Source organism: Pseudomonas juntendi (assembly GCF_009932375.1).
Lineage (GTDB): Bacteria > Pseudomonadota > Gammaproteobacteria > Pseudomonadales > Pseudomonadaceae > Aquipseudomonas > Aquipseudomonas juntendi.
In genome coordinates this window covers 1-43,193 of record NZ_BLJG01000085.1, presented here as the reverse complement: position 1 = coordinate 43,193, position 43,193 = coordinate 1, and the positions used below count along the sequence as shown (strand labels likewise).

Sequence of the window (43,193 nt, the reverse complement as noted above, 5' to 3'; positions counted from 1 at the left end):
TGCGCCGCGCGGGCGGCGCTCGCTCTCACTGGCGCTGCATATCTTCTGACAAACACCTGTCAGCCCTGATGCGATCCCTGTGGGAGCTGGCTTGCCGGCGACAGGGCCGGTGCTGCCCAGCACAGATTCAGACTTTTTCGCTGGTCACCTGCACATGCAAAGCCCGCCCGGCCCCCAACCCGAAGACGATGGCGCCGACCCCAAGCACAGCGAAGATCCAGCCCACGGCCGCCCAGCCGCCCGTCAGGTCATGCACCAACCCCACCGCGAACGGCCCCATCGACGCCAGGGTATAACCCACGCCTTGGGCCATGCTCGACAGGTTGGCCGCCACGTGGGCATCCTTCGAGCGCAACACGATCAAGGTCAGCGCCAGGGCAAATGTACCACCCTGCCCCAGGCCCAGCACCACGGCCCAGCCCCACAGCCCGGAAAGCGGGGCATACAGGCAACCGAACAGGCCCGCCAGAGTGGTCAGCATGACCACCACGATTGCCAGCCGCTGGTCCTTGCCGCGAGTGGCCAGCCACGGCGCGCTCAGCGAACTCAGCAACTGCACGATGACCGACCCGGAAAGGACCAGGCCGGCCTGGGTCGGGCTCAGGCCACGACCGATCAGGATCGACGGCAGCCAGCCAAACACGATGTAGGCCAGCGACGACTGCAGGCCCATGTACAGGGTCACCTGCCAGGCCAACGGGTCACGCCAGAGGCCACGTACGCGGTATGCCACCTTGTGCAGGCCGTGCCCCTGGCGGGCTTGTGGCAGCCAGACCAGCATGGCCAGCAGCGCCGGGAGCACCCAGAAGCCCAGGCCCAACGCCCAGCTGCCACCGAAATGGCTGGCCAAGGGCACGGTGGCACCCGCCGCCATGGCCGCGCCCAGGCACAAGGCCATGGTGTACACCCCGGTCAGCGTGCCTGCGTGCTGGGGGAAGTCGCGCTTGACGATACCGGGCAACAACACCCCGATGATGCCGATGCTGGCGCCAGCCATCAGGCTGCCCAGAAACACCCCCGCCACGCCCAAACTGCTGCGCACGACAATGCCCAAAGCCAGGGTGAGCAGAATGCCGACGATCACCCGCTCACTGCCAAAGCGCCTTGCCAGCATCGGTGCCAGCGGCGCAAACAGCCCCAGGCACAACACCGGCAAGGTAGTCAGCAAACCGGCTTGCGAAGCGTTCAGCCCCAGTCCTTCGGACACCTGGCCCAACACGGGCGCCATGCTCGACAGCGCCGGGCGCAGGTTCAGCGCCACCAGCACCAGGCCGAGCAACAGCAGCCACGGACGACGTAATTGCACCGGCTGCTGCTGGATTTGCTCGTCGTCGGCCTCGGCGTCGATCAGCAGTTCATCGAGGTCACGCGCGTGCGGTGGGGTGTTGCGGGGTAGGGACTCAGCCATGGTGTTCTCGGGGTCAGGATTCGATAAGGGTGCGGCTCAGGTGCTTGGCCCGGTCCGCATCACGCTGTTCGATGGCGTCGAGGATCTGCCCATGCAGATCGAACGTGGCCTGGCAGCGCGGCACGGTCGCCATGCTGTGCTGCAGCGCCGCCGCGACCACGCCGGAGAAATAGCGGTAAAGCTCGCTGAGGGCGGGGTTGTGGGCGGCATCGACCAGCCGCTGGTGAAACACCAGGTCGCACCTTATGTAGTGATCGACATCACCATGAAAATGCCCGGCGCTGCCGGCCAGCGCTTCGCGCAGCCCTTGCAGGTCTGCATCGGTGCGCCGCAGCGCGGCCAGGCCAATCGCCTCCGCCTCGAGAATGTGGCGGGTTTCACGGGCCTGCTCGGCGGTACAGCGGGCCATGGCCTGCATCGCCAGCAACGGGTCCTGCGCGGTACGCAGGTAGCTGCCGTCGCCTTGGCGTACTTCGACCAGGCCGCTGAAGGCCAGCACGCGCATGGCTTCGCGCACGGTGTTACGGCTGATGCCCAGTTGCAGGGCCAGTTCCGGCTCGGTCGGCAGGCGCTGGCCGATCTGCCAGTCACCCTGGGCGATGCGCTCACGCAGTTGCTCAACGGCCTGCTCGACGAGGGAGCGTTTGATCAATAACGACATCGATACATCCAGTCATCGGACGAATAAGGGCTAACCATAAGCGCTGAATCAACAGGCTGCAACGCTTCACAGAATTGTTTTTGAGTAGGCACCAAGCGCCGCGCGGGCGGCGCTCGGTGTGACAGGCGCTAGAAAGGGCCCGGTCAGTTCAAGGCATCCAGCAGCGCCTGGTTCATCTCCGGGGTTCCAATGGTGATCCGCAGGAACTGGGCGATACGTGCCTGCTTGAAGTGGCGCACGATGACACCCTGCTCGCGCAAGCGCGCTGCCAACTCGGCGGCATCCTGTTGCGGGTGGCGCGCGAAAATGAAGTTGGCCGCCGACGGCAGCACTTCGAAGCCCTTGGCCTGTAGCTGGCCAACCAACGCCTCGCGGCTGTCGATCACCTTGCGGCAGGTTTGCTCGAAGTACTCTCGGTCCTCGAAAGCCGCGGCAGCGCCAACAATGGCCGCACGGTCCAGCGGGTAGGAGTTGAAGCTGTTCTTGATGCGCTCCAATGCTTCGATCAGGTCCGGGTGCCCCACGGCCAAGCCGACACGCAGCCCTGCCAACGAGCGCGATTTGGACAAGGTCTGGGTCACCAGCAGGTTGTCGTAGCGGTCGACCAGGCTGATGGCGGTTTCGCCGCCGAAGTCGATGTACGCTTCATCCACCACCACCACCGAGTCACGGTTGGCCTGCAGCAGTTGCTCTACCGCCTGCAGTGGCATCAGGCAACCCGTAGGCGCGTTGGGGTTGGGGAAGATGATCCCGGCATTGGGCTTGTTGTAGTCCTCGATACGGATCTGGAACTGCTCGTCCAGGGCTACCTGCTCGAACGCGATGCCGTAAAGACCACAATACACCGGGTAGAAGCTGTAGCTGATATCGGGGAACAACAACGGTGCATCGTGCTGGAACAGGCCGTGGAAGATGTGCGCCAGCACCTCGTCCGAACCATTGCCGACAAACACTTGCGCCGGGGTAACGCCGTAATACTCGGCCACCGCCTGCTTCAGGCGGTCACCGTTAGGATCGGGGTACAGGCGCAGGTTGTCGTTCAGCTCCGCGCGCATGGCCTCCAGCGCCTTGGGCGACGGGCCGTAGGGGTTCTCGTTGGTGTTCAGCTTGACCAGCCGCGCCAGTTTGGGCTGCTCGCCCGGCACGTAAGGCACCAGGTCCTTGACGAAGGGGCTCCAGAATCGGCTCATGTTCAGTTCCCCTTCTGTTGGGTCAGGATGCGGTATTCAGCGCTTCGGGCGTGCGCGGTCAGCGATTCGCCACGGGCCAGCACGGAGGCAGTCTGGCCCAGTTCGGACGCGCCTTGCTCGGAGCAGAAGATGATCGACGAGCGCTTCTGGAAGTCGTACACACCCAACGGCGACGAGAAGCGTGCAGTGCCGGAGGTTGGCAACACGTGGTTGGGGCCGGCGCAGTAATCACCCAGTGCTTCGCTGGTGTGGCGGCCCATGAAGATCGCCCCGGCGTGGCGAATGTGCGGCAGCCAGGCCTGCGGGTCGGCCACCGACAGCTCCAGGTGCTCGGGGGCAATGCGGTTGGCCACGTCCATGGCCTGCTGCATGTCTTTTACCTGGATCAATGCACCACGGCCGTTGACCGACTTCTGGATGATTTGCGCACGCTCCATGGTCGGCAGCAGCTTGTCGATACTGGCAGCGACACGGTCCAGGAAGGCGGCATCCGGGCTGACCAGAATGGCCTGTGCGTCTTCGTCGTGTTCAGCCTGGGAGAACAGGTCCATGGCGATCCAGTCCGGGTCGGTCTGACCGTCGCACACCACCAGGATTTCCGAAGGCCCGGCGATCATGTCGATGCCCACCTGGCCAAATACATGGCGCTTGGCAGTGGCGACGTAGATGTTGCCCGGGCCGACGATCTTGTCGACCTGTGGCACGCTTTCGGTGCCATAGGCCAGTGCCGCGACCGCCTGGGCGCCACCGACAGTGAACACGCGGTCGACACCGGCGATGCAGGCAGCGGCCAGCACCAGCTCGTTGACCTCACCGCGCGGGGTCGGCACCACCATCACCACTTCGGCCACGCCGGCCACCTTGGCCGGGATGGCGTTCATCAGCACCGACGAGGGGTACGAGGCCTTGCCGCCGGGCACATACAGGCCGGCCCGATCCAGCGGGGTAACCTTCTGCCCCAGTACGGTGCCGTCGGCTTCGGTGTACTGCCAGGAATCCTGCTTCTGCCGCTCATGGTAGATGCGCACACGGTCGGCGGCCTTTTCCAGGGCCTGGCGCTGTACGGGGGTGATGCGGGTCAGCGCCAGCTCCAGGCGCTCGCGATCGAGGATCAGGTCATCGATCGATGTGGCCTGAACGCCATCGAAACGCTGGGTGAACTCCACCAGCGCTGCGTCGCCACGCTCGCGCACGGCCTTGATGATGTCCAGCACGCGCTGGTTGACCGCGTCATCGGACACACTTTCCCAGCTCAGCAGATGATCCAGATGTCGGGCGAAATCCGGATCAGCAGCGTTGAGACGGGCAATTGCAGTGGACACGGTCATGGCGAGGGCCTCGATGATTAGCGAATGCTCAGGCGCCCTAGGCTACCAGTCCATCCGCGCGGGCACCCGAGAAAAGTGGCTATGACGCGGATAGATGGGCGCGGCAGCAACGGCCGCGCGCAATCGGTAGGGAATTAACCGCGGTGTCGCGATTCGACCGCCGCGCGCAGCGTGTCGATAAGGCTCTGGATGCGGGCGTGCTGCATCTTCATGGACGCCTTGTTGACCACCAGGCGCGAGCTGATCGTGGCGATCATTTCCTGGGGCTCCAAGCCATTGGCCCGCAGGGTGTTGCCGGTATCCACCACGTCGATGATCTTGTCGGCGAGGTTGATCAGCGGTGCCAGCTCCATCGAGCCGTACAGCTTGATGATGTCGACCTGGCGGCCCTGTTCGGCGTAGTAACGCTTGGCGACGTTGACGAACTTGGTGGCCACGCGCAGGCGGCCCTTGGGCTCAGGGGCGCCGACCACGCCTGCGGTCATCAGCTTGCAGCGGGCAATCTGCAGGTCCAGTGGCTCGTACAGGCCCTGGCCGCCGTACTCCATCAGCACGTCCTTGCCGGCCACACCCAGGTCGGCAGCACCATGCTCGACATAGGTCGGCACGTCGGTAGCACGCACGATCAGCAGGCGTACGTCGTCCTGCGTGGTAGGGATGATCAGTTTGCGGCTCTTGTCCGGGTTCTCGGTCGGCACGATGCCGGCCTCGGCCAGCAACGGCAAGGTATCGTCGAGAATACGGCCTTTGGAAAGCGCGATGGTCAACATTGGAACGTCAGTCCTTAAGCGGCTACTGCTGGCCAGGTCTTGGACCTGGCCGCTTTCAATTCGAACGGTGCGTCCTTGCACCAGAGGGCGATCAGCCCGGTACGCGGCGGATTTTCGCGCCGAGCATCTGCAGTTTTTCTTCGATGCACTCGTAGCCACGGTCAATGTGGTAGATGCGGTCGATCAGCGTGTCACCTTCGGCCACCAGCGCCGAGAGCACCAGGCTGGCCGACGCGCGCAGGTCGGTGGCCATGACCGGGGCGCCTTTGAGGGCCGGTACACCGGTAACGATCGCGGTGTTGCCTTCGACCTGGATCTGCGCCCCCATGCGGTGCATTTCGTACACGTGCATGAAGCGGTTTTCGAAGATGGTTTCGATGACGGCACCGGTGCCTTCGGCAATGGCGTTCAGCGAGATGAACTGCGCCTGCATGTCGGTCGGGAACGCCGGGTACGGCGCAGTACGCAGGTTCACGGCTTTCGGCCGCTTGCCCTGCATGTCGAGCTCGATCCAGTCTTCACCGGTGGTGATCTCGGCGCCGGCTTCCTTGAGCTTTTCCAGCACGGCCTCAAGGATGGTCGGGTCGGTATCCTTGACCTTGACGCGGCCACCGGTCACGGCAGCGGCAACCAGGTAGGTACCGGTCTCGATACGGTCCGGCATCACGCGGTAGCTGGCCGACGCCAGGCGCTCGACGCCATCGATGGTGATGGTGTCGGTACCGGCACCTTGCACCTTGCCGCCCATGGCGTTGATGAAGTTGGCCAGGTCGACCACCTCCGGCTCACGCGCAGCGTTCTGCAACACGCTGCGGCCTTTGGCCAGCGCTGCGGCCATCATGATGTTTTCGGTACCGGTCACGCTGACGGTGTCGAAGAAGAAATGCGCACCGCGCAGGCCGCCCTCAGGCGCCTTGGCCTTGATGTAGCCAGCTTCGACCTCGATCTTCGCACCCATGGCCTCCAAGCCACGGATGTGCAGGTCGACCGGGCGCGAACCGATCGCGCAACCGCCGGGCAGCGCCACCTCGGCCTCGCCGAAGCGGGCGACCATCGGGCCCAGCACCAGGATCGAGGCGCGCATGGTCTTGACCAGTTCGTACGGCGCGACCAGGGTCTTGATGGTGCGGGGGTCGATTTCCACCGCCAGCTTTTCGTCGATCACAGGCTCGATGCCCATGCGGCCGAACAGCTCGATCATGGTGGTGATGTCGTGCAGGTGCGGCAGGTTGCCGACGGTGACCGGGCCATCGGCCAGCAGGGTCGCCGCCAGAATCGGCAGGGCTGCGTTCTTCGCACCCGAAATACGGATCTCGCCGTCAAGACGAGCGCCGCCAGTAATAATCAGTTTGTCCATTGGAATCTCGCCGCCAAGTTGGCTCAGGTGCGCTCAGCCCAGGCTGCGCTGCTGAAAAATTTCATGGTTACCGCGTGGATGCTGCCATTGGCGATCCACGGATTCAGATGAGCATAGATAGCCTGCTGGCGTTTGACCGGGCTCAGGCCAGCCAACTCGTCGCTGATCACGTTCAACTGGAAGTTGCAGCCTTCGCCTTCAACTTCTACCCGGGAACCCGGCAATTTCTCTTCAAGGAAGCTTTTAACTTCTACGGCCTGCATGCTCAACCTCAATCGGCGCCCGATGCGCACGGGTCGGCCATCATACAAAAAAGCCCCTCGCCTGCGAAGCCCAACGAGGGCTTCGCTGACCGAGGGGCCGTCATCCGTGCCGGGCCATCAGGTCGCCAGCACTTGATCGAGGTCGTAGACCTCGGCAATTTCCCGCATGTCGTCGGGCATGCCCCGCACCCGGCAGGCCTTGCCTGTGGCCTGGGCATCGCGCATGAACGACAGCAGCAACGACAGGCCGACACTGGTGGAGCGCAGCACGCCCGTGCAATCGAGCACCAATTGCGCCTCCCGGCTGGCAGTGATCAGCGCCTTGCCTTGCTTGCGCAGCTGCGGCCCGCTGCGGTAGTCCAGCACGCCGGACAGGCTCAGCACGCCCGGCTCAGCCATGCTTACCGCGGCCTCACTCATTTCACCGCCTTTTCTGGCGAGTTGTCGGCGGCCTGCTTGGCCTTGGCCACTTCGCCGGCCCAGCCGTCGATGGTCTTGTCCAGGTTGTTGCCATTGCGCTGCATGGCGTCGGCGAACTGGTCACGGAACAGCTTGCCGATGTTGATGCCGTTGACGATGACGTTACGCACCTTCCACTCGCCACCCAGGTTTTCCAGGGTGTACTGCACCGGGTACACGGCGCCATTGTTGCCGGTAACCTTCATGCCCACCGAAGCGCGCTTGCCATCATCGGCCTTGGCCGGGTCGACGACGATGCCCTGGTTGTTGTACTCCAGCAACGCATTGCCGTAGAACTGGAACAGGCTGCGCTTGAAGTTTTCCTGGAAGCGCTGCATCTGCTCGGGCGTGGCCTTGCGCGAGTACTTGACGGTCATGATGCTGCGGGAAACACCGTCGGCATCGACCACCGGCGCGAGAATCCGGTCAAGGGTGTCGTAGAACGCTTGTGGGTTGGCCTTGTACTGCTCTTTGTTGGCCTTGAGTTCACCCAGCAGCTCGGTGGTGGTGCCCTGAACCACGTCATGCGGCGACTGCGCGGCCAAGGTCATCAGGGGGAAAGCCGCCAGCAACACCAGCAGGCCACGTCGCAAGATCGAAATCATGGAAACTCCTCAATTAGCCGGTTGCGCTTCTTTCGGTTCCTTGCCAACGGAGTTGAGCAGGAACTTGCCTATCAGGTCTTCCAGCACCAGGGCAGACTGGGTGTCGTGAATGGTCGAGCCATCCTTGAGCACGTCTTCCTCACCGCCCACGCTGATACCGATGTACTTCTCGCCGAGCAGACCGGCGGTCAGGATCGAGGCAGTGGAGTCGGTCGGCAGGTTGTCCACCGACTTGTCCAGCTGCAGGGTCACCCGACCGGTATAGGAATCACGGTCCAGATCGATGGCGGTGACCTTGCCGATGGTCACGCCCGCCATGGTCACCTTGGCTCTGACCGTCAAACCGGCGATATTGTCGAAATAAGCATAAACTTTATAGGTATCGCTGCTCGGGCTGGCCGACAGCCCGCTGACACGCAGGGCCAGCAGCAGCAGCGCCAGGATCCCGGCCAGCAGGAACAGGCCGACACCGATTTCCAGGGTGCGGTTTTGCATCAGAAATCTCCAAACATCAAGGCGGTCAGAATAAAGTCCAGACCCAGCACTGCCAACGAGGCATAGACCACGGTCTTGGTGGTTGCACGGCTGATCCCTTCTGAAGTGGGCTCACAGTCGTACCCCTGGAATACGGCGATCCAGGTCGCGACGAATGCGAACACCAGGCTCTTGATCAACCCGTTGAGCACGTCGTCGGTGAACGAAACACTGTTCTGCATGTTGGCCCAGAACGAGCCCTCGTATACGCCCAGCCAGTCCACGGCGACCCACGAGCCCCCCCAGATACCGACCACACTGAAGATCAGCGCCAGCAGCGGCAACGAGATGAAACCGGCCCACAAGCGTGGCGCCACGATGTACTTGAGCGGGTCGACGCCGATCATCTCCAGGCTGGACAACTGCTCGGTGGACTTCATGTTGCCGATTTCGGCAGTCAGTGCAGAACCGGCACGGCCTGCGAACAGCAACGCCGTGACCACCGGCCCAAGCTCGCGCAACAGGGTCAGGGCCACCATCTGGCCCACGGCCTGCTCGGAGCCGTACTTGGTGAGGATGCTGTAGCCCTGCAGCGCCAGCACCATGCCGATGAACACCCCGGACACGACGACGATCGCCAGCGACAGCACGCCCACCGAGTACAGCTGCCTGGTCAGCAGCTGGAAGCCACCGCCAATGCCGCCCCGCCCGACCAGGGCATGGTACAGGAACAGGCAGGAACGCCCGAGTACCGCCACCACGTCGATGGCCGAGCGGCCCAGCAGCCGGACACGTTCGAGTAAGGATTTTCTGCGCATCAACGCGCCCCCAGCAGGTCGGCGCTGTAGTCAGGCGCAGGGAAATGGAACGGCACCGGGCCATCCGGGTCGCCTTTCATGAACTGGCGGATCCGCGGGTTGTCCGAGCCCATCAGCTCATCGGGGGTACCCTGCCCCAGCACCTGACCGTCGCCCACCACATAGATGTAGTCGGCGATGCTGGCGGTTTCTGCGAGGTCATGGGACACCACGATGCTGGTAATGCCCAAGGCATCGTTGAGCAGGCGGATCAAGCGCACCAGTACCCCCATGGCAATAGGGTCCTGCCCGACGAACGGCTCGTCGTACATGAGGATCTGCGGGTCCAGGGCGATTGCCCGGGCCAGCGCCACGCGGCGCTTCATGCCACCGGACAGCTCATCGGGCATCAGGTCGATGGCCCCACGAAGCCCCACGGCCTGCAGTTTCATCAACACGATGTCACGGATCATGTCGTCTGCAAGCTGGGTATGCACGCGCAGCGGAAATGCGACGTTCTCGAACACATCGAGGTCGGTGAACAGCGCGCCGCTCTGAAACAGCACGCCCATCTGCTTGCGGGCGTCGAACAGGTCGCTGCGCGACAGCGTCGGCAGATTCTGCCCGGCGACCCATACCTCACCACTGGCGGGGCGCAGCTGCGCGCCCATCAGGCGAAGCAACGTGGTCTTGCCGCAACCCGATGGCCCCATGATGCCGGTGACCTTGCCGCGCGGGATGCGAATATCGACGTTGCTGAAAATGCTACGCGAACCGCGCTTGAAGGTAACACCCTTCAATTCCACCGCGTAGGCGCTATCCACACTCATCTAGACTCCTTGCTGATGCAGCCTCGTCCTTATGGACGCCAGCCTCCCTGCAGAAGGCACACGCGCCCTTGGCAGGCCGAATAGCGGCGAACTATAGCACCGCTGCTCGCGCGCCCCCAAGGTCATGCATGCCCCGTTCAGCTACGAGACAGGCTGGGGCGCCCCGACCAGGCAGATGGAAAAGGTGAGGGTTTCGTCGATTGCGGCTATAATCGCCGACTTTTCATCAGGCAGTGCTTTATCGACATGAGCCAATCCAGCGAGCTGATTCAATCCGCACAGCGCACCGTGCGCCTGGAACTCGAGGCCGTAGAGGGCCTGCTGGCGCGCATCGACGAGCATTTCGTCAAAGCCTGCGAACTGATCCTGGCCAGCCAGGGCCGCGTCGTGGTGCTTGGCATGGGCAAGTCCGGGCATATCGGCAACAAAATTGCCGCGACCCTCGCCAGCACCGGCACCCCCGCGTTTTTCGTGCACCCGGCCGAAGCCAGCCATGGCGACATGGGCATGATCACCGGCAACGATATCATCCTGGCGCTGTCCAACTCAGGCAGCACGGCCGAGATCGTCACGTTGCTGCCGCTGGTCAAGCGCCTGGGCATCACCCTCATCAGCCTTACCGGCAACCCGGATTCCACCCTGGCCCAGGCAGCAGAGGTGAACCTGGATGCCCGGGTCGCACAGGAGGCCTGCCCGCTGAACCTTGCCCCTACCTCCTCGACCACTGCGGCACTGGTGCTGGGTGACGCGCTGGCCATTGCCCTGCTCGAAGCGCGCGGGTTCACTGCCGAGGACTTCGCCTTTTCGCACCCTGGCGGCGCCTTGGGGCGGCGGCTGCTGCTGAAGGTCGAGCATGTGATGCACAGCGGTGACCAGTTGCCCAAGGTGCTGCGTGGCACGTTGCTCAAGGATGCCCTGCTGGAAATGTCGCGCAAAGGGCTGGGCATGACCGCTGTGCTCGAGGCAGACGGCAAGCTGGCCGGTATCTTCACCGATGGCGACTTGCGCCGCAGCCTGGACCGCAATATCGACGTGCATACCACGTTGATCGACCACGTCATGACCGTGCATGGCAAAACTGCACGGGCCGAAATGCTCGCCGCCGAGGCCCTTAAAATCATGGAAGACAACAAAATCAACGCACTGGTGGTCGTCGACCAGGACGACCGGCCGACAGGTGCCCTGAACATGCACGACCTGTTGCGTGCAGGAGTTATGTGATGAGCCAGAATCTCATGCAACGTGGCCAGGCCATCAAGCTGGCCGTGTTCGATGTCGACGGCGTACTGACCGATGGGCGACTGTACTTTCTCGAAGACGGCAGCGAATTCAAGACCTTCAATACCCTCGACGGCCAGGGCATCAAGATGCTCATGGCGTCGGGCGTGACCACGGCCATCATCAGCGGGCGCAAGACCCCGGTGGTCGAGCGGCGGGCTGCGAACCTGGGTATCGCGCACCTGTTTCAGGGCCGCGAAGACAAATTGGTGGTTCTTGACGGGCTGCTTGCCGAACTCGGCCTAAGCTATGAACAGGTCGCCTACCTGGGCGACGACCTGCCCGACCTGCCGGTGATTCGCCGCGTCGGTCTGGGTATGGCAGTGGCCAACGCCGCGCCCTTCGTTCGCCAGCATGCCCACGGCGTGACCCAGGCGCGCGGCGGCGAAGGCGCTGCCCGCGAGTTCTGCGAACTGATCATGCAGGCCCAGGGCACCCTGGACGCTGCCAACGCCAACTACTTGTAAGGCCGCCCATGTTCAGCAAGAAGGTTCGCAATATTGCGCTGCTGGCGGTGATTGCTGCCGTGCTCGCTGCCATTGGCTACTGGAATGTCAGCCCTGAAAGCTTCCTCGACCAGCCTGTGGCCCAGGTCGACGAGAGCGCCATCGACTACTATGCGATCAACGCCCATAGTGTGCAGTTCTTGCCGGACGGCAAATTGCAGTACGAAATGACCGCCGACAAGGTCGAGCACGTCAAGGCGACCGAAGTTACCCTGGTGACCACGCCCGACCTGCGCCTTTACCGCGGCACCGAATACCCGTGGCATGTTCAGAGCGAGCGCGCCGAGGTCAGCCCGGACGGCAACGAGGTCGAACTGATCAACAAGGTCCGCGTTGCCCGCACCGACGAAAAGCAACGCGACACCATCATCACCAGCTCACGCATGACCGTATTCCCGCAGAAGCAATATGCGCAGACCGAGCAAGCCGTTAGAATCGACGGCGCCGGTGGCACAACCACGGGCAAGGGCATGAAAGCGTATTTGAAAGAAGGCAAGATGGACTTGCTCTCTAACGTAAGAGGACAGTATGAGGCTCGTTAAAACCCTCCCCCTTTTGCTCAGCCTGAGCGCAGCACTGGGAAGCGCGAGCGCCTTCGCCCTGCCGAATGACCGTGACCAGCCAATCCGCATCCAGGCCGACAACGCGCATCTGGACGACAAGCAGGGTGTCGCGACGTACACCGGTGACGTGATCATCACTCAAGGCTCGATGATGATCAAAGGCAATACCGTGACCATGACCCGCGCCGCCAACGGCGACATCGACGTGGTCACTTCGGTTGGCAACCTGGCCTACTTCGAGCAGCAGCAGAGCGCCGCCAAGCCCGACAAGATGAAGGGCTGGGCAGTGACCATCCAGTACCAGGCGCAAAAAGACACCGTGATCCTCACCGACCGCGCCAAGGTCGAGAACGAGGGCAACACCACCGAGGGCGAGAAGATCGTCTACAACACCAAGTCGCAGGTGGCTACCGCCGGCCGTGGCGGTAACGTGACCCAGCCACGTCAGCGCATCGACATGGTGATCCAGCCCAAGAAGAAGGCCGAGTAAATGGCAACCCTAAAAGCCCAGCACCTGGCCAAAAGCTACAAGGGGCGCCAGGTCGTACGTGATGTCAGCCTGTCGATCGACAGCGGCCAGATCGTCGGATTGCTCGGCCCGAACGGTGCCGGCAAGACCACCTGCTTCTACATGATCGTCGGCCTGGTCCAGGCCGAGCAGGGTCGTGTACTGATCGACAACCTCGATGTCAGTCACCAGCCCATGCACGGCCGCGCGCGCGCCGGCATCGGCTACCTGCCGCAGGAAGCCTCGATCTTCCGCAAGCTTTCGGTGGCCGACAACATCATGGCCATCCTCGAGACCCGCAAGGACCTCGACCGCGATGGCCGGCGCAAGGAACTGGAAAGCCTGCTGCAGGAGTTCCACATCAGCCACATCCGCGACAACCTCGGCATGAGCCTGTCCGGTGGCGAACGCCGCCGTGTCGAGATCGCCCGCGCCCTGGCGACCGCGCCCAAGTTCATCCTGCTGGACGAACCCTTCGCCGGCGTGGACCCGATCTCGGTCGGCGACATCAAGCAGATCATCCACCACCTCAAGGCCAAGGGTATCGGTGTGCTGATCACGGACCACAACGTGCGCGAAACCCTGGATATCTGCGAGACCGCCTACATCGTCAACGATGGCCGGCTGATCGCCGAAGGCGACGCCGAAACCATCCTGGCCAACGAACTGGTCAAAGAGGTTTACCTGGGCCACGAGTTCCGGCTCTGACCCACTCCTGCCTGGAGTACTGCAACCTGCCCTGTACTCAGGGTTAAAATTGTTACGTACTCTAGGCAAACGCTACAATTTAAGGCATAAAACTTGCTTGATCTGGCGCCCCGGCGCCCTCGTGTAGTGGATGGCGCATGCGCGCCGGCGAACAAGGTATTAAGCCCCAGCCATGAAACCATCGCTCGTCCTAAAAATGGGCCAGCAACTGACGATGACACCGCAGTTGCAACAGGCCATCCGCCTGCTCCAGCTTTCCACCCTGGACCTCCAACAGGAAATCCAGGAGGCGCTGGAGTCGAACCCGATGCTCGAACGCCAGGAAGACGGCGACGACTTCGACAACAGCGACCCGATGGCCGACAACGCCGAGAACAAGCCGGCCGCCGACGTTCAGGACAACAGCTTCCAGGAAAGCACGGTCAGTGCCGACAACCTCGAAGACGGTGAATGGAGCGAGCGCATCCCCAACGAGCTGCCGGTCGACACCGCCTGGGAAGACATCTACCAGACCAGCGCCAGCAGCCTGCCGAGCAACGATGACGACGAGTGGGACTTCACCACGCGGACATCGGCCGGCGAAAGCCTGCAAAGCCACCTGCTGTGGCAACTGAACCTGGCGCCGATGTCGGATACCGACCGCCTGATCGCCGTGACCCTGATCGACAGCATCAACGGCCAAGGGTACTTGGAAGACACCCTCGAAGAAATCTGCGCTGGCTTCGACCCGGAGCTGGATATCGAGCTGGACGAAGTCGAAGCGGTGCTGCACCGCATTCAGCAGTTCGAACCGGCAGGCGTCGCGGCACGCACCCTTGGCGAGTGCCTGTTGCTGCAACTGCGCCAGCTGCCTGCCAGCACGCCGTGGCTGAACGAGGCGAAACGGCTGGTCAGCGATTTCATCGACTTGCTCGGCAGCCGCGACTACAGCCAGCTCATGCGCCGCATGAAAATCAAGGAAGACGAACTGCGCCAGGTGATCGAACTGGTGCAAAGCCTCAACCCGCGCCCGGGTTCGCAGATCGAGTCCAGCGAGCCCGAGTACGTGGTACCGGACGTGATCGTGCGCAAGGACAGCGACCGCTGGCTGGTGGAACTGAACCAGGAAGCCATCCCGCGCCTGCGCGTGAACGCTCAATACGCCGGCTTCGTGCGCCGCGCCGACACCAGTGCCGACAACACCTTCATGCGCAACCAGCTGCAGGAGGCGCGCTGGTTCATCAAGAGCCTGCAAAGCCGCAACGAAACCCTGATGAAAGTCGCCACGCAGATCGTCGAGCATCAGCGCGGCTTCCTCGATCATGGCGACGAAGCGATGAAACCGCTGGTGCTGCATGACATTGCCGAAGCGGTGGGCATGCACGAGTCGACCATTTCCCGGGTGACCACGCAGAAATACATGCACACGCCCCGCGGCATCTACGAACTGAAATACTTTTTCTCCAGCCACGTCAGCACCTCCGAAGGCGGAGAATGCTCGTCTACAGCGATCCGCGCGATCATCAAGAAACTGGTTGCAGCGGAAAATCAGAAAAAGCCATTGAGTGACAGCAAGATCGCTGGTTTACTGGAGGCACAAGGCATCCAGGTGGCCCGTCGCACCGTCGCCAAGTACCGCGAGTCTCTCGGCATCGCACCGTCGAGTGAGCGCAAGCGACTGATGTAGCCCCTGAGATCTGCCATAGCGTTTGCGGGGCAGGTGCAAGACCTGCCTCTTTATGCACGGGCAACACAGGAGAAGCTGTATGCAAGTCAATATCAGTGGACAGCATGTAGAAGTCACCCAGCCACTGCGCGATTACGTGCTCGAAAAGCTCGCCCGCGTGGAAAGTCACTTCGACAAGATCACCAACGTGCAGGTCATCATGAAGGTCGAGAAGCTGCAGCAGAAGGTCGAGGCGACCCTGCAGATTCCCGGCGGCGAAGTGGTAGCAAACGCCGAACACGAAGATATGTATGCAGCGATCGATGCCTTGGCCGACAAGCTCGACCGCCAACTGAAAAAACACAAGGAAAAACAGCAAAGCCTGCTGCAAGGTGCAGCTGCCCGCTGATCCCCCTCATCCATGATCCGACTTGAAACCATCCTGACCCCCGGCCGTTCCCTCGTGAACGTGCCGGGCGGCAGTAAGAAGCGCGCCCTGGAAAAGGTCGCCACCATCATCGCCGAACAGGTGCCGGAACTGGAGATGCAAGTCGTCTTCGAAAAGCTGGTCGCCCGGGAAAAACTCGGTTCAACCGGTTTCGGCAATGGCATCGCCATTCCGCACTGCCGGCTTGAAGGCTGCTCCGCGCCAGTCAGCGCCCTGCTGCACCTGGAAGCACCCATCGATTACGATGCCATCGATGGCGCGCCGGTAGACTTGCTGTTCGTCCTGCTGGTCCCTGAAGCCGCCACCGATGCCCACCTGGAACTGCTGCGCCAGATCGCCAGCATGCTCGACCGCAAGGACGTGCGTGATCGCTTGCGTTCGGCCACCAGCAACGAGGCCTTGTACCAGGTTGTCCTGGACGTACAGAACGAGCACTGAACATGCGCCTGATCATCGTCAGCGGCCGGTCTGGCTCCGGCAAGAGCACCGCCCTCGATGTCCTGGAAGACAACGGTTTCTATTGCATTGACAACCTGCCCGCCGGGCTGCTGCCGCAGCTCGCGGAAAATGCACTGATCAACACCGAACTGCTGCAGCCGAAAGTGGCAGTGTCGATCGACGCCCGCAACCTGCCCAGCCACCTGTCGCGCTTCCCCGAGCTGCTAGCCGACGCCCGTGCCCGCCACATCCAGTGCGATGTGCTGTACCTGGATGCCGATGAAGATACCCTGCTCAAGCGGTTTTCAGAAACCCGCCGCCGCCACCCGCTGACCAACGCCGACCGCTCGCTGGCAGAGGCCATCCGCGTGGAGAGCGAACTGCTGGGGCCGATTGCCGACCTGGCCGACCTGAAGATCGACACCACCAGCCTGAACCTCTACCAGTTGCGTGACACGATCAAGTTGCGCCTGCTCAACAAGCCCGAGCCTGGTACCGCATTCCTGGTCGAGTCATTCGGCTTCAAACGCGGTATGCCGGTCGATGCCGATCTGGTGTTCGACGTACGCTGCCTGCCCAACCCCTATTGGAAGCCCGAATTGCGTGAGCACTCCGGCCTGGAACAGCCAGTGATCGACTACCTGGCCGCGCAGCCAGACGTCGAGGACATGTTCAACGATATTTCCAGCTACCTGCTCAAGTGGCTACCCCGCTTCGCAGCCAGTAACCGTGCCTACGTGACCATTGCCATTGGCTGCACCGGCGGCCACCATCGTTCGGTGTACATCACCGAACGCCTCGGCCAGTTGCTGCAACAGTCCCTGAAAAACGTCCAGGTCCGCCACCGCGACCTCTAGCCCAAGGATCCGCCCCACGATGCCCGCCCGCGAAATCACCATCATCAACAAGCTGGGCCTGCATGCCCGGGCGGCAGCGAAGTTCGTCGGCGTGGCCGGCCGCTTTCCCTGCCAGGTGCGGGTCGGCCGCGCGCCGGACAAACTGGTAGACGGCAAAAGCATCATGGCGGTGATGATGCTGGCGGCTGGCAAGGGTACCCAGGTGCACCTGCATACCGAGGGTGAGCAGGACAACGATGCCATGGACGCGCTGGTCGAGTTGATCAACAACTACTTCGACGAAGGCGAGTAAGCCTCCAAGCCCTGCACCGCGCCCACAGTGTGCACCCCTTCGACCTGACCAAAGATCAGGACAGCGCGGTATCCATCACCATCATCAGGCAGAAGCCGATGCACAGCCCCAGGCTGGCCAGGCGGTGATGGCCGTTGCTGCGCGATTCGGGGATGACTTCCTGGGTTACCACCAGCAGCATCGCGCCGGCTGCGCAGGCGAGCCCCAGGGGCAGCAGCAATTCGGCGACATTCACCAGCCAGGCACAGATCACCGCAGCCACAGGCTCGACCAAGCCCGAAGCCGCGCCGATCATGAACGCCTTGAAGCGCGGCATGCCCGCCCCTGCCAACACCAGGGCAATCACCAGCCCCTCGGGCACATCCTGCAAGGCGATGCCCATGGCCAGGCTGTCTGCGTCGGCCATGCCACCCCCGGCTGACACACCAATCGCCATGCCTTCGGGAATGTTGTGGGCAATGATGGCAATGACGAAAAGCCAGATTCGCGCGGCGATCACCGGCTGCTGCGCACTGCCAACCAGTGCTTGCGGCGAGGCGTTGGAGACCTTGAGGTCGATAAGGAACAGGCACAACGCGCCGAACATCAAGCCGAAGCTGATCAAGCCACCCGCACCCCATGGGCTGAAGCCGATGGCCTGGGCCGCATCCAGCCCGGGCATGATCAATGAAAATGCCGTAGCCGCCAGCATGACCCCGGCGCCGAAGCCCAGCAAGGTGTCGGCCAACGCCACCGGCATGTTACGAATGACCAGCACCGGTACTGCGCCCAGCGCCGTGCCCAGCGCACACAAAGCGCCGCCCTCCAGGGCGCGCAGCATGCGCGGCGCCAAGTCCAGCCAGGCAAGACCGCGCGCCGCCAGCAGCGCGGTACCCGCCAGCAACAGCAAGGCACCCAGCGCCTGGCGAAACAGGCGCACACTGCTGACCGACATGACCTCTGAGCGCATACCGGTCCGACTCACTTCAGGGCTTCGAGATAGCGGTGTTGCACTTGCGCCCAGTCGATGACGTTGTAGAAGGCACCAATGTATTCCGGGCGGCGGTTCTGGTATTTCAGGTAATACGCATGCTCCCACACGTCCAACCCGAGAATCGGCGTGTTGCCATGCATCAGTGGGCTGTCCTGGTTGCCGCTGCTTTCCACGACCAAGGTTTTCTGCGGCGTTACGCTGAGCCAGGCCCAGCCGCTGCCGAAGCGGGTCAGGGCGGCCTTGGTGAAGGCTTCCTTGAACGCGTCGAAACCGCCCAGTTGCGTGGTGATGGCTTGTGCCAGCTCGCCCGTAGGCTCACCCCCGCCCTGCGGCGACATCACGGTCCAGAACAGGCTGTGGTTGGCGTGACCGCCACCGTGGTTGGTCACGGCGCCACGCAGCTGCTCCGGCAAGTGCCCGACCGCAGCGACCAGTTTTTCGACTGGCCACTCAGCCCACTCGGTGCCTTCGACGGCGGCGTTGAGGCCATTGACATAAGTCTGGTGGTGCCTGGTGTGGTGGATCTCCATGGTCTGCGCGTCGATGTGCGGCTCCAGCGCGTCGTAGGCGTAAGGCAAAGCAGGCAAGGTATGGGGCATGTCAGTGAATTCCGTAGGCTTGAGTACTGGGTACCACGCCGGCCGGGGCAGCGAGTTCGCTGGCGCCGATGTTGTGGCGGTTGAGCAGGCGTTCGGTACGCGGGTACTGGCCGTACTCCGCGATGAAACCGAGCAGTTCGGTGTAGGTACGCCCACTGTGGCGCAGGGCTGCGTCCCGCAGCGCCTGTGGCAAGCGGGCTTGCTGGCTGGCCTGCAGCAGCCACTGGTGCGCGGCACAGAGGTAATCGGCACTTTCATGCGGCTGGTTCAGGCGCAGGTGCAGGTCGGCCAGGTTATGGTGAGCGACGACCAGGGCAGCCACCGCTTCGTCGACGTCATGCCAGCGCTCGAACAGCACCTGGGCCAGGGCCAGGGCTTGCAGGTAATGTTCCCGGGCATCGACCAGCTCGCCTTGTTCGAACAGGCGGTTGGCCAGTTCCATGGTGCGTTTCCAGTGCTGCATGTCTGTTTCCTCGGCGGTAAGGCAGTGTCAGATGCCGCCAGCGGTGAGTTTTTCCGGGTCCAGCAGCGTTTCCAGCTGGTCCCGCGACAGGTCGGTATGCTCCAGGGCGACATCAATGATCGGGCGACCTTGCTGGTAGGCGGTCTTGGCAATTTCAGCGGCCTTCAGGTAGCCGATGATCGGGTTCAGTGCAGTGACCAGGATCGGGTTGCGCGCCAGCGCCTCCTTCAGCTTGGCCTCGTTGACCTTGAAGCTGGCAATGGCTTTGTCGGCCAGCAGGCGGCTGACGTTGGCCATCAACTCGATGCTCTCCAGCAGGTTGCGTGCGATCAGCGGCAACATCACGTTCAGTTCGAAGTTGCCCGACTGCCCAGCCACGGCGATGGTGGCGTCGTTGCCGATGACCTGCGCGGCGACCATGGCCGTAGCCTCCGGGATCACCGGGTTGACCTTGCCTGGCATGATCGAAGAGCCCGGCTGCAGACCCTGCAGTTCGATTTCCCCAAGGCCGGCCAGAGGGCCCGAGTTCATCCAGCGCAGGTCGTTGGCAATCTTCATCAGTGCCACCGCTGTGGTCTTGAGCTGGCCGGACAGGGCTACCGCGGTATCCTGCGAACCGATCAGGGCAAACAGGTTGTGCCCCGGCGTGAACTGGACCTGGGTCAGGCCGCTGAGCTGGCGCGCGAAAGCGGTAGCGAACTGCGGGTGGGCATTGATGCCGGTGCCCACTGCGGTGCCGCCCTGGGCCAGCGCCTGCAGGCTTGGCAGGGTGGCTTCGATGTGCGCCTTGGCACCTTCGATCTGCGCTGCCCAACCGTCCAGCACCTGGCTCAGGCGCACGGGCATTGCATCCATCAGGTGGGTACGGCCGGTTTTCACGTACTGATGCACCTGCCTGGACTTGGCCTTGATCACCTGCACCAGGTGCGCCAGGGCAGGTAACAGCTGCTCATGCACGGCGAGGGCAGCGCTGACGTGAATGGTGGTGGGAATGATGTCGTTGCTGCTCTGGCCGCAATTGACGTGATCGTTGGCATTGACCGGCTCGCCGAGCACACGGCTGGCCAGGGTGGCGATCACCTCGTTCGCGTTCATGTTCGAGCTGGTGCCCGAGCCTGTCTGAAACACGTCGACCGGGAAGTGCTGGATGTAGTCTTGTGCCAGCAGTTGTTCCACCGCCTTGACGATGGCCTGCCCCTGGGCGGCGGACAGTTGCTCCAGCTCTACGTTGGCCTTGGCCGCAGCCGCTTTGGCCAGCAGCAAGGCACGAATGAACTGGGCCGGCATGCGCTGGCCGCTGATCGGGAAGTTGTCGACCGCGCGCTGGGTCTGGGCGCCATACAGGGCTTGGGCCGGCACCTGCAGTTCACCCATGCTGTCACGCTCGATACGGGTATCACTCATCATCAAATCCTTGCATCAGTTCATCGGGAGAAATCGACGGCAGCAGGCTGCAGTTGGCCAACTGAATGGCGTAGGGCTGCCAACGCTGGTTCTGGGCCTGGCGGTCGAGGTTGCGCAGGTCCAGCAGCGGCCGCCAGGCCTGGTCCAGGCACAGGCAGCGCCAGTGCCAGGGCAACATGCGGTCGCAGGCGGTGTCGAGCAGCAGGCGGAAGGAAGTCAACGCCACCGTCCATGGCGAGGTTTCGGTACAACACACCAGGTAACGGCCTTCGGCCAGGTAGTGCTCGATCAGGCGCGGCTCGTCAGGTTCGAGCGCGCAGCGGATCCGGCGGCTGAGCCAGCGCCAGTTTTCCAGGTAGGGCAGTTCGCGGAGGACGGAATTCATGAACATCATCGCCGAGTTACTGGATAATGATATTCATTATTAATTGATAAATAGAATCACTTCAAGGGGAGCTGATGAAAGAAAAAACCCGGCGCGAGGGCCGGGTCTTGTATTCCACTGAAATTCTTTATTGCCTGTACCGGCCTCTTCGCGGGCTTGCCCGCTCCCACAGGGGATTGCATAGGCTTCAAGCTGTGGGAGCGGGCGAGCCCGCGAATGGGCCGGTACAGGCAATGAATCAGCTACCTGCCACAGTCATCCGCTCGATCAGCACCGACCCGGTGTGGATATTGCTGCGTGTTTCAAGATCGCTGCCAATCGCGACAATCTGCTGGAACATATCCTTCATGTTGCCGGCAATCGTCACTTCCTGCACCGCATGCTGGATTTCACCATTCTCGACCCAGAAACCCGCTGCCCCACGGGAGTAATCACCCGTCACCATGTTCAGGCCATGGCCCATCAGCTCGGTCACCAACAGCCCACGCCCCATACGCCGGATCAGTGCAGCCTGGTCCTCGACGCCGTGGCTGACGAACAGGTTGTGTACACCGCCGGCGTTGGCCGTGCTGGGCAAGCCCAGCTTGCGCCCCGAGTAGGTACCCAGCAGATACGACACCAGCTCGCCTTTGTCGACGAACGGTTTGGCATAGGTCGCCAGGCCGTCGGCGTCGAACGCTGCACTGGCCAGCGCGCGCGGAATGTGCGGCCGCTCGTCGAGGGTCAGCCAGGACGGGAACAGGCGCTGGCCAATGCTGCCTTCGAGGAACGACGACTTGCGGTACAGATTGCCGCCGGAAATCGCCGACAGAAAGCTGCCGAACAAACCGCCTGCCAGTTCTGCGGAAAACAGCACCGGCACTTCGCAGGTTGGCACCGGGCGCGCGCCGAGCCGGCTGGCGGCCCGCTGCGCGGCACGCACACCAATGCTGCGCGGGTCGGCCAGCAGGTTGCCCTGGCGGTTGACGTCATACCAGTAATCGCGCTGCATCTGCCCGTCGCCTTCAGCGATCATCACGCAGCTCAGGCTGTGCCGGGTCGAGGCGTAAGCACCGATGAACCCGTGGCTGTTGCCATACACGCGGCAGCCCTGGTGGGTGTTGAGGGTGGTGCCATCGGCATTGAGGATGCGCGGGTCGGCATCAAACGCCGCCGCTTCGCACGCCAAGGCCATCTCAATGGCTTTCTCGGGCTCGAGAGCCCAGTCGTGATACAGGTCCAGGTCCGGAATTTCCCGGGCCATCAACGCCGCGTCCGCCAGGCCCGAACAGTCGTCCTCGGAGGTGTGCCTGGCAATGGCCAGCGCTGCCGCGACGGTTTCCCGGATCGCCTCCGGGCCACTGGCCGAGGTACTGGCCGAGCCTTTGCGCTGGCCAACATAGAGGGTGATGCCAAAGCCCTGGTCGCGGTTGAATTCAACCGTTTCGACCTCGCGCTGACGTACCGTGGTGGACAGGCCCTGCTCCAGCGACACGGCCACTTCGCAGGCACTGGCCCCTTGGCGGCGCGCTTCGGCGATGATCGCCTCGACCTGCTCTTGCAATGCTGGCAGGTCTTTCGGACCTACGCTCTGGACTGCACTCATGGTTCTCTCCACTCAAATTCTGCGTTCGGCGAGGGTCATTCTACGACCGGGCCGGACAAGCGGCCCCCGACTGGTTATCATGGCGGCGATTTCTAGCGGACTGCCACCATGGTTGATTCAAACGACGACGCCTTCGACGGCGAAAAAAGCAAAACCCAGATCAAGCGCGAGCTGCATGCGCTGGTCGAACTCGGCGAGCGCCTGACTACGCTCAAGGCCGATACCCTGGCCCGCCTGCCGTTGACCGACGAGCTGCGCAAGGCCCTTGCCGAGGCCAGCAAGCACACTGCTCATGGTGCGCGTAAACGCCACATGTCGTTCGTCGGCAAGCTGATGCGCGTGCAGGACCTGGATGCCATCCATGCCCTGCTCGAGCAGATGGACAGCTCGACTCGCCAGTACAACGAACGCTTCCACGGCCTGGAGCGCTGGCGCGATCGGTTGATCGACGGTAACGACGAAGACCTTGAACGCTTCGTCAACGAATACCCCGACACCGATCGCCAGCAACTGCGTTCGCTGGTGCGCCATGCCCAGCACGAGAAGGCGCGGAACAAACCGCCGGCCGCCGCGCGCAAAGTGTTCAAGTACATCCGCGACCTCGACGAGTTGCAGCGCGGGCTGCGCTGACAGGCTGAGGCCCTGCGGGAGCGGGCGTGCCCGCGAAGCAGGCGACGCAGTGCCCGGCACCGGCTTCGCCGGTGTTCGCGGGCAAGCCCGCCCCCACAATGGCCCCAAATGCCATCACGCGCCGGTACCGCCCACGGTGATCGCATCCAGCTTCAGGGTCGGCTGCCCAACCCCGACCGGCACCGATTGCCCGTCCTTGCCGCACGTCCCTACCCCGCTGTCCAGCGCCAGGTCGTTGCCGACCATCGACACCCGGCTCATCGCCTCCGGACCATTGCCAATCAAGGTCGCGCCCTTCACCGGTGCGGTAATCTTGCCGTCTTCGATCAGATAGGCCTCGCTGGTCGAAAACACGAACTTGCCGCTGGTGATGTCCACCTGGCCACCCCCGAGGTTGGCGCAGTAGATGCCCTTCTTCACCGAGGCGATGATTTCCTGCGGGTCGCTTTCGCCGGCACGCATGTAGGTGTTGGTCATGCGTGGCATTGGCAGGTGAGCGTAGGATTCGCGGCGACCATTGCCGGTCACTGCCATGCCCATCAGCCGCGCGTTCAGCTTGTCCTGCATGTAGCCCTTGAGCACACCGTTCTCGATCAGGGTGGTGCACTCGGTCGGCGTACCTTCGTCATCCACGCTCAGCGAACCGCGGCGGCCTTCCAGGGTGCCGTCATCGACGATGGTGCACAGGCTCGACGCCACTTTCTCGCCAACCCGGCCACTGAACGCCGAGCTGCCCTTGCGGTTGAAGTCACCTTCCAGGCCATGACCGACCGCCTCGTGCAGCAGCACGCCCGACCATCCCGAGCCCAGCACCACTGGCAAGGTACCGGCCGGCGCGGGGATCGCTTCGAGGTTCACCAGGGCCTGGCGCAGCGCCTCACGGGCGTAGCCCATGACCCGCTCTTCGGTGAAGAAACGGTAGTCGGTACGCCCGCCACCCCCCTGCCCGCCGCGTTCGCGACGGCCGTTCTGCTCAACGATGACGCTCACATTGAAACGCACCAGCGGCCGCACATCTGCAGCCAGGCTACCGTCCGCTGCAGCGATGAGGATGCGCTCCCAGACCCCGGCCATGCTCACGCTGACCTGCTGGATACGCGGGTCAAGCGCGCGGGTCGCGGCATCGACACGCTTCAGCAACTCGACCTTTTCGGCACGGCTGAGTACATCGAGCGGGTTGTCCGCCGCATACAGCGCGGTCACCGACGGGCTGCGGAAGGCCTGCACGGTGCCGTTCTGCCCGGCGCGGGAAATCGAACGGGCGGCGCGCGCAGCCGACGTCAGCGCTTCAAGGTTGATGGCATTGCTGTAGGCGAAGCCGGTCTTTTCACCGGACTGGGCACGCACGCCCACGCCTTGGTCCAGGTTGAAGCTGCCCTCTTTGACGATGCCGTCTTCCAGCGCCCAGGTTTCCGAAATCTGGCCCTGGAAATACAGGTCGGCAGCGTCGATGCCGGGGCCGGCCAATTCACCGAGCACGCTTTGCAGGCTGTCCAGGGTCAAGCCGCCTGGGGCCAGGAGCTGCTCACTGACGGTGGATAACATCTGGCTCATAGTCACTCCAAGGTGGGCGCAGGCCGCAATGCGTCCTGCGAAAAAAAGCGCCGGTGCGATACCACCGGCATGCGCGCCCGGATGGACGCCTGTTCTTCAATGTCGCGCTTGGCAAGCAATACCGCTTCGCCTTGCGCCTGTTGTGCCACGATCCGCCCCCAAGGGTCGACGATCGCCGCATGGCCATGGGTTTCCCGTGGGCCTGGGTGGGTACCGCCCTGCGCTGCCGCCAACAGGTAGCACTGGGTCTCGATGGCCCGGGCGCGCACCAGCACGTCCCAGTGTGCTGCGCCGGTTACCGCAGTGAAGGCCGCCGGTGCGCTGATCAGTTCCGCGCCAGCGGCACGCAACGCGCTGTACAACTCTGGGAAGCGCAAGTCGTAACATACGCTCAACCCCAGCCGGCCGACCGGCGTGTCCGCTACCACCACGTGTGCGCCATGGGCAAAATCATCCGATTCACGGTAGCGGCCGCGGTTATCGGCAACGTCCACGTCGAACAAGTGCAGCTTGTCATAGCGCGCAGCCACTTCACCGTGCTCATCGATCAGCAGCGAGCAGGCGTGTGCCTTTGCGTCGGGCTGGCCGACCGGTGGCAAGGGCATGGTACCGGCGACTATCCATAACCTGAGGTCGCGGGCGGTACGTTTCAACCATGGCAGGATAGGCCCGTTCCCCGATGCCTCGGCTCGGCCGATGGCAGCGGCGTCCTTGCGACCCATGGCAGCGAAGTTTTCCGGCAGCACCGCCAGCCGCGCACCACCCTGTGCAGCCTGCTCCAGCAAGGCACCGGCACGCTGCAGGTTGGCCAGCACGTCGTCCTGGCTGACCATCTGGATCACCGCTGCCTTCATGGGCACTCCTGGCACTATTTCTCGAAGGGTTTCACAAAGGTGATTCTAGGCTCTTTCCACGGCCCTTCGACACGGTAATGCACGCTGGCAAAACGCGAGACGCGGTCGCCGATCAGCCGGTCGACCAGGAACAACGCCCCGCCCACGGCTGGCGCTCCCACGATCAACGCGGCCAGCGGCAGGTTGTTGGTCACCGGCAGGCTCACCTGCAGGTTGGCATTGACCTGGTCACGTACCAGGTCCAATGTGCCCTCCAGCTCGAAGCTGCTCGACGGGCCGGTCATGGTGATCGGTTCGCGGGTCACGTACACGCCATTGCTGGCCGCCAGCAGGCCTTTGACCCGGTCATAGGCCAGGCCTTTGTCGAACAGGTCGGAGAAGTCCAACCGCAGGCGTCGGCCAATCGAATTGAAGTTGAGCAGGCCAAAGACCCGCAACGCCTGGGCACTGCCATCGACCTCGACGAACTGGCCAGACCGCAACGCCGCGTCCATGCTGCCCGAGAAGCGCGTCAGGCTGACGGCAGCCGGCGAGCCTGGCCAGCGGCCGTCCACGTCCAGGCGGAAGTCGCGGCTGGTGACGGTCGGGGCAAAGCCCCAGGCCTTGAGCACGTCGCCCAGGTTCTTGCCTTGCAGGCGGCCTTTGTACCAGCTGCTGGTCTTGCCCGTTTCGCCTTCCCAGCCACCACCACCGCCAATGCGCAGGCCCTTGAAGTCAAGAGCGATATCGCTGGCGGCCACCCCGCGTGCAGTAGGCCGCAGCTTGATCGAGGCGCTGCCGAACAGGTCGTCACCGCGGTACAGCTTGTCGATGCTCAGGTCCAGCGCCGGGACTTTGCGTGGGTCGAAGGTGGCAAGCGGGTCCGGCCCATCTTCGGCGCGCTCCTGGGCTTGTTTTTCCGCAGGGCTGGGCGCTGGAAGCCGCAGCGTCTGCAGGCGCACGACCATCGGCGCACCCTTGGCATCCGGCACGCGGGCATCGCCGATGACTTCCTGGCTGTCGAGGCGCAGGTCCCAGGCGGGGCCGCCTCGGCTCAACCGTACCAGGGCCTGGTTCAGCTCGGTGCCAAACGCCTTGAGCTGGCCAATGCTCAGGTCCACGCTTTGCAGCATCTGCCGCGCACTGCCACCTGGGTCGTCTCCGCCCAGCCGTGAGGCCTGCTCTTGCCAAGGGGCCAGGTCCAGCGTTTCCAGGCGCCCACGCACGCGCAGGCCCTGTGCAGCAGGCAATTGGGCGTCACCGGTGCCCAGCAACAACTCGCCCCGGCCTTGGCCGAGCTTGTCGGCCGGCGCGGCGTAGGCAGCACGGGCAAGGTCACCGTAGCCGGCGTCGAAACGCCGCTCCGGGCCCTGTAGCGTCATGCTGAAGCGGCTGTCGCGGGTTTCCGCGGCCGCCTTGCCGAATGGCGCTGGCAAGTCGACCGCCAGCCCCTTGAGGCTGGAGTTGACGCTCAAACGATTGTCCCGGCTGCCCAGGCTCAGTTGCAACTGGTAAGGCAGGTCGCCGGAAGCCGGCAGGGCTTGCTTGAACTGCAGCCAGTCGGTCAACGCCTTGAGCGCTACCTGGCCATTGGCATCGATGCGGGTCTGCATCTGCCCGGGTTGGCCCTCGGCCGTTATCTGCGCCGTGACGGGCTTGCCGAAGGCCTGCAGGCTGATGCCCTTGCCGCTGAGGCCTTTGTCGAAATCGAAGCTGAAGTCACCTTTCAAGCGGCTCAGCTCAAGGGTGGGCGGGGCGACCTTCAGGCGCGCGTCATGGGTGGCGAAGTCTACCTGCACTTTGGGCCGCTGCCCGTGAGCCAGCGGGATATCGAGCTTGAGCTTACCCTTCAGCGGCCCTTCACCCTCCCAATCGGCGAAGATCTCACCGGTGCCGATAGGCGCTTGCTTGAGGATCTTCAGGCCATCACCCAGGCTGCCATCGAAATTGCCCGTCAGGAACAGGTGGCTCTGCTGGCCCTCGTCGACATGCGGGATGTCGACGTCGACGTCACTGACCTGGGTGTCCAGCAGCACCCCCCGCCGGGCCTTGACCCGCACGCCGCTGTCCTCGATGAAGACGTCGCCATCCACATGCTGGACTTGCGGCCAGCCCGGCTGGAAGTCCAGTGCGGCGTCATGCACCTTGAAGAACAGGCTGATACTGCGTGCCTCTGGCGCCGCGCCATGGTTCAGCGAGCCCTGGTACTGGAAATAGCCTTCGTCCACCGCGCCCTTGACGATGGCGCTGCGCAGCCACTCGTCGAGGGCCGGGCTGAGCACTTCGGGCAGATACTTGGCGGTATACCGGCCATCGCCGTCGGTCAGGCCGACGCGCAGGTCCATGTAGTCCTCGCGGCCTTCCTCGAACAGCAGGCGAATCAGGAAATCGCCGGCAATCTTGCCTTCTTCGCCCAGCACCTTCAGGTAGGGCGCGACAAGGGTGAAGCCCTGCTTGTCCAGCACCCAGGTCAAGCGCGCGTTGGCCTTCTGGTAGTGCCAGGGTTTGGCGAAGATCGGGTACAAGTGCAGCATGAAGGCTTCAGTGTCCAGGCGCAGCTCGCCGTGGCCCAGGTCGCCACTGATACTGCCGCTGACGTTACCCGCAGCCGGGGCACTGTGATAAGCATTGAAACCGACCTTGTCCAGGTTGGCCTCGAACTGCAGGCGCTGGTCGCCTTCGGCCTTGGGCCGGGCCTGCAGCCGCACGTTGCGCAGACCACCGGTCACCTTCAGGCCAGTGACCGCCGCCATGGCCGCGTCGGGTAGCGGTGCCAGGGCCTCGATCAGCGGGGTCAGGGGCGTGAGGTCGAGCCGATCGGCCTGCACCTGCCAGCTCTCATCGGCCGACTGCTCACCGGGGCGCTGCTGCACCTGCAGGTGCGTCTCCCAACGGCTTTTACCGAGGTCCATGGCCAGCGAGTCGACCACAACGTCGAAGCCCTGGTCCCGGCGCTGGAACCAGGCGCCCATGGCCAGGTTGCTCAACATGGCGGCCTTGCGCCCGCTGTAGGCGCCTTTGAGCTCAGGGGCATTGAGCCGCACCACGGCCTTCTGCAACTGCCCCTTGCCCCAATCGACCCAGAACTCGCCGCCTGCACGCAGTGCGTCGGCATGCCATTGGCCCAGCAGGCTGGGCGGCAACCACTGCGACCAGTCGCTTTGCGGCAGGCTCAGGTAGGCCTCGACCTGGCCGTCACGCCAAGCCTCGGCAGAAACACGACTGCGCAGGTTCATCGCCAGGGGCTGGCCATCGGGCAGCGTCGCCCGCAGGTCCAGGGCCTGCCGCGAGGGGCCGGCCTGCAAGCCGGCACTCACATACGTCAGGGTCAGCGGGTCACGCTGCCACGGGTGCAAGGTGACCTGGCTGTCGAACACATCGACGCGGCCCAGTTGGCGCAGGCGCTGCAGCAACTCGGCAGGGTTCAGCGGCGTATCGTCCTGCTGCGGCAGGCCCTCGAGGTTCCAGGCGCCCTGCCCGTTCTCGCGCACGATCAATTGCAGGCCACCGAGCTGGATACGCGACAGGCGTACCTCACGCGCCAGCAGGCTGGCCCATACATCAGGCACGACCATGACCTCATCCAGGCGCAACGCCTTGGCACCTTCGCCCAGTTGCAGGTCGCGCACCCGCAATACCGGCGCCAGGCCGCTCCAGCGCCCCTCCAGGGCGCCCACATGTACCGGCATGCCAAGCGCTTGCTCGGCCTTGCTCTGCACGTCGGCACGGTACTCGGCTACCAGGGGTATCAATGCACGGCCGAGGCTGACATACAGCGCCACCAATATCGCCAACAAGGCGCATATGCCCAGCCCCCAGCGGGTCAAGGCAACAAGAACGCGGGTCAGACGTCCCATGGCCGTGGCCCTCCAAGTCGTTTATCCATGATGGCCCGTCGCACGGGTTTCGCCAGCGCGACGAGGCAGCGACGTGTTGCTGAGGGCCTCAGAGCAGCACCACGTCGTATTGTTCCTGCGAATACATCGACTCGACCTGGAAGCGAATGGTTCTACCGATGAAGGCTTCCAGTTCGGCAACGTTGCCCGACTCTTCGTCCAGCAGGCGGTCAACCACCTTCTGGTTGGCCAGCACACGGTAGCCTTCGGCCTGGTAAGCACGGGCCTCACGCAGGATCTCGCGGAAAATTTCGTAACAGATGGTCTCGGGGGTTTTCAGCTTGCCACGCCCCTGGCAAGCCAGGCAGGGCTCGCACAGCACCTGCTCCAGGCTTTCGCGCGTGCGCTTGCGGGTCATCTGCACCAGGCCCAGCTCAGTGATGCCGATGATGTTGGTCTTGGCATGGTCGCGTTCCAGCTGTTTTTCCAGGGTGCGCAGAACCTGGCGCTGGTGCTCTTCATCTTCCATGTCGATGAAGTCGATGATGATGATGCCGCCGATGTTGCGCAGGCGCAGCTGCCGGGCGATGGCGGTAGCGGCCTCGAGGTTGGTCTTGAAGATGGTTTCTTCAAGGTTGCGATGCCCGACGAAAGCCCCGGTGTTGACGTCGATGGTGGTCATCGCCTCGGCCGGGTCCACCACCAGATAGCCACCCGACTTGAGCGGCACCTTGCGCTCCAGCGCACGCTGTATTTCGTCCTCGACGCCGTACAGATCGAAGATCGGCCGCTCGCCAGGGTAGTGCTCGAGGCGGTCGGCGATTTCCGGCATGAGTTCGCTCACGAACTGCATGGTTTTCTGGAAGGTTTCCCGCGAGTCGATGCGGATCTTCTCGATCTTCGGGTTGACCAGGTCCCGCAGGGTTCGCAGGGCCAGGCCCAGGTCTTCGTAGATGACCGTCGGTGCACCGCAGGTCTTGATCTGGCTGCCGATTTGCTCCCACAGGCGGCGCAGGTAGCGGATGTCCTGCAGGATTTCCTCGGCCCGTGCGCCTTCGGCGGCAGTGCGCAGGATGAACCCGCCGGCATCCTTGATGTTCTCGCTCTCCATGCAGTTGCTGACCACCTGCTTGAGGCGCTCACGCTCGGCTTCATCTTCGATCTTCAGGGAAATGCCAACGTGGCTGCTGCGCGGCATGTACACCAGATAACGCGAAGGGATCGACAACTGCGTGGTCAGGCGCGCGCCTTTGGTGCCAATCGGGTCCTTGGTCACTTGTACCACCAGCGCCTGGCCCTCGTGCACCAGCGCCGTGATGTTCTCGACCGCCGAGCCTTCGCGCTGGGAAATTTCCGAAGCATGGATGAACGCCGCGCGTTCCAGGCCAATGTCGACGAAGGCGGCCTGCATGCCTGGCAGCACACGCACCACCTTGCCCTTGTAGATATTGCCGACGATGCCACGGCGCTGAGTGCGCTCGACGTGCACTTCCTGCAGCACCCCGTTTTCCACCACCGCCACGCGTGACTCCATCGGGGTGATGTTGATCAGGATCTCTTCACTCATGGCAGGCTCTCGTCAAAAGTTTCTTGTAATGATGGATGGCGAAGGCAGAGCTGGCTACCGCGGGTTTGTTACCTCTGTTGCAGGCACGAGCGGCTGCCAGCAGGCAATGCCAAACTGGCCGAGCAATTCTGCGGTTTCACACAGCGGCAAACCGACCACTGCCGAATAGCTGCCGGCCAGGCCGGTGACGAACACCGCACCCAGGCCCTGGATGGCATAACCGCCTGCCTTGTCCGCCGGCTCGCCGCTGGCCCAGTAACGTTGCGCTTCGTCGGCACCGATCGGGCGAAAATGCACGCTGCTGGCCACGCACAGGCTGCGCACGCGCAGGCCATCGGTCAAAGCGACGGCGGTCAGCACCTGGTGCTCGCGGCCAGCCAGATCAGCCAGCATGGCCAAGGCATCGTCGCGGCTTTGCGGTTTACCCAGAATACGCCCCTCGAGCACCACTGCCGTGTCTGCACCAAGCACCACAGCACGGCGCTCGGGGGCCGTGGCGTTGTCGGGGTGGGCGAGGCAGGCCAGGCCGGCGGCAGCCTTGGCCCGGGCCAGACGCTCGACGTAAGCCTGGGCGCTTTCATCGGCCAGCGGGGTTTCGTCGATGGGGGCGCTGATGACGCTGAACGGCACGCCGATCTGGGTCAGCAATTCACGGCGGCGAGGCGAGCCGGAGGCCAGGTAAAGCGGGTTCATGCAGACATCTCCCTGTCAGCGGCGCATCGCCGTCAGTTGATACGCAAGCGGCGACGCAGGTCGCGCAGGGCGAAACTGATCCACGGCCAGAGCAAGGCGCTGATCACCGCCGACCAGACCAATGCCAGGGTGGGCAGACGGTTGCCGGTCAGGGCGCTAAGCCACAGCTGGATCAGCTGGGCAATGCCGAAGATCACCAGAATGACCAGGCTTTGCTGCCACATGGGGAACATGCGCAGGCGCTGCTGCAAGGACAGCACCAGGAAGGTGATCAGGGTAAGGATTAGTGCGTTCTGCCCCAGCAAGGTGCCGTACAGCACATCCTCGGCCAGGCCCAGCACGAACGCTGTGGTCATGCCCACCTTGTGCGGCATGGCCAGGGTCCAGAACGAAACCAGCAAGGCCAGCCACATAGGCCGGAACACTTCCATGAACTGCGGCATGGGCGAGACGCTGAGCAGCAGGCCGATGGCGAAAGTCAGCCAGATCACCCAGCCGTTGTTGCGGCGCGATGCAGCCATCATTGTCTCCGGGTGTGGGCGGGGGCAGCCGGCGCTGCCGCCGGGGCAGCACTTGGGGCCGCAGGCTGCGCGGCCGGGGCCGTTGGCGTGGCCGGGCTGGCCGGCGCTGCAGGGGTACCCGTGGCCGGTGCGGCCTGCTCGCCGGTTGTGGCTGGCTGGCCGGCGGGCGCGGTGCCCTTGCGGTCGGCTTCTTCCTGGGCCATGGCAGCATCGGTGGCACGCTGCTCTGGGGTGCGCCGGTCACTGAACACCAGCAGCATGTAGCGGCTGCGGTTGAGCGCGGCGGTGGGGATGGCACGCACGATAGCGAACGGCTGGCCGGAGTCGTGGATCACTTCATTGACGGTGGCCACCGGGTAGCCGGCCGGGAAGCGCTGGCCCATGCCGGAACTGACCAGCAGGTCGCCTTCCTTGATGTCGGCGGTATCGGCCACATGGCGCAATTCCAGGCGCTCGGGGTTACCGGTACCGCTGGCGATCGCGCGCAAGCCATTGCGGTTGACCTGCACCGGAATGCTGTGGGTGGTGTCGGTCAGCAGCAGAACCCGCGAGGTATAGGGCATCAACTCGACCACCTGCCCCATCAGGCCCCGGGCATCGAGCACCGGCTGGCCAAGGAACACGCCGTCACGCTCGCCCTTGTTGATCAGGATACGGTGCGTGAAGGGGTTGGGGTCGACCCCGATCAGCTCGGCCACTTCGACCTTTTCGTTGACCAGCGCCGAGGAGTTGAGCAGTTCGCGCAGGCGCACGTTCTGCTCAGTCAGGGCCGCCAGCTTCTGCAGGCGCCCCTGCAGCAGCAGGGCCTCGGTCTTGAGCTTCTCGTTTTCGGCAATCAGTTCGGTGCGGCTACCGAACTGGCCCGCCACGCCCTGCCAGGCACGCTGCGGCAAGTCGGTGATCCAGTACGACTCCATCAGCACCAGGCCCATCTGGCTGCGCACCGGTTTGAGCACGTCGAAGCGCGCGTCGACAACCATCAACGCGACTGACAGCACCACCAGAACGAGCAGGCGAACGCCCAGCGAAGGGCCCTTGGAGAAAAGCGGTTTAATGGGCCGTTCCTCGTGGACGACTCAGGAGGTCATTGGACATGGGACAACGCACCAGCCTGGTTGCGGGTTGACGGATACGGCGCCCGTGTGGGCGCCAGCCCAGCACATACAGGTAGCACTGTGCGTACTACCTGTAAACCGGGCGCTCATGAACCGCGAGCAGGATCACTCGCTGGAGAGCAGGTCCATCGCGTGCTTGTCCATCATCTCCAGGGCGCGACCACCGCCACGGGCGACACAGGTCAGCGGGTCTTCGGCGACGATCACCGGCAGGCCGGTTTCCTGGGCCAGCAGCTTGTCGAGGTCACGCAGCAGCGCACCACCACCGGTCAACACCAGGCCACGCTCGGCGATGTCGGAGGCCAGCTCGGGCGGCGATTGCTCGAGGGCGCTCTTCACTGCCTGAACGATGGTCGCCAGCGACTCCTGCAGCGCTTCGAGCACTTCGTTGGAGTTCAGGGTGAAGGCACGCGGCACGCCTTCGGCCAGGTTACGGCCACGCACGTCGACTTCGCGCACTTCACCGCCCGGGTAGGCAGTGCCGATTTCCTGCTTGATGCGCTCGGCGGTGGACTCGCCGATCAGGCTGCCGTAGTTGCGGCGCACGTAGGTCACGATGGCTTCGTCGAAGCGGTCACCGCCAACACGCACGGACTCGGCGTAGACCACACCGTTGAGCGAGATCAGGGCGATTTCGGTGGTGCCGCCACCGATATCGACGACCATCGAACCGCGGGCCTCTTCTACCGGCAGGCCGGCACCGATGGCGGCAGCCATTGGCTCTTCGATCAGGAACACTTCCCGGGCGCCGGCACCCAGGGCCGACTCGCGAATGGCGCGGCGCTCTACCTGGGTCGATTTGCACGGTACGCAGATCAGCACGCGCGGGCTTGGCTGCAGGAAGCTGTTCTCGTGAACCTTGTTGATGAAATATTGCAACATTTTTTCGCAAACGCTGAAGTCGGCGATCACGCCGTCCTTCATCGGACGAATGGCTGCAATGTTGCCAGGCGTACGGCCCAGCATGCGTTTGGCTTCGGTACCGACGGCGACGACGCTTTTCTGGTTGCCATGGGTACGGATGGCAACAACCGAGGGCTCATTCAGGACGATACCGCGCTCACGCACGTAAATAAGGGTGTTGGCAGTACCCAGGTCGATGGAAAGATCGCTGGAAAACATGCCACGCAGTTTCTTGAACATGGGAAAGTGACCCTGGGGAAAGCGTGGGTAAAAAAGTGCGGCAAACTCTAACAATGGCAGGGATTTTGGGCAAGGAGCCAATATGTTAAATTGGCTGTTTTTCCGAGCACGCCAGCAGAAATTCGCGGCTGTTAGACCGCCAAAAAGCTGACATGTTCCTCACTGCGGACCTAAATTCCGTTCTTTGTTTCCCTTGGAGATCCCCATGGCGCTTGAACGCTGCGACGTGGAAAAGATCGCCCATCTGGCCCGCTTGGGCCTGAATGATGGCGAACTGCCACGCATTACCGACGCCCTCAACAGCATTCTTGGGCTGGTCGACCAGATGCAAGCTGTCGACACCACTGGCATCGAGCCTCTGGCTCACCCGCTGGAGGCCAGCCAGCGCCTGCGTCCCGACCAGGTCACCGAAAGCAACCAGCGCGACGCCTACCAGGCCATCGCGCCATCGACCGAAAGCGGTCTGTACCTGGTTCCCAAAGTCATCGAGTAAGGGATAGAGCCTGCCATGCACCAATTGACCCTGGCCGAGATCGCCCGCGGACTCGCCGACAAGTCGTTTTCTTCCGAAGAGCTGACCGGCGCGCTGCTGGCGCGCATCAAGCAGCTCGACCCACAGCTCAACAGCTTCATCAGCGTCACCGACGAACTGGCCCTGGGCCAGGCGCGTGCCGCCGACGCCCGTCGCGCCGCTGGCGAGACCGGCGCGCTGCTGGGTGCGCCCATCGCCCACAAGGACCTGTTCTGCACCAACGGCGTGCGCACCAGCTGCGGCTCGAAGATGCTCGACAACTTCAAGGCGCCGTATGACGCCACCGTGGTCGCCAAGCTGGCCGAAGCCGGCATGGTCACCCTGGGCAAGACCAACATGGACGAGTTCGCCATGGGTTCGGCCAACGAATCCAGCCACTACGGCGCGGTGAAGAACCCCTGGAACCTGGAACACGTGCCAGGCGGCTCGTCCGGCGGCTCTGCCGCGGCCGTGGCGGCGCGCCTGCTGCCAGCCACCACCGGCACCGACACCGGCGGGTCGATCCGCCAGCCGGCGGCGCTGACCAACCTCACCGGCCTGAAACCGACGTACGGTCGTGTTTCGCGCTGGGGCATGATCGCCTACGCTTCCAGCCTCGACCAGGGTGGCCCACTGGCGCGCACCGCCGAAGACTGCGCCTTGCTGCTGCAAGGCATGGCCGGCTTCGACGCCAAGGACTCCACCAGCATCGAGGAGCCGGTGCCGGACTACAGCGCCAACCTCGGCGCCTCCTTGCAGGGCCTGCGCATCGGCCTGCCCAAGGAGTACTTCGGTGCAGGCCTGGACCCACGCATTGCCGACCTGGTGCAGGCCAGCGTCAAGGAGCTGGAAAAGCTCGGTGCCGTGGTCAAGGAAATCAGCCTGCCGAACATGCAGCACGCCATTGCCGCGTACTACGTGATCGCACCTGCCGAGGCCTCGTCCAACCTGTCGCGTTTCGACGGTGTGCGCTTCGGCTACCGCTGCGAGGCGCCCAAAGACCTGACCGACCTGTACAAGCGTTCGCGTGGCGAAGGTTTCGGCGTTGAAGTCCAGCGCCGCATCATGGTCGGCACCTACGCCCTGTCGGCCGGCTACTACGACGCGTACTACGTGAAGGCGCAACAGATCCGCCGCCTGATCAAGAACGACTTCATGGCCGCCTTCAACGAGGTTGACCTGATCCTTGGCCCGACCACGCCTAACCCGGCCTGGAAGCTGGGCGCCAAGAGCAGCGACCCGGTCGCCGCCTACCTCGAAGACATCTACACCATCACCGCCAACCTGGCGGGCCTGCCGGGCCTGTCGATGCCCGCGGGCTTCGTCGACGGCCTGCCGGTCGGCGTACAGCTGCTGGCGCCGTACTTCCAGGAAGGCCGGTTGCTCAACGTCGCGCACCGCTACCAGCAAGTGACCGACTGGCACACCCGTGCCCCCAACGGCTTCTGAGGAGTTCACACATGCAATGGGAAGTTGTGATCGGGCTGGAAATCCACACTCAGCTCGCCACCCAGTCGAAGATCTTCTCCGGCAGCGCTACCACCTTCGGCTCCGAGCCGAATACCCAGGCCAGCCTGGTTGACCTGGGCATGCCGGGCGTTTTGCCGGTGCTGAACCAGGAAGCCGTGCGCATGGCCTGCATGTTCGGCCTGGCCATCGATGCCGAGATCGGCAAGCGCAACGTGTTCGCGCGCAAGAACTACTTCTACCCGGACCTGCCCAAGGGCTACCAGATCAGCCAGATGGACCTGCCGATCGTCGGCAAGGGCCACCTGGACATCGCCCTGGAAGACGGCACCATCAAGCGCATCGGGGTCACCCGCGCGCACCTGGAAGAAGACGCAGGCAAAAGCCTGCACGAAGACTTCAGCGGCTCTACCGGCATTGACCTGAACCGCGCCGGCACACCGCTGCTGGAGATCGTGTCCGAGCCTGACATGCGCAGCGCCAAGGAGGCCGTGGCGTACGTCAAGGCGATCCACGCACTGGTGCGCTACCTGGGCATCTGCGACGGCAACATGGCCGAGGGCTCGCTGCGTTGCGACTGCAACGTGTCGATCCGTCCGAAAGGCCAGGCCGAATTCGGTACCCGCTGCGAGATCAAGAACGTCAACTCGTTCCGCTTCATCGAACGTGCCATCAACAGCGAAATCCAACGCCAGATCGACCTGATCGAGGATGGCGGCAAGGTGGTGCAGGAAACCCGCCTGTACGACCCGAACAAAGATGAAACCCGTTCCATGCGCAGCAAAGAGGAAGCCAACGACTACCGTTACTTCCCCGACCCGGACCTGCTGCCGGTCGTTATCGAAGACAGCTACCTCGACAGCATCCGCGCTGCCCTGCCCGAGCTGCCGCCGCAGAAGGTCGAGCGCTTCCAGCGCCAGTATGGCCTGTCGGCCTACGATGCCAACGTGCTGGCCTCCAGCCGCGAACAGGCAGACTATTTCGAAGAAGTGGTGAAAATTGGCGGTGACGCCAAGCTGGCCGCCAACTGGGTCATGGTCGAACTGGGGAGCCTGCTGAACAAGCTGGGCGTGGAGATCGACCAGGCACCGGTCAGCGCTGCGCAACTGGGTGGCATGCTGCTGCGCATCCGCGATAACACCATCAGCGGCAAGATCGCCAAGACCGTGTTCGAAGCCATGGCTGGCGGTGAAGGCGATGCCGACAGCATCATCGAAAGCAAAGGCCTGAAGCAGGTCACCGACACCGGCGCAATCGAGAAGATGCTCGACGAAATGCTGGCCGCCAATGCCGAGCAGGTGGAACAGTACCGCGCGGCCGATGAAGCCAAGCGTGGCAAGATGTTCGGCTTCTTCGTCGGCCAGGCCATGAAAGCCTCCAAAGGCAAGGCCAACCCGGGGCAGGTGAACCAAATGCTCAAGGCCAAGCTCGAAGGGTGATTGTTTTATCCCTGTAGTCCTGCGAGGGCTTCGCCCTCGTTCGCGGGCATGCCCGCTCCCACAGGTACAGCGCCGACCTGTGGGAGCGTCGCACTAGGAGAGCACCTGACTTGCTAAAACGATCCCTCGGCACCCTCGCCCTGTTTTCGTTCCTGGCCGGCTGCGCCAGCCATGACATCGACCCACGCGGTTACGACCAGACCGGCACCGCTTCCTATTACGGCTCGCGCCACCACGGCAAACGCACCGCCAGCGGCGAACCGTTCAACCAGCACGGCCTTACCGCCGCCCACCGCAGCCTGCCGTTTGGCAGCCGCGTTCTGGTGACCAACATGGCCAACCAGCGCAGTGTGGTGGTACGCATCAACGACCGTGGCCCGCATACCCGCGGCCGGCTGATCGACCTGTCACGCGCCGCCGCCGAAAAAATCGGCATGCTGCGTAGCGGCACAGCGCGGGTGCGGGTACAAGGGCTTAGCGACTGACGCGACAGGAGTTCGACCATTTTCGACTTGGCCACCCTTCCCACCTTCAGCCTGCTGCAACTGGGCACAGCCCTGCTGTTGCTGGTAGGCGGCGCCGAACTGCTGGTGCGCGCAGCCCTGCGCCTGGCGCAGCGCCTGCATGTGCGCCCGCTGATCATCGGCCTGAGCCTGGTCGCCTTCGGCAGCACCGCACCACAGTTGACCGTCAGCCTGCAGGCGGCCTACCAGGGCGCGCCGGACGTGGCGGTCGGCAGCGTGGTCGGCAGCAATATCTTCAATGTGCTGGTAGTGCTCGGCCTGGCCGCATTGATCATTCCACTGCGGGTTTCGCGCCAGTTGGTACGCCTGGACATACCGCTGATGATCCTCGCCAGCGGCCTGGTCTACGCACTGTGCGCCAACGGCCAGCTGGGCCGGTTCGAAGGTGGGTTGCTGTTGCTGGGCCTGGCCGGCTACCTGGCCATGCTCTGGCACCAGTCGCGCCATTACGCACGCACCTACCCTGCCCCCGATGCCGCCCAGGCCTGCGCCGGGCGCTTCTGGCCAGCCACCGTGCTGCAGGTGCTGTTCGGCCTGGGCCTGTTGACCCTGGCAGGCCACTTGCTGCTTGAAGCCGCCGTCGAGGTGGCCACCGACCTGGGCCTGTCCGAGCGCGTCATCGGGCTGACCGTGGTCGCTGTGTGCACCTCCCTGCCGGAATTGGCCGCCGCCTTGATTGCGGCCCTGCGGGGCGAGCGGGAGATCGCCGTGGGCACGGTCATTGGCAGCAACCTGTTCAACCTGCTGGCGGTGCTGGGCCTGACCGCACTGGTGACCCCACAGCCGCTGTCGATTTCACCCAATGCACTGTCGTTCGACCTGCCCGTGATGCTCGGCGTTGCCGTACTGAGTATGCCGGTGTTCTATTCCGGCTACCGCATTACCCGCGCCGAAGGGCTGGTTTTCCTGTGCCTGTACCTGGCTTATGGCCTGCACGTCGCGGCCTTCACCATGGGGCTGCCACTGGCCGGCCGCCTTGAGCGGCTGATGCTGTTCTACGTGCTGCCGGTACTGGCCCTGGTGCTGCTGTACACCACCGTGCGCGCCTGGCGGCGGCAGCATTGAGGGGCATGGATAGGCGACGCGCCAGGGCCACCAGGCGGCGAAAGGCTGGCGGCCTGCCCCTCACGCACAAGCCTGACTCAGTACTTCGCCTGGCGAGCCTTCTTCAGCTTGAAGGCCACCCACAGCGCGGCAATCCATGCCGGTATCAGCATCACTGAAATGCGAATCGGCGGGGTCAGGTACATCACCACCAGGATCAACACGATGAATGCCAGGCACAGGTAGTTGGTCAGCGGGTGCCCCAGGCTCTTGTAGAACGGGGTGATGCCCGCGGCCAGCTTGGCTTTGCGGAACTTCAGGTGGGTGATGCTGATGCTCGCCCAGTTGATCACCAGCGCCGATACCGCCAGGGCCATCAACAAGCCAAAGGCCTCACCCGGCATCAGGTAATTGATCACTACGCACAAGCCGGTGGCGAACGCCGATACCCCCAGTGCGGTCAGGGGCACGCCGCTGCGGCTGACCTTCAGCAACTGGCGCGGCGCATCGCCCTGGCTGGCCAGGCCGAACAGCATGCGGCTGTTGGCATACACGCAGCTGTTGTACACCGACAGCGCCGCGGTAAGCACCACAATGTTGAGAATGGTGGCCACCAGGTCGCTGTCCAGTTCGTGGAAGATCATCACGAACGGGCTACCGCCTTGCACCACCTTCTGCCACGGGTACAACGACAGCAGCACGGCCAGCGCGCCGATGTAGAAAATGAGGATACGGTACACCACCTGGTTGGTGGCCTTGGGAATGCTCTGGCGCGGGTTGTCGGCCTCGGCAGCGGTAATGCCCACCAGCTCCAGGCCGCCGAACGAGAACATGATCACCGCCAACGCCATCACCAGGCCGCTGACGCCATTGGGGAAGAACCCGCCGTACTGCCACAGGTTGGCTACGCTGGCATCGGCGCCGCCCTGCCCGCTGCTCAGCAACCAGGCACCGAAGCCGATCATGCTGACAATGGCCACCACCTTGACCAAGGCGAACCAGAACTCCATTTCGCCATAGACCTTTACCTGGGTAAGGTTGATCAGGTTGATCACCACGAAAAAGATCGCCGCAGTGGCCCAGGTCGGGAATTCCGGCCACCAGTACTGCACGTAGATACCAACAGCCGTGAGCTCGGCCATGCCGACCAGCACGTACACCACCCAGTAGTTCCAGCCCGAGACGAAACCGGCGAACTCGCTCCAGTACTGGTGGGCAAAATGGCTGAAGCTACCGGCAACCGGCTCTTCCACCACCATTTCACCCAGCTGGCGCATGATCAGGAAGGCCATCAGGCCGGCGATGGCGTAACCCAGCAGTACCGATGGGCCAGCCAGCTGGATGGTCTGGGCGATGCCCAGGAACAGCCCGGTACCGATGGCCCCACCCAGCGCAATCAGCTGGATGTGGCGATTCTTCAGCCCGCGCTGTAACCGCTCGGGCGTGCTCTGGTCTTGCATGAAGTGTCCTTTAGCTCAGTGAGGCAGTGTTGTTGCTGTTGTTTGCAGTCAAGGATCTAGATCCATCCGCCCCACTGCAAGATGAAAATACCAATGTTGGTGGTGATTGCTGCCATCAACGTGGTGATCACGATGATCGACGCCGCCAATTGGTGGTTGCCGTTGGCCGCGCGCGCCATCACGTAGCTGGCGGCCGCCGTCGGGCTACCGATGTACAGGAACAGGATGCCCAGCTCGGCACCGCGAAAACCACACAGCCAGGCACCCAGGGTGCCGAGCAGCGGTAACCACACCATCTTCACCAGGCTGGCATCGATGGCCAGGCGGCCGCTGTCGCGCAGAGCCGCCAGCGACAGGGTGCCGCCGATACAGATAAGCGCCAGTGGCAGGGTCATCTGCGCCAGGTAGTCGCTTGAAGTGAGCAGCCAGTTGGGCAGCGGCACCTGGCCGTAGGCCATCGGGGTGGCCACCAATACGCTGATGATCAGCGGGTTGCTGAAAATGCTCTTGCAGATGCTCCAGGGGTCGGACTTGAGGTCCGGGCTGTACACCGCCAGCACCACCGCGGACAGCGAGTTGTACATGAGGATGACCACGCCGGCGAGTACCGCCCCCAGGGAAATACCATAGTCCCCGTACAGGCTGGCGGCCAAGGCCAGGCCAATGACGCCGTTGTTGCCGCGAAAGGCGCCTTGGGCATAGATACCGCGATCGGCCATGGGGCTGCGCCAGATAGCCATGCCCCAGGCAAGGGCGAAGCCGATCAGGGTCGCTGCGATGAAGTACAGGATGACCCCGGGCTGGACCGCCGTAGCCAGGTCAGCGTGGTAGATGCCCAGGAACAGCAGGGCCGGCATGCACACGTTGAACACCAGCTGCGAAGCGACCTGGTTAAAGTTGTCGTCGATCAGGCGAATGCGTTTGAGCAGCACGCCCATGAACAGCATGGCGAAAACCGGTGCCGTGATATTCAGCGTCTGGATGAGAAGGGCGAGCATGCGCTAGCGATCCTGGAGGGGTTGCCGTCAGGTGGCAATGATACGCCAACAGCCGGGATTTGCGGGGATCGCGGGGTGTTACAGATGAATTTCTGTCCACACCGGCCCTATCGCCAGCTTGCCAGCGATGAGGCCGGTACAGGCAATATGAATCAGCGCCGAACCGGACGCTTCTGCAGTTTGCGCTGCAAGGTCCGCCGGTGCATGCCCAGCGCCCGTGCGGTGGCCGAAATATTGCCATCGTGCTCGGTCAGCACACGCTGGATATGCTCCCACTGCAGGCGGTCGACCGACATCGGGTTTTCCGGCACCAACGCGTCCAGGTCGGTGTGCTCCGACAGCAACGCCGCCAGCACGTCGTCGGCATCAGCCGGTTTGCACAGGTAGTTGCAGGCGCCGCGCTTGACCGCCTCCACCGCTGTGGCAATGCTCGAATAACCGGTCAGGATCACCACGCGCATTTCCGGGTCCAGCTCCAGCAGCTTGGGCAGCAGCACCAGGCCGGAGTCGCCGTCCATCTTCAAGTCCAGCGTGGCGTAGTCCGGCAGGTCCTGCTGGGCCAGGATCAAGCCCTCTTCGGCGGAACCGGCAATGCTCACGCGGAACCCGCGACGGCCCATGGCGCGCGCCATGACCCGGGTGAAGGTGGCATCGTCATCCACCAGCAGCAGGTGCGGCAGCTCTTCGCTCTCGACCTGGTTTTCATCGCTCATCATTCATCTCCTCGCTTGCCATAGGGCAGGCGCAGTTCGGTCAGGGTGCCACCCTGCTCATGACTATAAAGTTTTACCGAACCGCCCGCACGGGTCACGCTGGCCTTGCTCAAGAACAGGCCCAGGCCGAAACCTTTGCCCTTGGTGGTAATGAAGGGTTTGCCGATGGCTTCGGCAATGGCCGGCGGCACGCCAGGGCCATGGTCGCGGATGCTGATCACGATATCCTGAGCGTCCCAGTCAAGGCGCACTTCAAGGTCATCGGGGCAGGCATCGGCCGCATTGTTCAACAGATTCAGCAGCGCCTGGGTCAGGTCCGGTGGCGGGGTCAGGCGCGGCTGGCCGTCTCGC

At 63.5% G+C, this 43,193-nt stretch carries 46 protein-coding genes; 16 read left to right on the top strand and 30 right to left on the bottom strand.

Annotated features, from left to right (window positions below):
- Positions 1 to 127: 127 nt before the first annotated feature.
- The 12 genes from GYA94_RS12365 to GYA94_RS12310 form a co-directional block, all read right to left on the bottom strand.
- The gene (locus tag GYA94_RS12365) at positions 128 to 1,408 is read right to left on the bottom strand and encodes a CynX/NimT family MFS transporter (protein ID WP_110679329.1); all 1,281 of its coding nucleotides are present in this window, start codon (positions 1,406 to 1,408) and stop codon (positions 128 to 130) included.
- Between the two features lie 13 nt (positions 1,409 to 1,421).
- Entirely contained in the window at positions 1,422 to 2,069 is a 648-nt protein-coding gene (locus tag GYA94_RS12360; RefSeq protein WP_054890008.1) for a FadR/GntR family transcriptional regulator, read from the bottom strand.
- Positions 2,070 to 2,212: 143 nt separating this feature from the next.
- The gene (hisC, locus tag GYA94_RS12355; protein WP_009683023.1) at positions 2,213 to 3,259 is read right to left on the bottom strand and encodes a histidinol-phosphate transaminase; all 1,047 of its coding nucleotides are present in this window, start codon (positions 3,257 to 3,259) and stop codon (positions 2,213 to 2,215) included.
- A gap of 2 nt (positions 3,260 to 3,261) precedes the next feature.
- Positions 3,262 to 4,587: a histidinol dehydrogenase gene (hisD, locus tag GYA94_RS12350; protein ID WP_110679327.1), complete on the bottom strand. Its 1,326-nt coding sequence runs from the start codon at positions 4,585 to 4,587 to the stop codon at positions 3,262 to 3,264.
- Between the two features lie 134 nt (positions 4,588 to 4,721).
- A complete protein-coding gene (gene hisG, locus GYA94_RS12345) occupies positions 4,722 to 5,357 on the bottom strand; it encodes an ATP phosphoribosyltransferase (RefSeq protein WP_009683026.1) in 636 nt (211 codons plus the stop codon).
- A 91-nt stretch (positions 5,358 to 5,448) separates the two neighbouring features.
- On the bottom strand, positions 5,449 to 6,714 hold the full coding sequence (gene murA, locus GYA94_RS12340; protein ID WP_009683027.1) for a UDP-N-acetylglucosamine 1-carboxyvinyltransferase: 1,266 nt from the start codon (positions 6,712 to 6,714) through the stop codon (positions 5,449 to 5,451).
- A gap of 23 nt (positions 6,715 to 6,737) precedes the next feature.
- Positions 6,738 to 6,977 carry a BolA family protein gene (locus tag GYA94_RS12335; RefSeq protein ID WP_003255121.1) on the bottom strand — a complete coding sequence of 80 codons (240 nt, stop codon included), beginning with the start codon at positions 6,975 to 6,977 and terminating at the stop codon, positions 6,738 to 6,740.
- Between the two features lie 117 nt (positions 6,978 to 7,094).
- The gene (locus GYA94_RS12330) at positions 7,095 to 7,397 is read right to left on the bottom strand and encodes an STAS domain-containing protein (RefSeq protein WP_161892395.1); all 303 of its coding nucleotides are present in this window, start codon (positions 7,395 to 7,397) and stop codon (positions 7,095 to 7,097) included.
- Positions 7,394 to 8,041 (bottom strand): MlaC/ttg2D family ABC transporter substrate-binding protein, encoded by a 648-nt coding sequence (locus GYA94_RS12325; protein WP_161892394.1) that lies wholly within the window; start codon positions 8,039 to 8,041, stop codon positions 7,394 to 7,396. Before GYA94_RS12325 ends, GYA94_RS12330 begins: the two co-directional genes overlap by 4 nt.
- A gap of 9 nt (positions 8,042 to 8,050) precedes the next feature.
- Positions 8,051 to 8,536 carry an outer membrane lipid asymmetry maintenance protein MlaD gene (gene mlaD, locus GYA94_RS12320; RefSeq protein ID WP_009683030.1) on the bottom strand — a complete coding sequence of 162 codons (486 nt, stop codon included), beginning with the start codon at positions 8,534 to 8,536 and terminating at the stop codon, positions 8,051 to 8,053.
- Positions 8,536 to 9,333, bottom strand: a complete 798-nt coding sequence (gene mlaE / locus GYA94_RS12315; protein ID WP_161892393.1) for a lipid asymmetry maintenance ABC transporter permease subunit MlaE — start codon at positions 9,331 to 9,333, stop codon at positions 8,536 to 8,538. The genes mlaD and mlaE overlap by 1 nt, the downstream gene beginning before the upstream one ends.
- Positions 9,333 to 10,142, bottom strand: coding sequence for an ATP-binding cassette domain-containing protein (locus tag GYA94_RS12310; RefSeq protein WP_009683032.1), 810 nt, complete (start codon positions 10,140 to 10,142; stop codon positions 9,333 to 9,335). The genes mlaE and GYA94_RS12310 overlap by 1 nt, the downstream gene beginning before the upstream one ends.
- Positions 10,143 to 10,388: 246 nt before the next feature.
- On the opposite strand from GYA94_RS12310, the gene GYA94_RS12305 reads away from it, so the two are divergent.
- The 10 genes from GYA94_RS12305 to GYA94_RS12260 all read left to right on the top strand — a co-directional run bounded on the left by GYA94_RS12305 (position 10,389) and on the right by GYA94_RS12260 (position 17,385).
- Positions 10,389 to 11,363, top strand: coding sequence for a KpsF/GutQ family sugar-phosphate isomerase (locus GYA94_RS12305; RefSeq protein WP_009683033.1), 975 nt, complete (start codon positions 10,389 to 10,391; stop codon positions 11,361 to 11,363).
- On the top strand, positions 11,363 to 11,887 hold the full coding sequence (locus GYA94_RS12300; protein ID WP_009683034.1) for a KdsC family phosphatase: 525 nt from the start codon (positions 11,363 to 11,365) through the stop codon (positions 11,885 to 11,887). Before GYA94_RS12305 ends, GYA94_RS12300 begins: the two co-directional genes overlap by 1 nt.
- A gap of 8 nt (positions 11,888 to 11,895) precedes the next feature.
- Positions 11,896 to 12,468 (top strand): LPS export ABC transporter periplasmic protein LptC, encoded by a 573-nt coding sequence (gene lptC, locus GYA94_RS12295; protein WP_029887548.1) that lies wholly within the window; start codon positions 11,896 to 11,898, stop codon positions 12,466 to 12,468.
- Entirely contained in the window at positions 12,455 to 12,979 is a 525-nt protein-coding gene (lptA, locus tag GYA94_RS12290) for a lipopolysaccharide transport periplasmic protein LptA (RefSeq protein WP_029887549.1), read from the top strand. The genes lptC and lptA overlap by 14 nt, the downstream gene beginning before the upstream one ends.
- Positions 12,980 to 13,705, top strand: a complete 726-nt coding sequence (gene lptB, locus GYA94_RS12285; protein ID WP_010952146.1) for an LPS export ABC transporter ATP-binding protein — start codon at positions 12,980 to 12,982, stop codon at positions 13,703 to 13,705. It abuts the gene before it with no gap.
- Positions 13,706 to 13,877: 172 nt separating this feature from the next.
- Entirely contained in the window at positions 13,878 to 15,371 is a 1,494-nt protein-coding gene (locus GYA94_RS12280; RefSeq protein WP_054911616.1) for an RNA polymerase factor sigma-54, read from the top strand.
- 79 nt (positions 15,372 to 15,450) lie between these two features.
- A complete protein-coding gene (hpf, locus tag GYA94_RS12275) occupies positions 15,451 to 15,759 on the top strand; it encodes a ribosome hibernation-promoting factor, HPF/YfiA family (protein WP_003255135.1) in 309 nt (102 codons plus the stop codon).
- 12 nt (positions 15,760 to 15,771) lie between these two features.
- The gene (gene ptsN, locus GYA94_RS12270; RefSeq protein WP_009683041.1) at positions 15,772 to 16,236 is read left to right on the top strand and encodes a PTS IIA-like nitrogen regulatory protein PtsN; all 465 of its coding nucleotides are present in this window, start codon (positions 15,772 to 15,774) and stop codon (positions 16,234 to 16,236) included.
- Between the two features lie 2 nt (positions 16,237 to 16,238).
- Positions 16,239 to 17,093: an RNase adapter RapZ gene (gene rapZ / locus GYA94_RS12265; RefSeq protein ID WP_009683042.1), complete on the top strand. Its 855-nt coding sequence runs from the start codon at positions 16,239 to 16,241 to the stop codon at positions 17,091 to 17,093.
- Between the two features lie 19 nt (positions 17,094 to 17,112).
- Complete coding sequence (locus tag GYA94_RS12260) at positions 17,113 to 17,385, top strand: HPr family phosphocarrier protein (RefSeq protein ID WP_009683043.1); 273 nt, start codon at positions 17,113 to 17,115, stop codon at positions 17,383 to 17,385.
- 55 nt (positions 17,386 to 17,440) lie between these two features.
- Here the strand turns inward: GYA94_RS12260 and GYA94_RS12255 are convergent, their stop codons facing one another.
- From GYA94_RS12255 to pmbA, 6 genes are all read right to left on the bottom strand, one after another.
- Positions 17,441 to 18,334, bottom strand: a complete 894-nt coding sequence (locus tag GYA94_RS12255) for a ZIP family metal transporter (protein ID WP_009683044.1) — start codon at positions 18,332 to 18,334, stop codon at positions 17,441 to 17,443.
- Between the two features lie 11 nt (positions 18,335 to 18,345).
- The gene (locus tag GYA94_RS12250; protein WP_110679324.1) at positions 18,346 to 18,957 is read right to left on the bottom strand and encodes a superoxide dismutase; all 612 of its coding nucleotides are present in this window, start codon (positions 18,955 to 18,957) and stop codon (positions 18,346 to 18,348) included.
- Between the two features lies 1 nt (position 18,958).
- Complete coding sequence (locus tag GYA94_RS12245; protein WP_029887552.1) at positions 18,959 to 19,420, bottom strand: DUF2753 family protein; 462 nt, start codon at positions 19,418 to 19,420, stop codon at positions 18,959 to 18,961.
- Positions 19,421 to 19,447: 27 nt separating this feature from the next.
- Positions 19,448 to 20,824, bottom strand: a complete 1,377-nt coding sequence (locus GYA94_RS12240) for a class II fumarate hydratase (protein ID WP_161892392.1) — start codon at positions 20,822 to 20,824, stop codon at positions 19,448 to 19,450.
- Entirely contained in the window at positions 20,817 to 21,218 is a 402-nt protein-coding gene (locus GYA94_RS12235) for a hypothetical protein (RefSeq protein WP_029887554.1), read from the bottom strand. Before GYA94_RS12235 ends, GYA94_RS12240 begins: the two co-directional genes overlap by 8 nt.
- A gap of 229 nt (positions 21,219 to 21,447) precedes the next feature.
- On the bottom strand, positions 21,448 to 22,794 hold the full coding sequence (pmbA, locus tag GYA94_RS12230) for a metalloprotease PmbA (protein WP_054881434.1): 1,347 nt from the start codon (positions 22,792 to 22,794) through the stop codon (positions 21,448 to 21,450).
- Positions 22,795 to 22,902: 108 nt separating this feature from the next.
- On the opposite strand from pmbA, the gene yjgA reads away from it, so the two are divergent.
- A complete protein-coding gene (yjgA, locus tag GYA94_RS12225; RefSeq protein ID WP_009683052.1) occupies positions 22,903 to 23,424 on the top strand; it encodes a ribosome biogenesis factor YjgA in 522 nt (173 codons plus the stop codon).
- A 114-nt stretch (positions 23,425 to 23,538) separates the two neighbouring features.
- On the opposite strand, the gene tldD is transcribed toward yjgA, so the two are convergent.
- The 8 genes from tldD to mreB all read right to left on the bottom strand — a co-directional run bounded on the left by tldD (position 23,539) and on the right by mreB (position 34,686).
- Positions 23,539 to 24,978, bottom strand: coding sequence for a metalloprotease TldD (gene tldD, locus GYA94_RS12220; RefSeq protein ID WP_009683053.1), 1,440 nt, complete (start codon positions 24,976 to 24,978; stop codon positions 23,539 to 23,541).
- Between the two features lie 2 nt (positions 24,979 to 24,980).
- Entirely contained in the window at positions 24,981 to 25,832 is an 852-nt protein-coding gene (locus tag GYA94_RS12215) for a carbon-nitrogen hydrolase family protein (RefSeq protein ID WP_161892391.1), read from the bottom strand.
- Positions 25,833 to 25,846: 14 nt separating this feature from the next.
- Complete coding sequence (locus GYA94_RS12210; protein ID WP_161892390.1) at positions 25,847 to 29,668, bottom strand: YhdP family protein; 3,822 nt, start codon at positions 29,666 to 29,668, stop codon at positions 25,847 to 25,849.
- A gap of 88 nt (positions 29,669 to 29,756) precedes the next feature.
- Positions 29,757 to 31,214, bottom strand: a complete 1,458-nt coding sequence (gene rng / locus GYA94_RS12205) for a ribonuclease G (protein ID WP_009683058.1) — start codon at positions 31,212 to 31,214, stop codon at positions 29,757 to 29,759.
- Between the two features lie 54 nt (positions 31,215 to 31,268).
- Positions 31,269 to 31,907 carry a Maf family protein gene (locus GYA94_RS12200; RefSeq protein WP_161892389.1) on the bottom strand — a complete coding sequence of 213 codons (639 nt, stop codon included), beginning with the start codon at positions 31,905 to 31,907 and terminating at the stop codon, positions 31,269 to 31,271.
- Positions 31,908 to 31,939: 32 nt separating this feature from the next.
- The gene (mreD, locus tag GYA94_RS12195) at positions 31,940 to 32,428 is read right to left on the bottom strand and encodes a rod shape-determining protein MreD (protein ID WP_029885529.1); all 489 of its coding nucleotides are present in this window, start codon (positions 32,426 to 32,428) and stop codon (positions 31,940 to 31,942) included.
- Complete coding sequence (mreC, locus tag GYA94_RS12190) at positions 32,428 to 33,453, bottom strand: rod shape-determining protein MreC (RefSeq protein WP_154211449.1); 1,026 nt, start codon at positions 33,451 to 33,453, stop codon at positions 32,428 to 32,430. Before mreC ends, mreD begins: the two co-directional genes overlap by 1 nt.
- 195 nt (positions 33,454 to 33,648) lie before the next feature.
- On the bottom strand, positions 33,649 to 34,686 hold the full coding sequence (gene mreB / locus GYA94_RS12185; protein WP_003255163.1) for a rod shape-determining protein MreB: 1,038 nt from the start codon (positions 34,684 to 34,686) through the stop codon (positions 33,649 to 33,651).
- Positions 34,687 to 34,891: 205 nt separating this feature from the next.
- Here mreB and gatC point away from each other — a divergent pair, with 205 nt between their 5' ends.
- The 5 genes from gatC to GYA94_RS12160 all read left to right on the top strand — a co-directional run bounded on the left by gatC (position 34,892) and on the right by GYA94_RS12160 (position 39,692).
- Positions 34,892 to 35,179 (top strand): Asp-tRNA(Asn)/Glu-tRNA(Gln) amidotransferase subunit GatC, encoded by a 288-nt coding sequence (gatC, locus tag GYA94_RS12180; RefSeq protein WP_003255165.1) that lies wholly within the window; start codon positions 34,892 to 34,894, stop codon positions 35,177 to 35,179.
- Between the two features lie 15 nt (positions 35,180 to 35,194).
- Entirely contained in the window at positions 35,195 to 36,646 is a 1,452-nt protein-coding gene (gene gatA / locus GYA94_RS12175; RefSeq protein ID WP_054890020.1) for an Asp-tRNA(Asn)/Glu-tRNA(Gln) amidotransferase subunit GatA, read from the top strand.
- An 11-nt stretch (positions 36,647 to 36,657) separates the two neighbouring features.
- Positions 36,658 to 38,103, top strand: coding sequence for an Asp-tRNA(Asn)/Glu-tRNA(Gln) amidotransferase subunit GatB (gene gatB, locus GYA94_RS12170; protein ID WP_009685165.1), 1,446 nt, complete (start codon positions 36,658 to 36,660; stop codon positions 38,101 to 38,103).
- Positions 38,104 to 38,213: 110 nt separating this feature from the next.
- A complete protein-coding gene (locus GYA94_RS12165; RefSeq protein ID WP_054881438.1) occupies positions 38,214 to 38,588 on the top strand; it encodes a septal ring lytic transglycosylase RlpA family protein in 375 nt (124 codons plus the stop codon).
- Between the two features lie 60 nt (positions 38,589 to 38,648).
- A complete protein-coding gene (locus GYA94_RS12160) occupies positions 38,649 to 39,692 on the top strand; it encodes a calcium/sodium antiporter (RefSeq protein WP_161892396.1) in 1,044 nt (347 codons plus the stop codon).
- A gap of 77 nt (positions 39,693 to 39,769) precedes the next feature.
- On the opposite strand, the gene GYA94_RS12155 is transcribed toward GYA94_RS12160, so the two are convergent.
- From GYA94_RS12155 to GYA94_RS12140, 4 genes are all read right to left on the bottom strand, one after another.
- Entirely contained in the window at positions 39,770 to 41,131 is a 1,362-nt protein-coding gene (locus GYA94_RS12155; RefSeq protein WP_009685162.1) for an amino acid permease, read from the bottom strand.
- 56 nt (positions 41,132 to 41,187) lie between these two features.
- A complete protein-coding gene (locus tag GYA94_RS12150; protein ID WP_161892388.1) occupies positions 41,188 to 42,129 on the bottom strand; it encodes an AEC family transporter in 942 nt (313 codons plus the stop codon).
- Positions 42,130 to 42,281: 152 nt separating this feature from the next.
- The gene (locus GYA94_RS12145) at positions 42,282 to 42,842 is read right to left on the bottom strand and encodes a response regulator transcription factor (protein WP_110679317.1); all 561 of its coding nucleotides are present in this window, start codon (positions 42,840 to 42,842) and stop codon (positions 42,282 to 42,284) included.
- A partial coding sequence (locus GYA94_RS12140; protein WP_161892387.1) for an ATP-binding protein occupies positions 42,842 to 43,193 on the bottom strand: 352 nt, incomplete at its 5' end. The genes GYA94_RS12145 and GYA94_RS12140, both read right to left, overlap by 1 nt.

What these genes read in the sequence shown, in the direction of transcription:
- GYA94_RS12365 (WP_110679329.1), bottom strand. Translation starts at nt 1,408, where the DNA reads ATGGCTGAGTCCCTACCCCGCAACACCCCACCGCACGCGCGTGACCTC.
- GYA94_RS12360 (WP_054890008.1), bottom strand. Translation starts at nt 2,069, where the DNA reads ATGTCGTTATTGATCAAACGCTCCCTCGTCGAGCAGGCCGTTGAGCAA.
- hisC (WP_009683023.1), bottom strand. Translation starts at nt 3,259, where the DNA reads ATGAGCCGATTCTGGAGCCCCTTCGTCAAGGACCTGGTGCCTTACGTG.
- hisD (WP_110679327.1), bottom strand. Translation starts at nt 4,587, where the DNA reads ATGACCGTGTCCACTGCAATTGCCCGTCTCAACGCTGCTGATCCGGAT.
- hisG (WP_009683026.1), bottom strand. Translation starts at nt 5,357, where the DNA reads ATGTTGACCATCGCGCTTTCCAAAGGCCGTATTCTCGACGATACCTTG.
- murA (WP_009683027.1), bottom strand. Translation starts at nt 6,714, where the DNA reads ATGGACAAACTGATTATTACTGGCGGCGCTCGTCTTGACGGCGAGATC.
- GYA94_RS12335 (WP_003255121.1), bottom strand. Translation starts at nt 6,977, where the DNA reads ATGCAGGCCGTAGAAGTTAAAAGCTTCCTTGAAGAGAAATTGCCGGGT.
- GYA94_RS12330 (WP_161892395.1), bottom strand. Translation starts at nt 7,397, where the DNA reads ATGAGTGAGGCCGCGGTAAGCATGGCTGAGCCGGGCGTGCTGAGCCTG.
- GYA94_RS12325 (WP_161892394.1), bottom strand. Translation starts at nt 8,041, where the DNA reads ATGATTTCGATCTTGCGACGTGGCCTGCTGGTGTTGCTGGCGGCTTTC.
- mlaD (WP_009683030.1), bottom strand. Translation starts at nt 8,536, where the DNA reads ATGCAAAACCGCACCCTGGAAATCGGTGTCGGCCTGTTCCTGCTGGCC.
- mlaE (WP_161892393.1), bottom strand. Translation starts at nt 9,333, where the DNA reads ATGCGCAGAAAATCCTTACTCGAACGTGTCCGGCTGCTGGGCCGCTCG.
- GYA94_RS12310 (WP_009683032.1), bottom strand. Translation starts at nt 10,142, where the DNA reads ATGAGTGTGGATAGCGCCTACGCGGTGGAATTGAAGGGTGTTACCTTC.
- GYA94_RS12305 (WP_009683033.1), top strand. Translation starts at nt 10,389, where the DNA reads ATGAGCCAATCCAGCGAGCTGATTCAATCCGCACAGCGCACCGTGCGC.
- GYA94_RS12300 (WP_009683034.1), top strand. Translation starts at nt 11,363, where the DNA reads ATGAGCCAGAATCTCATGCAACGTGGCCAGGCCATCAAGCTGGCCGTG.
- lptC (WP_029887548.1), top strand. Translation starts at nt 11,896, where the DNA reads ATGTTCAGCAAGAAGGTTCGCAATATTGCGCTGCTGGCGGTGATTGCT.
- lptA (WP_029887549.1), top strand. Translation starts at nt 12,455, where the DNA reads ATGAGGCTCGTTAAAACCCTCCCCCTTTTGCTCAGCCTGAGCGCAGCA.
- lptB (WP_010952146.1), top strand. Translation starts at nt 12,980, where the DNA reads ATGGCAACCCTAAAAGCCCAGCACCTGGCCAAAAGCTACAAGGGGCGC.
- GYA94_RS12280 (WP_054911616.1), top strand. Translation starts at nt 13,878, where the DNA reads ATGAAACCATCGCTCGTCCTAAAAATGGGCCAGCAACTGACGATGACA.
- hpf (WP_003255135.1), top strand. Translation starts at nt 15,451, where the DNA reads ATGCAAGTCAATATCAGTGGACAGCATGTAGAAGTCACCCAGCCACTG.
- ptsN (WP_009683041.1), top strand. Translation starts at nt 15,772, where the DNA reads ATGATCCGACTTGAAACCATCCTGACCCCCGGCCGTTCCCTCGTGAAC.
- rapZ (WP_009683042.1), top strand. Translation starts at nt 16,239, where the DNA reads ATGCGCCTGATCATCGTCAGCGGCCGGTCTGGCTCCGGCAAGAGCACC.
- GYA94_RS12260 (WP_009683043.1), top strand. Translation starts at nt 17,113, where the DNA reads ATGCCCGCCCGCGAAATCACCATCATCAACAAGCTGGGCCTGCATGCC.
- GYA94_RS12255 (WP_009683044.1), bottom strand. Translation starts at nt 18,334, where the DNA reads ATGCGCTCAGAGGTCATGTCGGTCAGCAGTGTGCGCCTGTTTCGCCAG.
- GYA94_RS12250 (WP_110679324.1), bottom strand. Translation starts at nt 18,957, where the DNA reads ATGCCCCATACCTTGCCTGCTTTGCCTTACGCCTACGACGCGCTGGAG.
- GYA94_RS12245 (WP_029887552.1), bottom strand. Translation starts at nt 19,420, where the DNA reads ATGCAGCACTGGAAACGCACCATGGAACTGGCCAACCGCCTGTTCGAA.
- GYA94_RS12240 (WP_161892392.1), bottom strand. Translation starts at nt 20,824, where the DNA reads ATGAGTGATACCCGTATCGAGCGTGACAGCATGGGTGAACTGCAGGTG.
- GYA94_RS12235 (WP_029887554.1), bottom strand. Translation starts at nt 21,218, where the DNA reads ATGATGTTCATGAATTCCGTCCTCCGCGAACTGCCCTACCTGGAAAAC.
- pmbA (WP_054881434.1), bottom strand. Translation starts at nt 22,794, where the DNA reads ATGAGTGCAGTCCAGAGCGTAGGTCCGAAAGACCTGCCAGCATTGCAA.
- yjgA (WP_009683052.1), top strand. Translation starts at nt 22,903, where the DNA reads ATGGTTGATTCAAACGACGACGCCTTCGACGGCGAAAAAAGCAAAACC.
- tldD (WP_009683053.1), bottom strand. Translation starts at nt 24,978, where the DNA reads ATGAGCCAGATGTTATCCACCGTCAGTGAGCAGCTCCTGGCCCCAGGC.
- GYA94_RS12215 (WP_161892391.1), bottom strand. Translation starts at nt 25,832, where the DNA reads ATGAAGGCAGCGGTGATCCAGATGGTCAGCCAGGACGACGTGCTGGCC.
- GYA94_RS12210 (WP_161892390.1), bottom strand. Translation starts at nt 29,668, where the DNA reads ATGGGACGTCTGACCCGCGTTCTTGTTGCCTTGACCCGCTGGGGGCTG.
- rng (WP_009683058.1), bottom strand. Translation starts at nt 31,214, where the DNA reads ATGAGTGAAGAGATCCTGATCAACATCACCCCGATGGAGTCACGCGTG.
- GYA94_RS12200 (WP_161892389.1), bottom strand. Translation starts at nt 31,907, where the DNA reads ATGAACCCGCTTTACCTGGCCTCCGGCTCGCCTCGCCGCCGTGAATTG.
- mreD (WP_029885529.1), bottom strand. Translation starts at nt 32,428, where the DNA reads ATGGCTGCATCGCGCCGCAACAACGGCTGGGTGATCTGGCTGACTTTC.
- mreB (WP_003255163.1), bottom strand. Translation starts at nt 34,686, where the DNA reads ATGTTCAAGAAACTGCGTGGCATGTTTTCCAGCGATCTTTCCATCGAC.
- gatC (WP_003255165.1), top strand. Translation starts at nt 34,892, where the DNA reads ATGGCGCTTGAACGCTGCGACGTGGAAAAGATCGCCCATCTGGCCCGC.
- gatA (WP_054890020.1), top strand. Translation starts at nt 35,195, where the DNA reads ATGCACCAATTGACCCTGGCCGAGATCGCCCGCGGACTCGCCGACAAG.
- gatB (WP_009685165.1), top strand. Translation starts at nt 36,658, where the DNA reads ATGCAATGGGAAGTTGTGATCGGGCTGGAAATCCACACTCAGCTCGCC.
- GYA94_RS12155 (WP_009685162.1), bottom strand. Translation starts at nt 41,131, where the DNA reads ATGCAAGACCAGAGCACGCCCGAGCGGTTACAGCGCGGGCTGAAGAAT.
- GYA94_RS12150 (WP_161892388.1), bottom strand. Translation starts at nt 42,129, where the DNA reads ATGCTCGCCCTTCTCATCCAGACGCTGAATATCACGGCACCGGTTTTC.
- GYA94_RS12145 (WP_110679317.1), bottom strand. Translation starts at nt 42,842, where the DNA reads ATGAGCGATGAAAACCAGGTCGAGAGCGAAGAGCTGCCGCACCTGCTG.